At 70.4% G+C, this 45,500-nt stretch carries 43 protein-coding genes; 23 read left to right on the top strand and 20 right to left on the bottom strand.

Annotated features, from left to right (window positions below):
* From ACESK8_RS14395 to ACESK8_RS14385, 3 genes are all read right to left on the bottom strand, one after another.
* Positions 1-1,140 (bottom strand): proline dehydrogenase family protein (locus tag ACESK8_RS14395; RefSeq protein ID WP_372969239.1); only part of this gene is annotated, 1,140 nt, incomplete at its 3' end.
* An 86-nt stretch (positions 1,141-1,226) separates the two neighbouring features.
* Complete coding sequence (locus ACESK8_RS14390; protein ID WP_372969238.1) at positions 1,227-2,051, bottom strand: hypothetical protein; 825 nt, start codon at positions 2,049-2,051, stop codon at positions 1,227-1,229.
* Positions 2,052-2,055: 4 nt separating this feature from the next.
* On the bottom strand, positions 2,056-2,616 hold the full coding sequence (locus tag ACESK8_RS14385; protein WP_372969237.1) for an acyl-CoA thioesterase: 561 nt from the start codon (positions 2,614-2,616) through the stop codon (positions 2,056-2,058).
* A gap of 130 nt (positions 2,617-2,746) precedes the next feature.
* Here ACESK8_RS14385 and ACESK8_RS14380 point away from each other — a divergent pair, with 130 nt between their 5' ends.
* Positions 2,747-3,253, top strand: a complete 507-nt coding sequence (locus tag ACESK8_RS14380) for a GNAT family N-acetyltransferase (RefSeq protein ID WP_060928760.1) — start codon at positions 2,747-2,749, stop codon at positions 3,251-3,253.
* 113 nt (positions 3,254-3,366) lie between these two features.
* Here ACESK8_RS14380 and ACESK8_RS14375 read toward each other — a convergent pair whose 3' ends face one another.
* The 3 genes from ACESK8_RS14375 to ACESK8_RS14365 form a co-directional block, all read right to left on the bottom strand.
* The gene (locus ACESK8_RS14375) at positions 3,367-5,217 is read right to left on the bottom strand and encodes a cytochrome b/b6 domain-containing protein (RefSeq protein ID WP_372969236.1); all 1,851 of its coding nucleotides are present in this window, start codon (positions 5,215-5,217) and stop codon (positions 3,367-3,369) included.
* 185 nt (positions 5,218-5,402) lie between these two features.
* Positions 5,403-6,374, bottom strand: a complete 972-nt coding sequence (locus ACESK8_RS14370; RefSeq protein WP_372969235.1) for an electron transfer flavoprotein subunit alpha/FixB family protein — start codon at positions 6,372-6,374, stop codon at positions 5,403-5,405.
* Between the two features lies 1 nt (position 6,375).
* The gene (locus ACESK8_RS14365; protein WP_372969234.1) at positions 6,376-7,152 is read right to left on the bottom strand and encodes an electron transfer flavoprotein subunit beta; all 777 of its coding nucleotides are present in this window, start codon (positions 7,150-7,152) and stop codon (positions 6,376-6,378) included.
* A gap of 134 nt (positions 7,153-7,286) precedes the next feature.
* Here ACESK8_RS14365 and ACESK8_RS14360 point away from each other — a divergent pair, with 134 nt between their 5' ends.
* Genes ACESK8_RS14360 through ACESK8_RS14350 form a run of 3 tightly spaced genes read left to right on the top strand, consistent with a single transcriptional unit; the run spans position 7,287 to position 8,753 of the window.
* Positions 7,287-7,823, top strand: coding sequence for a MarR family winged helix-turn-helix transcriptional regulator (locus ACESK8_RS14360; RefSeq protein WP_372969233.1), 537 nt, complete (start codon positions 7,287-7,289; stop codon positions 7,821-7,823).
* Position 7,824: 1 nt separating this feature from the next.
* The gene (locus tag ACESK8_RS14355; RefSeq protein ID WP_372969232.1) at positions 7,825-8,313 is read left to right on the top strand and encodes an SRPBCC family protein; all 489 of its coding nucleotides are present in this window, start codon (positions 7,825-7,827) and stop codon (positions 8,311-8,313) included.
* The gene (locus tag ACESK8_RS14350) at positions 8,310-8,753 is read left to right on the top strand and encodes a YdeI/OmpD-associated family protein (RefSeq protein WP_372969231.1); all 444 of its coding nucleotides are present in this window, start codon (positions 8,310-8,312) and stop codon (positions 8,751-8,753) included. Before ACESK8_RS14355 ends, ACESK8_RS14350 begins: the two co-directional genes overlap by 4 nt.
* Positions 8,754-8,967: 214 nt before the next feature.
* Here ACESK8_RS14350 and ACESK8_RS14345 read toward each other — a convergent pair whose 3' ends face one another.
* The 4 genes from ACESK8_RS14345 to ACESK8_RS14330 form a co-directional block, all read right to left on the bottom strand.
* The gene (locus ACESK8_RS14345; RefSeq protein WP_372969230.1) at positions 8,968-9,744 is read right to left on the bottom strand and encodes an enoyl-CoA hydratase-related protein; all 777 of its coding nucleotides are present in this window, start codon (positions 9,742-9,744) and stop codon (positions 8,968-8,970) included.
* A 168-nt stretch (positions 9,745-9,912) separates the two neighbouring features.
* On the bottom strand, positions 9,913-10,815 hold the full coding sequence (gene mmsB, locus ACESK8_RS14340) for a 3-hydroxyisobutyrate dehydrogenase (RefSeq protein ID WP_372969229.1): 903 nt from the start codon (positions 10,813-10,815) through the stop codon (positions 9,913-9,915).
* Complete coding sequence (locus tag ACESK8_RS14335; RefSeq protein ID WP_372969228.1) at positions 10,812-11,993, bottom strand: acyl-CoA dehydrogenase family protein; 1,182 nt, start codon at positions 11,991-11,993, stop codon at positions 10,812-10,814. The genes mmsB and ACESK8_RS14335 overlap by 4 nt, the downstream gene beginning before the upstream one ends.
* A gap of 24 nt (positions 11,994-12,017) precedes the next feature.
* The gene (locus ACESK8_RS14330; RefSeq protein ID WP_372969227.1) at positions 12,018-13,520 is read right to left on the bottom strand and encodes a CoA-acylating methylmalonate-semialdehyde dehydrogenase; all 1,503 of its coding nucleotides are present in this window, start codon (positions 13,518-13,520) and stop codon (positions 12,018-12,020) included.
* Between the two features lie 267 nt (positions 13,521-13,787).
* Here ACESK8_RS14330 and ACESK8_RS14325 point away from each other — a divergent pair, with 267 nt between their 5' ends.
* The 9 genes from ACESK8_RS14325 to ACESK8_RS14285 all read left to right on the top strand — a co-directional run bounded on the left by ACESK8_RS14325 (position 13,788) and on the right by ACESK8_RS14285 (position 24,030).
* Entirely contained in the window at positions 13,788-14,597 is an 810-nt protein-coding gene (locus tag ACESK8_RS14325; protein WP_372969226.1) for an ATP-binding cassette domain-containing protein, read from the top strand.
* 102 nt (positions 14,598-14,699) lie between these two features.
* Entirely contained in the window at positions 14,700-15,788 is a 1,089-nt protein-coding gene (locus ACESK8_RS14320; RefSeq protein WP_372969225.1) for a sugar ABC transporter substrate-binding protein, read from the top strand.
* A gap of 40 nt (positions 15,789-15,828) precedes the next feature.
* Positions 15,829-16,839 carry an ABC transporter permease gene (locus tag ACESK8_RS14315; RefSeq protein ID WP_372969224.1) on the top strand — a complete coding sequence of 337 codons (1,011 nt, stop codon included), beginning with the start codon at positions 15,829-15,831 and terminating at the stop codon, positions 16,837-16,839.
* Positions 16,836-17,840, top strand: coding sequence for an ABC transporter permease (locus ACESK8_RS14310; protein ID WP_372969223.1), 1,005 nt, complete (start codon positions 16,836-16,838; stop codon positions 17,838-17,840). The genes ACESK8_RS14315 and ACESK8_RS14310 overlap by 4 nt, the downstream gene beginning before the upstream one ends.
* Positions 17,837-18,802 carry an aldo/keto reductase gene (locus ACESK8_RS14305; protein ID WP_372969222.1) on the top strand — a complete coding sequence of 322 codons (966 nt, stop codon included), beginning with the start codon at positions 17,837-17,839 and terminating at the stop codon, positions 18,800-18,802. The genes ACESK8_RS14310 and ACESK8_RS14305 overlap by 4 nt, the downstream gene beginning before the upstream one ends.
* Positions 18,795-19,931 (top strand): ThuA domain-containing protein, encoded by a 1,137-nt coding sequence (locus ACESK8_RS14300; RefSeq protein WP_372969221.1) that lies wholly within the window; start codon positions 18,795-18,797, stop codon positions 19,929-19,931. Before ACESK8_RS14305 ends, ACESK8_RS14300 begins: the two co-directional genes overlap by 8 nt.
* Positions 19,924-20,925: a LacI family DNA-binding transcriptional regulator gene (locus ACESK8_RS14295; RefSeq protein WP_372969220.1), complete on the top strand. Its 1,002-nt coding sequence runs from the start codon at positions 19,924-19,926 to the stop codon at positions 20,923-20,925. Before ACESK8_RS14300 ends, ACESK8_RS14295 begins: the two co-directional genes overlap by 8 nt.
* A 64-nt stretch (positions 20,926-20,989) precedes the next feature.
* Positions 20,990-23,065, top strand: a complete 2,076-nt coding sequence (locus ACESK8_RS14290) for a beta-galactosidase (protein WP_372969219.1) — start codon at positions 20,990-20,992, stop codon at positions 23,063-23,065.
* Positions 23,065-24,030 carry an aldo/keto reductase gene (locus ACESK8_RS14285; RefSeq protein WP_372969218.1) on the top strand — a complete coding sequence of 322 codons (966 nt, stop codon included), beginning with the start codon at positions 23,065-23,067 and terminating at the stop codon, positions 24,028-24,030. The genes ACESK8_RS14290 and ACESK8_RS14285 overlap by 1 nt, the downstream gene beginning before the upstream one ends.
* 448 nt (positions 24,031-24,478) lie before the next feature.
* Here ACESK8_RS14285 and ACESK8_RS14280 read toward each other — a convergent pair whose 3' ends face one another.
* A complete protein-coding gene (locus ACESK8_RS14280; protein WP_372969217.1) occupies positions 24,479-25,663 on the bottom strand; it encodes an acetyl-CoA C-acyltransferase in 1,185 nt (394 codons plus the stop codon).
* Here ACESK8_RS14280 and ACESK8_RS14275 point away from each other — a divergent pair.
* Together ACESK8_RS14275 and ACESK8_RS14270 are read left to right on the top strand one after the other, a co-directional pair.
* A complete protein-coding gene (locus tag ACESK8_RS14275) occupies positions 25,662-26,192 on the top strand; it encodes a hypothetical protein (RefSeq protein ID WP_372969216.1) in 531 nt (176 codons plus the stop codon). The genes ACESK8_RS14280 and ACESK8_RS14275 overlap by 2 nt on opposite strands.
* Positions 26,193-26,200: 8 nt before the next feature.
* Positions 26,201-26,788, top strand: a complete 588-nt coding sequence (locus ACESK8_RS14270; RefSeq protein WP_060928397.1) for an antibiotic biosynthesis monooxygenase — start codon at positions 26,201-26,203, stop codon at positions 26,786-26,788.
* Between the two features lie 326 nt (positions 26,789-27,114).
* Here ACESK8_RS14270 and ACESK8_RS14265 read toward each other — a convergent pair whose 3' ends face one another.
* Positions 27,115-28,014, bottom strand: a complete 900-nt coding sequence (locus tag ACESK8_RS14265; RefSeq protein WP_372969215.1) for a LysR family transcriptional regulator — start codon at positions 28,012-28,014, stop codon at positions 27,115-27,117.
* Between the two features lie 93 nt (positions 28,015-28,107).
* Here ACESK8_RS14265 and ACESK8_RS14260 point away from each other — a divergent pair, with 93 nt between their 5' ends.
* Positions 28,108-28,773: a type 1 glutamine amidotransferase domain-containing protein gene (locus tag ACESK8_RS14260; protein WP_372969214.1), complete on the top strand. Its 666-nt coding sequence runs from the start codon at positions 28,108-28,110 to the stop codon at positions 28,771-28,773.
* 359 nt (positions 28,774-29,132) lie between these two features.
* Here ACESK8_RS14260 and ACESK8_RS14255 read toward each other — a convergent pair whose 3' ends face one another.
* The 5 genes from ACESK8_RS14255 to ACESK8_RS14235 all read right to left on the bottom strand — a co-directional run bounded on the left by ACESK8_RS14255 (position 29,133) and on the right by ACESK8_RS14235 (position 35,368).
* A complete protein-coding gene (locus tag ACESK8_RS14255; protein ID WP_372969213.1) occupies positions 29,133-30,059 on the bottom strand; it encodes an aldose 1-epimerase family protein in 927 nt (308 codons plus the stop codon).
* Entirely contained in the window at positions 30,059-31,582 is a 1,524-nt protein-coding gene (gene araA, locus ACESK8_RS14250; RefSeq protein WP_372969212.1) for an L-arabinose isomerase, read from the bottom strand. The genes ACESK8_RS14255 and araA overlap by 1 nt, the downstream gene beginning before the upstream one ends.
* 50 nt (positions 31,583-31,632) lie before the next feature.
* Positions 31,633-33,249 carry a xylulokinase gene (locus tag ACESK8_RS14245; RefSeq protein WP_372969211.1) on the bottom strand — a complete coding sequence of 539 codons (1,617 nt, stop codon included), beginning with the start codon at positions 33,247-33,249 and terminating at the stop codon, positions 31,633-31,635.
* A complete protein-coding gene (locus ACESK8_RS14240) occupies positions 33,246-33,965 on the bottom strand; it encodes an L-ribulose-5-phosphate 4-epimerase (protein WP_372969210.1) in 720 nt (239 codons plus the stop codon). The genes ACESK8_RS14245 and ACESK8_RS14240 overlap by 4 nt, the downstream gene beginning before the upstream one ends.
* 389 nt (positions 33,966-34,354) lie before the next feature.
* Complete coding sequence (locus ACESK8_RS14235) at positions 34,355-35,368, bottom strand: LacI family DNA-binding transcriptional regulator (protein WP_372969209.1); 1,014 nt, start codon at positions 35,366-35,368, stop codon at positions 34,355-34,357.
* Between the two features lie 57 nt (positions 35,369-35,425).
* On the opposite strand from ACESK8_RS14235, the gene ACESK8_RS14230 reads away from it, so the two are divergent.
* The gene (locus tag ACESK8_RS14230; RefSeq protein WP_372969208.1) at positions 35,426-36,271 is read left to right on the top strand and encodes an NAD-dependent epimerase/dehydratase family protein; all 846 of its coding nucleotides are present in this window, start codon (positions 35,426-35,428) and stop codon (positions 36,269-36,271) included.
* 66 nt (positions 36,272-36,337) lie between these two features.
* Here the strand turns inward: ACESK8_RS14230 and ACESK8_RS14225 are convergent, their stop codons facing one another.
* Entirely contained in the window at positions 36,338-37,360 is a 1,023-nt protein-coding gene (locus ACESK8_RS14225; RefSeq protein WP_372969207.1) for a LacI family DNA-binding transcriptional regulator, read from the bottom strand.
* A 180-nt stretch (positions 37,361-37,540) separates the two neighbouring features.
* Here ACESK8_RS14225 and ACESK8_RS14220 point away from each other — a divergent pair, with 180 nt between their 5' ends.
* From ACESK8_RS14220 to ACESK8_RS14195, 6 genes are all read left to right on the top strand, one after another.
* The gene (locus ACESK8_RS14220; RefSeq protein WP_372969206.1) at positions 37,541-38,839 is read left to right on the top strand and encodes a sugar ABC transporter substrate-binding protein; all 1,299 of its coding nucleotides are present in this window, start codon (positions 37,541-37,543) and stop codon (positions 38,837-38,839) included.
* A gap of 76 nt (positions 38,840-38,915) precedes the next feature.
* On the top strand, positions 38,916-39,821 hold the full coding sequence (locus tag ACESK8_RS14215) for a carbohydrate ABC transporter permease (protein WP_372969205.1): 906 nt from the start codon (positions 38,916-38,918) through the stop codon (positions 39,819-39,821).
* A gap of 17 nt (positions 39,822-39,838) precedes the next feature.
* A complete protein-coding gene (locus ACESK8_RS14210; protein ID WP_372969204.1) occupies positions 39,839-40,729 on the top strand; it encodes a carbohydrate ABC transporter permease in 891 nt (296 codons plus the stop codon).
* Positions 40,726-42,594: a glycoside hydrolase family 127 protein gene (locus ACESK8_RS14205; protein WP_372969203.1), complete on the top strand. Its 1,869-nt coding sequence runs from the start codon at positions 40,726-40,728 to the stop codon at positions 42,592-42,594. The genes ACESK8_RS14210 and ACESK8_RS14205 overlap by 4 nt, the downstream gene beginning before the upstream one ends.
* 43 nt (positions 42,595-42,637) lie before the next feature.
* Positions 42,638-42,916 (top strand): DUF1778 domain-containing protein, encoded by a 279-nt coding sequence (locus tag ACESK8_RS14200; RefSeq protein WP_372969202.1) that lies wholly within the window; start codon positions 42,638-42,640, stop codon positions 42,914-42,916.
* A complete protein-coding gene (locus ACESK8_RS14195) occupies positions 42,909-43,412 on the top strand; it encodes a GNAT family N-acetyltransferase (RefSeq protein WP_372969201.1) in 504 nt (167 codons plus the stop codon). Before ACESK8_RS14200 ends, ACESK8_RS14195 begins: the two co-directional genes overlap by 8 nt.
* A gap of 81 nt (positions 43,413-43,493) precedes the next feature.
* On the opposite strand, the gene ACESK8_RS14190 is transcribed toward ACESK8_RS14195, so the two are convergent.
* Positions 43,494-44,531 carry an ABC transporter permease gene (locus ACESK8_RS14190; RefSeq protein ID WP_372969200.1) on the bottom strand — a complete coding sequence of 346 codons (1,038 nt, stop codon included), beginning with the start codon at positions 44,529-44,531 and terminating at the stop codon, positions 43,494-43,496.
* Positions 44,528-45,500: ABC transporter permease (locus tag ACESK8_RS14185; RefSeq protein WP_372969199.1), on the bottom strand; the 973-nt coding region annotated here is incomplete at its 5' end. The genes ACESK8_RS14185 and ACESK8_RS14190, both read right to left, overlap by 4 nt.

The raw sequence follows: 45,500 nt of genomic DNA, 5'->3' as shown, positions 1-45,500 counted from the left end.
AACAGCGCCAGCCGCGCCGACCCCGGCGGCGCCGGCGGCGCCGACCGACCCGACCAGCCCGCGCTCCCCCGCGAGCAGCCATGCGTAGGCGATGCCGAACAGGTTGTGCCCCGCGATGCCGAGGTGCACCGCCTCGATGTTCTCCGGGCGCAGCGCCCAGTCGAGGCAGCGCAGATAGTTCGCGTCGGTCTCGGCTTTCGTGTCGTACGGGGCCCGCGGCCAGCCGTGCATCCGGGCCTCGACGCGTTCCATCGCGAGGTTGGCGCCCTTGACGAGCCTGACCTTGATCGGGGCTCCGCCGTGGTCGACACGCTCGCGCGCCCACGCCGTGAGCTCCTGCAGCGCCGGCAGAGCGTCGGGCAGGTAGGCCTGCAGCACGATCCCCGCCTCGAGACCGGCCAGGCGCGGGTCCTCGAGGATGCGCGTGAACACCGCGATGGTCAGGTCGAGGTCGCGGTACTCCTCCATGTCGAGGTTGATGAACGTGCGGTCGGACGCCGCGGTCAGGTACAGCGGGAGCAGCCGCTCGACCACCGCGTCGACGACCTCGTCGAACGCCCACATCGAGATGTGGCTCATGATCGCCGACACCTTGACCGACACGTAGTCGACGTCGGGGCGGCGGACCAGCTCGTGGATGCCGTCGAAGCGGCGCTGCGCCTCGGCATCCCCGAGCACGGCCTCCCCGAGCAGGTTGAGGTTCAGCCGCGCGCCAGACTCCCGGATCCGCGCGATCGCCGGACCGAGCTTCGCGGGGCGGGCGTCGACGACGAGGTGGCCGACCATCTCGCGCAGCACCCGGCGGGCGATGGGGACGACGGGTGTCGGCAGGAGCTCGGCGACCCCGCCGCCCAGCCGCACCGCGGACCGCAGGTACCAGGGGAGGAAGTCGGGCACGATCGGCGCGATCCGGTGCAATTGGGATGCGGCGGCGCTGAGGCTCTCCGGACGCATGACGCCGTCGACGAATCCGAGCGTGAAGGGCAGGCCGTTGGCATCCTGCAGCACGCCGGCGAGCCGCTCGGCGGCCGGGTCGACATCGGCGGCGGCTGCCTCGATCACCCAGCGCCTGGCGAGCTCGATGGCGCGGTCCGCGAGAGAGGCGGATCCGGTGTCCGGAAGGGGTGTCGAGTCGGCCATGACCTCAGCCTAGGACTGCGGCGTCTGCTACCCCGGGAGCAGCGGTCGCGTCGGACGGTTCCCGTCGTTCTCGGGTCGTCGCGCCGCTAGAGCGCCGCGATCATCTCGTCGTACCCGGCCCGGAAGGTCGGGTACTCGAGGTCGCCGAGGAACTCGTGCAGCAGACTGCCGTCGAGCACCGTGCCTCCCCCGACCTCCGGATCGAGGTGCGGCGGCGGCTCGACTCCCAGACGCGAGGCGATGTGCGTCACCACTTCGCCGAGCAGCACGGGTTCACGATCGACCGCGTGGATCACAGGCGGCGCGGAATCGGCGCGCAGCATCGCCTCGAGCAGTCGGACGAGGTCGGTCTCGTGGATGCGGTTCGTGCGGCGCGTATGGTCGACCGGCGCCCCCTCGCGCACGCGACGGATCAGGAAGTCCCTGCCGGGCCCGTAGATGCCCGCCGGACGCACGATCCGCGCGCCGAGGAGCTCCATCGCCAGTTGCTCGCCCTCGACCAGGTCACCGCCACGCTCACTCGAGACCTCCGGCGCGTCACGCTCGGTCAGCGCCCTCTCCCCCGGGCGCCCCTCGAAGACACGAGTCGATGACACGAAAACCACGCGCGACGGCAGGGAGGGCAGCGCGTCGGCAAGACCGCGCAGCGCCGTCGGGTAGATCGACGGACCCTCGGTGCTGGGGGGCAGGGTGATCACGACCGAGTCGACCTCGGGCAGCGGGCGTTCGAGCGGATGCCGCAGATCGGCCTGGATCGTCGCGATCGGCCCCGTGTCGGCGCTCCGACGGATCGCCGTCACCGCGGCTCCCTGGGCGAGCAGCCGCTCGCCCAGCCGCGCCCCGAGCTTGCCGTAGCCCACCAGCAGCACGGCCCCCGGCGCGCGTGTCTCGAGACCCCACGGATCGGTCACGGCGTCAGTTCCACACGCTCGGTGCCGGGGTGCGCACGGGAGGCAGAGCGGATGCCGCGGCCCAGTCATGCACCCACGCATCGATCTCGGGCACGCCCTCGGGCTTGCCGACGGCGGCGAACAGCTCCTCGTTGCTGACGGTGCCGCCGGTGCGGCGCAGCATCCGCGAGCGCACGATCGCCCGCGCGTAGATCTCGCCGCCGACGACGGCTCGGTGCTCGAGGAACACGGCCTTGTCGTCGTGGCCGATGAACCGGGACTGCACCTCGAAGCGCTGCCAGAGCTGCAGGGACTTGCGGAACGTCACCGTCTCGCTCGACACCACCGCGTACCAGCCGCGCTCGTTCATCGCGTCGAACAGTCCCGTGCGGATCAGCAGGTCCCAGCGGCCGAGGTCGAACAGCGACAGGTACCGACCGTTGTTCATGTGGCGCAGGATGTCGATGTCGGTGGGGAGCGTCGTCAGCGTGATGCTGCTGACGGAGCCCGCGTCGAGGGTTCTGCCTCGGCGCACCCGGCGCCGGGCGGAGAGGATCACGAGGAGGGTGCGCCAGATCACGTTCACGAGGATCGATCGTAGCCAGCGACGCACGGATCCCGAACATCGTTGTGCGAAACCTCCATCGACGCCCGGGGGCTCCGCACCCGCATCCGCTCGATTTCCTGTTCCCGGAGGCCGCGCGTAGAGTCACGCTATGAGCGCCGAAGCCCAGCCTGAAGTCATCGTCCGTCCGGTCCGTGATGTGGATGCGGAAGCCCTGGGTCGCGTGCATGCGCAGTGCTGGCACGAGACCTACGACCACCTGATCAGCAAGGCCGCCCTCGAGAAGGTGTCGCCGCGCCGCATGGCCGAGCTGTGGACGCACTGGGCAGCTCAGGGCCCCGAGTTCACGATGCGCGCCGCACTCGTCGACGGCGAGATCGTCGGATTCGTCGGCTCCGGCCCCGCCCGCGACAAGGACGCCCCCGCGTTCCGCGAGCTGTACTTCATCTACCTGCTCGACGCGTACCACTCGACCGGCATCGGGCAGAAGCTGTTCGACGCGGCGGTCGAGAAGGACGAGCCCCTCTACCTCTGGGTCGCGGAGGACAACCCCCGCGCCCACCGCTTCTACACGCGCAACGGCTTCACGCTCGACGGCGCCAGCCACACCGAGCCGTTCCTCGGCGAGACGCTGACCGAGGTCCGCTTCGTGCGCTGAGTCCGGCGCTTACGTGGTCCTCGCGTTCACGATTCAGCATGGACGGCCCCCTGCCTGAGGCAGGGGGCCGTTTCTGTACGTCAGCGCAGGATCGGTGCTGAATCGTGAACGGGTCAGCGCCCGGAGACGCTGCCGAACAGCTTGGCGATCGGCGCGATGACCAGCGGGCGGGCGGCGACCCACCCGACGGCGATGACCACCATCGACGCCACGAAGACCCAGAACCCGGTCCAGCTGACGGCGTCGGACGACGCGTACATGTGGTTGAGGTTGCGCAGGAACCCGGTGAGGAACACCAGCGCGACGTGCGCGATGATGAACGCGACGAAGTACAGCATGATCGGGAAGTGCAGCGCGCGAGCCCACTCGATCGGATAGGCCTTCGACAGACGTTCCGCCCGCTTCGGCCACATGCCCGACATGCGGAACCCCGTCGCGGCGGCCAGCGGAGCCGCGATGAACACGGTCACGAAGTAGGCCAGCTGCTGCAGGCTGTTGTAGTTGACCCAGCCGTGCTCGGTCGGCCAGTCGAACGACACGTACTGCAGTGCGGCCGACAGCGCGTTGGGGAAGACCTCCCAGCTGGTCGGCACGATGCGCGCCCAGTGCCCGGTGACGAACAGCAGCACGACGAAGATCACGCCGTTCACCAGCCACAGGATGTCGAGCGCCTGATGGAACCAGATCGTCAGACTGACCTTGCCCTTGGGGTCGCCACGGGGCGTCCAGAACGCGGTCGGCCGCTTCTCGGTACGGATGCGTAGACCCGAGCGGATGATCAGCACCATCAGGAACACGTTGAAGAAGTGCGCCCAGTTCACCCAGGGCGCGAACCCCGGCTCGACCGCGACGGCCGGGTCGTACTCGCCGGGGAAGGCGGCGAGGAAGTCCTGCATGAACGGGAAGCTCAGCAGCGCACGCACGAACGCCACGGCGGCGCCGGCCAGGATGCCCAGAGCAGCGGCCCCGAGCAGACCGGCGATCGCCTGCGTCCACGGCGGACGAGGACGACCGGATGCCGGAGCGGACGCCGTGATGTGCCGGGGTGCGCTACCGTTCCACACTGTGCGCGGTGCCGGAAGCGGGATGGACGGGTCGCCGAGGGCGGTTGCCGTGCGCGCGGGAGCGGGGGCGAGTGCGGTGGAGTCGGCGGCGGGGTCGGATGGCAGGGATGTCGCGACGACGGACTCCATGTCTTCAGACGCCGCGGCGGCGGGCGCAGCAGTGACTGGCGCGACGGACGCCGCGGGCACGGTGGTGCCAGCGGCCTCGTTCGCGGCCACGCCTGCGGGTGTGGCCGCCGATTCGGCTGCGCCTGAGGCTGCCGTCGCTGCTGCTGCTGCTGCGGGAACGGTGCCGGCCGGGGGCCACGGCTCTCCTCCGACGACGCGCGGAAGGCCTCGGCGGACAGCGGTCGCGGTGTCGCCCGATCCCCCGGCAGCAGCAGCGGCGGCGGGATCGGCGGACGGAGCTTCGGCTGCGACCGGCGGTGCGGCGCTGTTCGCGGGACCGCCGATACTCGCCGGGGCGGCGGAGTTCGAGGGGAAAGCGGCGCTCGAGGGGCTGGCGGAGTCCGCCGCCGACGCGGCCGCGCCCAGTCCTGTTGCGACCGCCTGAGAGTCACCACCGGTCGCCGTCCATCCGGCGGGCCGCGCGTCAGCCGGCGGCCACGGATCCCCACCGGGGGTGCGAGGGAGACCTCGGCGGAGCGCGGCGGGGACAGCGGCGGGGACAGCGGCAGCGGCCGACGAGTCGGCGGGAGCGGAGCCGGCGGGAGCGGACCCGGCGGGAGCGGACGGCGCAGACGATGCCACCGGCGGCGTCGACGCGCCGGAGGAACGATCACCGGGCGCAGAATCGGCGGTGCCGCGCTCGACCGACCCTCCCTCGGCGGGCGTCGAGTCGAGACCGGCAGCATCCGCATCGGCCCCCGCAGGCACGACCGGAGCCACGACCTCAGGCACGGCCTCAGCCCGAGCACCAGCAGCGACTCCAGTCTGAGCACCAGCCTCAGCCGCAGCCGCAGCCGCAGCCGCAGCAATCGAACCGGCATCCGATTCGTCGACCTCGACGGTCACATCTCCGGGAGGCCACAGCTCACCGCCGGGCACGCGCGGCAGCCCGCGCCTGAGCATCCGTGTCGCCACGACTACTTCTTCCGCGCCTCGAGGCCCGCGATCACCTGCGGGACGATCGTGAACAGGTCGCCGACGATGCCGAAGTCCGCGACGTCGAAGATCGGGGCTTCGGCATCCTTGTTAATCGCGACGATGTTCTTCGCGGTCTGCATGCCGGCGCGGTGCTGGATCGCACCCGAGATGCCGAGGGCGACATACAGCTGCGGCGACACCGACACTCCGGTCTGGCCGACCTGGTGCGACTGGGGGATGTATCCGGCGTCGACCGCGGCGCGGGAGGCGCCGACCGCCGCGCCCAGGGCGTCGGCGAGCTCCTCGACGAGCACGAACTTCTCCTTCGAGGCGAGTCCGCGACCGCCCGAGACGACCCGGGTCGCGCCGCGCAGTTCCGGCCGGGACGACGCGACCTCGACGGCCTCGACGGGGCCGACCGTGGCCGCCGGCTGACCGGATGCCGAGACGTCCAGCGCCTCGACGGCGGGCGACGCCACCGCTTCGGCACGCACCTCGACCGCACCCTGACGCACCGTGACGACGAGAGCGCCATAGGTGGGCGCCGCATCGACGAGATAGGCGCCGCCGTAGACCGAGTGGTGGGCGATGATCCCCTCGTCGTCGCGCGAGACGCCGACCGCGTCGACCGCCAGCGCGCTGCGCGTGCGGACGGCGAAGCGCCCGGCGACATCCCGACCGCTGATCGAATTGGACACGAGCACGGCATCCGGCCGCACCTGCGCGAAAGCGGCCTGCAGTGCGTCGACGATCGGCACGGTCAGCGCGGTCTGGTCCGCCTCGGCGGTGAGCACGACGGATGCTCCGAGGGCGGCGACCTGCTGTGCGGCATCCGCGGATCCGCCGACGACCAGCGCGACGGGTGCGCCGACCGTCGATGCGGCGCCGATGAGCGCGGCGGTGCTGCTCGCGGGGGCGCCGGTCGGGTCGAGGTCGACGAGCACCAGGATCGGGTTCTCGGGGTAGGTCATGTCACACCAGCCTGTTCTGCACGAGGTACTCCACCAGCTTCTCGGCGGCATCGCCGTCGTCGACGATCTTCACCCCGGCCGCGCGCGGCGGCTTCTCGGCGACCGTCGTCATGATCGCGCGCGGGGCGGCCGCCGGATCGGCGGAGACCCCGAGATCGTCGAGCGTCAGCACCTCGAGCGGCTTCTTCTTGGCTGCCATGATGCCCTTGAAGTTCGGGAAGCGGGCGTCCGGCAGTGCCTCGGTGATCGAGATCACCGCGGGCAGCGGCGCCGAGACCGGCTGCGAACCCGCATCCGCCCCTCGCGTGCCGCTGATGCCGTCGGGCGTGATCTCGACCGAGGTCAGCGCGGTCGCCTGGGGCCAGCCGAGGTGCTCGGCGAGCATGGCCGCCATCACTCCGCCCGAGCCGTCGGTCGACAGGTTGCCGGTGATGACCAGGTCGGGCTCGCCCCGGCGGATCGCTGCGGCCAGGGTCTCGGCGGTCAGACCGAGATCCGCTCCGGCGAGCTGCTCGTCGGCGATGTGCACGGCAGAACCCGCACCGATCGCGAGAGCGCGGCGCACGGATGCCGTGGACCCTGCCGGAGCCATCGCGAGCGCGACCACCTCGGTGCCCTCGTTCTTGTCGGCGTGACTCAGCGCGACCTCGAGCGCACGCTCGGTGATCTCGTCGAGCACCAGGTCTCCGGCGCCGCGTTCGGCGAGACCGGTCTCGAGGTTCAGCTTGCGATCGCCATAGGTGTCAGGCACCTCTTTGACCAGGACGAAGATCTTCATCGATTGCTCCTCACGACTGCCTCGATTCTAGTCCCTTGATACTGAGTTCCACCCGTGGAGCGACTGAGGACCACGCAACGACCGGCCGCTCGGCGGTGCCCCTCGGCCGTCATCCGATGCCCTAGCGTAGAACCGTGGTCCGACCCCGCCCGTTGCCCGTCGATCCGCTCGCCGAGGCGAAGCGGCAATGGCTGGCGCACGGCTGGTCCGACGCCGCCGAGGGCATGACCGTTGTCACCTCCGTGATGCGGGCGCAGCAGCTCCTGCTGGCCAGGGTGGATGCGACGCTCAAGCCCTTCGCGCTCAGCTTCGCCCGCTACGAGATGCTGCGACTGCTGGCGTTCAGCCGCGCCGGCCGGCTGCCGCTCTCCAGCGTCGTCGCACGACTGCAGGTGCACGCGACCACCGTGACGAGCACGGCGGAACGACTTGTCCGCGACGGACTGATCGTGCGCGAACCGCATCCGCATGACGGGCGCGCCGCGCTCCTCGCGCTCACCGATGACGGCCGTGAGCTCGTCGACCGCGCCACGGCCGCTCTGAACGCCGACGTCTTCGCCGCCCCGGGGATCAGCAGCGCGGACGCCGCAGAACTCGTCGCCATCGTGGCGCGCATGCGCAAGGCGGCGGGCGACTTCAGCGACCCGAGACCGCAGCCCGAGCCCCTCTGACATGGCCGAGTTCGTGCTCGAGCGACTGATCCGCGCACCGCGCGAGACGGTTTTCGCGACCGCGCTCGACCCCGGGCTGCACCTGCGGTCGATGGCCCGATACGGCGAGACCATGGTGGAGGCACCCGCAGACGGGGCGTTCGGCGAGGGGTCGACCGTCACCTGGCGGGCACGGCATTTCGGCATCCCGTTCCGCCTGCGCTCGATCGTGTACGACATCGATCCGCCGCGCGGGTTCCGGGATCGGCAGATCACGGGGCCGTTCGGGTCGTTCCTGCATGAGCATGTGTTCGAGGAGCATCCGGAGGGGACGGTCATGCGCGACACGATCGTCTTCCACTCCCCGTTCGGCCCGCTCGGGCGGCTCGTGGATCGGGTGATCCTGCGCGAGTACATGCGGCGGCTCATCGAGGAGCGCAACGAGCACCTGGACGCCGAGGCGGAGGCCGCTGCCGGGGCAGACGGGCCCGGGCGTACACTGCCCGCATGAGCGAACTGCGCCTGCACACGACCCTCGAGGGGCGCGGCCCGGCCGCCGCGATCGTCCTCACCGACGAGCAGGTCGCCTCGTTCGGCGCCGGCAAGACCTTCCCGGTCGCCGTGACCATCTCCGGACGCACGGCCCGACTGCGACTCGCCCGCATGGGCGGGGCGAACATGATCGGATTCAGCAAGGCCGTGCGCACCGACCTCGGACTGGAGATCGGCCAGGAGGTCGACGCGGTCATCCGTCTCGACGCCGCCGAACGCGCGGTCGAGGTGCCGTCGGCGCTGGCCGACGCCCTCGACGCCGACCCGGCGCTCCGCGCGACCTTCGACGCGCTGTCGTACTCGGCCCGCAAGGAGCACGCCCGCTCGGTCGCCGACGCGAAGCAGGATGCGACCCGCCAGCGTCGCGTCGAGAAGGTCGTCGAGGCGCTGCGCGCCTGAGGTCTCGGCCCCGCGCCGTTCACGACTCAGCAGGAACCACGGCGCTGCGCCCCGATTCGCCACAGAAGCCGCGGTGCTGCGGCGTCTGTGCTGAGTTGTGAACGGCGGCTCGGCGGGACCTGCTCCAGAACTCCGGAGATCCGGTGAGTCAGGGCGCGTCAGAGCCACCGGAGCGGCCGGCCGGGGCCGACTTTCCGGAGTTGTGGACCGGAACTCAGCGGTTCTGGAAGTCGGGTGCACGCTTCTCCCGGAAGGCCGACATGCCTTCCTTCTGGTCTTCGGTGTCGAACAGCGCCGCGAACGCCCGCTTCTCGTGCGCGAGCCCGTCGGCCAGTGTCGTCTCCATCGCGGCGTCGAGCGCCGCCTTCGCGGCGAACACCGACGGCAGCGACTTCGATGCGATCGTCTCGGCCAGCGTCGTGGCCTCGGCGAGCAGATCGGATGCCGGGACGACACGCGAGACGAGGCCGGAGCGCTCCGCCTCCTCGGCGCCCATGAACCGACCGGACAGCACGAGCTCGGCCGCCTTGTAGTAGCCGACCGCCCGGATCAGGCGCTGCGTCCCACCCATGCCCGGGATCACGCCGAGATTGATCTCGGGCTGCCCGAACTTCGCGGAGTCGGCGGCGAGGATGATGTCGCACATCATCGCGAGCTCGCATCCTCCCCCGAGCGCGAAGCCGGACACCGCCGCGATCACCGGCGTGCGCACCGCGGCGAACTCGTGCCAGACGCCGAAGTGGTCGGTGTCGAGCATCTCGGCGGCGGTCATCCCCTCCATCTCCTTGATGTCGGCACCGGCGGCGAAGGCCCTCTCCGACCCTGTGACCACGATCGCGCCCACGCCGTCGTCCTCGTCGAAGGCGACGGCCGCCGCGGTGACCTCCTCGGCGAGGCGGCTGTTCAACGCGTTGAGCGCCTCGGGTCGGTGGAGGGTGATCCATCCGACGCGTCCGCGCTGCTCGACCAGGATCGTCTCGTATTCCGTCATCGTGAAGGCCTCTCCGTCGTGGTCATCTCAGTATGTCGCCGGTGTCCGGCATCCGCCCGTGTCCCGATCTGCACACGTCGCCCCGTTCTGCGGAGGAATCCTGGAAAAGTGTCCGCAGATCGGGGCACAGTGTGCAGATCGGGACGATGAGGGGCGGGGACCGGGGGATCACACACGTCCGTCGCGGATGTCCGTGATGATGCCGGAGAAGTCCCGCGTCGCGCCCTCGCCGTCGGCGTAGGCCGCGTACAGCTGCTGGGCGAGTCGCCCCATGCGGGCGTCGGTCGAGGTCTGCTCGATCGCCTGCAGCGCGAGGCCCAGGTCCTTCGCCATCAGCGACCCCGCGAATCCGGGCTGGTAGTCGCGGTTCGCGGGACTCGTGGGCACCGGGCCGGGCACGGGGCAGTTCGTCGTGATCGACCAGCACTGGCCGGATGCCTGCGAGACGACGTCGAACAGCGCCTGGTGCTCGAGCCCGAGCCGCTCGCCGAGCACGAACGCCTCGGCGACCGCGATCTGCGAGACGGCGAGCACCATGTTGTTGCACACCTTGGCAGCCTGTCCGAGGCCGGAACCGCCGCAGTGCACGATCCGCTTTCCCATGACCTCGAGCACCGGCAGTGCGGCGGCGAAATCCTCGTCGGCCCCGCCGACCATGAACGCGAGCGTGCCGTTCTCCGCACCGACCACGCCGCCCGAGACCGGGGCGTCGATGTTGCGGTGCCCCGCGGCGAGCGCGAGGGCGTGAGCGGCCCTGGCCTCGTCGACGGCGATCGTCGACGATTCGATGAACAGCGTCCCGGGGCGCGCGGCGGCGAGCAGTTCGGTGCGGTACGCGTCGATCACGTGCCGCCCGGCGGGGAACATCGTGATGACGACGTCCGCGTCGGCGACGGCATCCGCTCCGCTGGCCGCGACCGGGATTCCGGCGGCCTGCGCCGCCTCGATCGCGGCGGGCACCAGGTCGAACCCGTGCACCTCGTGCCCCGCGGCGACGAGGTTCTGCGCCATCGGCAGGCCCATGTGGCCGAGACCGAGGAACGCGATCCGGACGGTCGACGCCTCGGTCATGACGCGCTCCGCATCGAGGCCGACCCCGCCGGTCGCAGCATCTCCCGCCCGACGATGAGTCGCATGATCTCGTTCGTCCCCTCGAGGATCTGATGCACCCGCAGATCGCGGACGACCTTCTCGATCCCGTAGTCCTGCAGGTACCCGTAGCCGCCGTGCAGCTGCAGGGCGCGGTTGGCGACGTCGAACGCGGCATCGGTGGCGAAGCGCTTGGCCATCGCGCAGCGCATGGTGGCGTCCGGAGCCTGCTCGTCGACCGCCAGGGCCCCGTCGCGGACCATCAGCCGCGCGGCCTGCAGGTCGGTGCGCATGTCGGCGATCGCGAAGAGGATCGACTGCTTCTCGGCCAGCGGCTCGCCGAACGCCACCCGCTCGTGCACGTACTGCACGGCGCGGTCCAGCGCCCACTGGGCGCCGCCGAGGGAGCACGCGGCGATGTTCAGCCGGCCGCCGTTGAGCGCCGACATCGCGATCGCGAAGCCACGCCCCTCCTCACCGAGCATCGCGGATGCCGGCACGCGCACCCCGTCGAGGATGACCTGCCGGGTGGGCTGGGCGTGCCAGCCCATCTTCTTCTCGGGAGCCCCGAAGCTGAGTCCCTCGGCGTCACCGGGAACAAGGAAGGCGCTGATGCCGCGGGCTCCCGGCTCTCCGGTGCGCGCCATCACGACGTAGACCGCGGCCTCTCCGGCGCCCGAGATGAACTGCTTCACGCCGGTGATCAGGTAGTCGTCACCGTCGCGCACGGCGCTGGTGGCGACGTTCGCGGCATCCGATCCGACGCCCGGCTCGGTCAGGCAGTAGCCGCCGAACTCCTGCATCGCGGTCAGTGCGGGCAGCCACCGGCCCCGCTGCGCGTCGTCGCCGTAGGTGTCGATCATCCACACCACCATGTTGTGGATCGAGATGTACGCGGCGACCGCGGTGTCCCCCTGGGCGAGCTCCTCGAAGATCGCGACCGTGTCGGAGCGGCTGAGCCCCGTGCCCCCGAAGTCCTCGCGCACGTAGATGCCGCCGAGGCCGAGCTCCCCGGCCTTGCCGAGGGACTCGCGCGGGAAGATGTGCTTCTCGTCGCGCTCGGCCGAGAACGGCGCGAGCTCGGTCTCGGCGAAGTCGCGCACGGCGTCGAGGATGGCCTCGCGCTCTTCGGCGGTGGTGGTGACGGTGGTCATGGTCATGTCGATTCCTTGTGGGCGTCGAGGTCAGTGCATGGTCGGGATGACGAAGCTGGCACCGTCGCGGATGCCCGCCGACGGCCAGCGGCTCGTGACCGTCTTGGTCTTCGTGTAGAAGCGGAAGGCGTCGGCACCGTGCTGGTTGAGGTCGCCGAAACCGCTGCGCTTCCAGCCGCCGAACGTGTAGTACGCGATCGGTACGGGGATCGGCACGTTCACGCCGACCATGCCGACCTCGACGCGGGCAGCGAAGTCGCGGGCGGCATCGCCGTCGCGGGTGAAGATCGCGACGCCGTTGCCGTACTCGTGCTCGGAGGCCATGCGCAGCGCCTCCTCGTAGTCCGTGGCGCGCGCGATCACGAGCACCGGGCCGAAGATCTCCTCGCGGTAGATGGCCATGTCGGTGGTGACGTGGTCGAACAGCGTCGGGCCGAGGTAGAAGCCCTGCTCGTGTCCCTCGACCGTAAAGCCTCGACCGTCGGCGAGGAGGGTCGCGCCCTCGTCGACACCCTGCTGGATGTATCCCTCGACCCGCTCGACGGCGGCCCGCGTGACGAGGGGTCCGTAATCGACGTCGGCGGCCAGCGACGGGCCGATCCGCAGCTGCGCCACGCGCTCGGTGAGCTTGGCGGCGAGCGCATCCGCCGTCTCCTGCCCGACCGGCACGGCGACCGAGATGGCCATGCACCGCTCGCCCGCGGAGCCGTAGCCCGACCCGATCAGGGCGTCGACGGCCTGGTCGAGGTCGGCATCCGGCATCACGATCATGTGGTTCTTCGCGCCGCCGAAGCACTGTGCGCGCTTGCCGTGCGCTGCGGCGGTCGAGTAGATGTACTCGGCGATGGGGGTCGAGCCGACGAAGCCGACGGCACGGATGCGGTCATCGGTCAGCAGCGCGTCGACGGCCTCCTTGTCTCCGTGCACGACGTTGAGGACGCCGGCGGGCAGCCCCGCCTCGAGGAACAGCTCGGCGATCCGCACCGGCACCGAGGGGTCGCGCTCACTGGGCTTGAGCACGACGGCATTGCCGGCCGCGAGCGCGGGGCCCGCCTTCCAGAGCGGGATCATCGCGGGGAAGTTGAACGGGGTGATCGCGGCGACGACCCCGAGCGGCTGGCGCATCGAGTACACGTCGATTCCGGTGCCTGCACCGGTGGAGTACTCGCCCTTGAGCAGGTGCGGTGCGCCGGCGGAGAACTCGATGACCTCGAGGCCCCGCTGGATGTCGCCCTTGGCGTCGTCGACCGTCTTGCCGTGCTCGCTCGCGAGGAGTTCGGCGAGCTCGGTCATCTCGCGCTGCACGAGGTCGAGGAACCGCAGCAGCACTCTGGCGCGCTTCTGGGGGTTGGTCGCCGCCCATTCGACTTGGGCTGCCTCGGCGTTCGCGATCACGTCGGCGACCTCGGCCGCGGAGGCGAGCGGCACGCGTGCCTGGATGCGTCCGGAGCTCGGATCGAACACGTCGGCGAAGCGTCCGTCCTCGGGGGTGAGGTGCTTTCCGCCTACGAAGTGGGGAATGGTACGAGTCATTGTGCGATGTCCCTTCGCGCCATCGTTGGCACTATGTCGATGGTACTTCGGCATCCGTGGATTTACTAGGGCGTCCTTGCATCTCGGTTTGGACGCGTACGAATGAACTCGACCGGGGTGCCGGATCGGCTCGCCGATGCGATTCGGATGACGAGAGTGCGAGAAAAAGTCCTTGCCGGTTCGCGAACCCCGATGTAGAGTCTGAAACGTTTTAATGCACCTGAAACGTTTAAAGCTCGTTTCAGCCCTTCGACGATGAGGTTGAACATGGCATCCGCTGCCGACCAGGATCTGGTCCTCCACGCTCGCAACATCTCCCGCCGCTACGGCGCGGTCACCGCGCTGGCCGACGCCTCGCTCACCCTGCGCCGCGGCGAGGTCATGGGACTCGTCGGCGACAACGGCGCCGGCAAGTCGACCCTGCTGAAGGTGCTCTCGGGCGCCGTGATCCCCGACGGCGGCACGATCGAGGTCGAGGGCGAGCAGGTCGACTTCCGCCGACCGACCGACGCCCTCGCGGCGGGGATCGAGACCGTCTACCAGGACCTCGCGCTCGTCGACACCATGTCGGCGGTGCAGAACGTCTACCTCGGCCGCGAGGAGCTGTCGTCCAACCCGTTCCTCAAAGCCCTCAACATCGTCAACGACCGCGGCATGCGGGCCCGCTCGCGGGAGGTCCTCGCCGAGCTCGGCGTCGGCATCCAGTCCGTGAACGTGTCGGTCAAGGGCATGTCGGGCGGACAGCGTCAGTGCCTCGCCATCGCCCGCGCGCTGCTCTGGGGCCGCAGCATCGTCATCCTCGACGAGCCGACCGCCGCCCTCGGCGTGCGCGAGTCGCAGCAGGTGCTCGACCTGATCGGCCGCCTGCGCGAGCACGGCGTGAGCGTGATCCTCGTGAGCCACAACATGCAGCAGCTGCACACCGTGGCCGACCGGGTCACCGTCATGCGCCTCGGCCGCTCGGTCGCCGTCCGCGACATCGCCGACGTCACGGCGCAGGACATCGTCGGCCTCATCACCGGGGCGCTCCCGGCCGACGTCCCCACCCCGGAGGACACCGAGACGCTCGTCAGCTGACGACGACGCCCCACCACCCGCACCACCACAAGACCGCACCACCACCACATCACCACCACCACCGCACCACCCCCGAACACCCGAATCACGAGGAGCACTGCAATGACGCATCACTCATCCCGCACCGCCCTGCGCCTGCTCGGCGCCGGCGTCGCCCTGGTCGCCGGCATCGCCATGGTCGGCTGCGCCGATCAGGGGTCAGGCGACTCCGGCTCCGGCGACGGCGGAGACGACACGTTCACCCTCGGCTTCGCCGTCGGCGGCCAGGCCGACGCCGACTGGCAGGACTACCAGGGCGACGTCGCCCAGGCCCTCGCCGAGCAGCGCGGCTGGAAGTACGTCGAGCTCAGCAACGACGGCGACGAGGCCACCGCGGTCAAGAACGCCGACCTGTTCGTGCAGCAGGGCGTCGACGCCGTGATGATGTTCAACGGCCGCCCTGAGGCGAACCCGGTCATCGCGAAGAAATACGCCGACGCCGACATCCCCGTCATCACGTTCGACATCGCCCAGGAGGGCTGGTACTTCGTCGGCATCGACAACGCGGCCGCCGGCACCGAGGGCGGCACCGCGCTGGGTGAGCTGGCGAAGTCGGAGTGGGACTGCGACGTCGACCTCGTCATCTCGGCGCAGGGCACCGCGGCCGGACAGATCGACACCTGGCGCACCGGCAACGCCGCGACCGCCATCGGCGAGGTCTGCCCGGACATCCCCGAGGACGCGTACGTCGCGTACGAGGCGGACGGCAACCTCACCACCTCGCTGCAGAACGCCCCCGGCGTCTTCGCCGCGCACCCGGATGCCGAGAACATCCTCGTCGTCGGACTCAACGACCAGGCGGTCGTCGGCGCCCTGCAGGCGGCCACGCAGCTCGGACGCGACGCCAACATCATGGGCTGGGGCCAGGACGGCGGCCTGATCACGGGCGACAACGTCGACCCGAACCTCGCCGGCAGCGTCATGTACTTCCTCGAGGGGTACGCCGCCTACGCGTTCGAGATCCTGGATGCCATCGCCGACGGCGACGCCCCCGAGGTCAAGGACACCGGCGACGACGCGGCAGTGAGCGTGCAGCCGTGCGCCGTGACCCAGGAGGAGGCCGCCGCGATCCCCGGCATCGAGGAGCGCGTCGCCGAGATCGCCCAGGCCGAGGAGGGCACCACCCTCTACGACCTCTACTGCAAGAACTAACCGTTCCTCCCGGATCGGTCTCGAGAAGAACGAGACTCACATGACGACTCCCACCCTCACGGCCGATCCGGCCGCCCCGCGTCCGGGCGTGCGCACAGCACGCTCGGATGCGGGGAGCCGCACCGCACTGCGCGATGCGCTCACGATCGCCGCGGTCTGGTTCCTGCTCGCGGCCGCCACCACCATCGTCCGCCCCGACTTCCTGTCGAGCCAGTCGCTGCTCGCCATCACCTTCACGATGGCGATCTCGGGCGTCCTCTCCGTCGCGCAGGGCATCGTCGTGATCGGCGGCGGCCTGCTCGATCTCAGCCTCCCCGTCGCGCTCGTCGTGAGCGCGTGGGCCACCGTCACACTGCTGGGCGCCGGCGTGCCGGATCTGCTCGCCGTGCTCTGCGGCGTCGTCGCCGGCGGCGCCTGGGGTCTGCTCAACGGCCTCATCGTGGTGTACGGCAAGCTGAACCCGATCATCGTCACGCTGGCCACCGGCTTCGGCGGCCTCGCCATCATGATGATCGGCTTCAAGTCGGCGCAGATCCCCTCCGGGTCCGCGCTGCGGGCCTTCGGACTCGGTCAGTTCCTGGGCCTCCCGAACGTCTTCTGGCCGATGCTCGTGATCGTGCTGCTCGCCGGCCTCGCCATCACCTGGACCCGCTGGGGTCGACGGCTCACCGCCGTCGGCGGCAACGCCCAGGCGGCCCGCGCCCGCGGCGTCTCGCTGCGCCGCGTGCGCCTGGCCACGTTCTCGGGAGCGGGAGCGGTCGCCGGTGTCGCCGGTGTGCTGTTCGCCTCGGTCACCCCGAGCTTCACCCCGAACGCCGGAGCGAGTTACCAGCTCATCGTGATCGCGGCCGTCATCCTCGCCGGCATCAGCCTCTCCGGCGGCAAGGGCAACTTCCTCGTGCTGCTGCTCAGCGTCGGGTTTCTCTCGACCATCCCTGTGTCGATCGCCTTCTTCGGACTCCCGCCGGCATTCGCGCTGATCTTCCAGGGCGCGCTGCTCATCCTCGCCGTCGGCATCGACGGCTTCCGCATCAAGAGAGGTGCACGATGACCACGGCATTCGCCCCGGCATCCGAGGTGCAGACACCCCCGCCCCTGCTCGCCCGGGTGCTCTCGTACCTCAAGGGTCCCGTCGGCAGCATCGCCCTGATGCTCGCCGCGGTCGTCATCATCGGCGCCGTCTCGGTCGGGCCCTCCTTCTTCTCCGCCTCCAACGTGCGCATCGTCGGGGTCGCGGTGGCCATCCCGCTCATCGTCGGCGTCCTGGCATCCTTCGCGCTGCTCGCCGGCGTCGTCGACCTGTCGATCGGATCGATGGTCGGCTTCGGGGCCGTCGCGTTCAATCAGCTCGTCGCCTCGGGCATCGACCCGTGGATGGCCGCGGGCGTGACGGTCGTGCTCGGCGTCGTCGTCGGCTCGATCAACGCGTTCGTGATCGTCGGTCTCGGGGCCGAACCGCTCGCGGTGACACTGGGGATGCTGACGCTGCTGCGCGGCGTATGCCAGGCCATCGTCGTCCAGGCGCCGCCGACCACCCTCATCGAACCGCTGTACGACGTGACGCAGGGCACCACGTTCGGCATCCCGACGCTGCTGCTCATCGGCGTGGGGCTCACTCTCGTCGCGGCCGGAGTGGTCTCGAAGACCCGCATCGGGCGCAAGATCCAGGCCGTCGGCGGCGACCCGCGGGCCGCCCAGCGCGCGGGCATCTCGGTCGTCAGGGTGCGGGTGATCGCCCTGATCGTGAGCGCGGTCGGCGCGGCGATCGGCGGCATCTTCTATGTCGGCCAGCTCGGCTCGGCATCCAACATCCTCGGCACCGGGCTGGAGTTCCAGATCTATGCGGCGCTGATGATCGGCGGCTACTCGATCACCCGCGGCGGTGTCGGCAACCCGATCGGCGCACTGCTCGGGCTGCTGGTCGTCGCCGGCATCACGAACATCCTCAACGTGAGCTTCATCGACCCGGACTACCTCGACCTCATCGTCGCGGTGATCCTGCTCGCCGCCGTGCTCGTCGACCGCTTCCGCGGTGGGGATGCGTTCGAATGAGCGCCCACCATCGACCGACGCTCGAGCGCACCATCCTCGGCCGCACCGGGCTCGCCGTGTCGCCCCTCTGCATCGGCACCGCGGCCTGGGGCGTCTCCTCCCCCGTGCACGGCCTCACGGTGCCGGAGGAGGATGCCGTGCAGCTCACCCTCGCGGCCTTCGACAGCCCGGTGAACTTCATCGACACCTCGAACAACTACGGCGACGGCGAGAGCGAGCGCCGACTGGGGCTCGCCGTCCGTCGGGCGGGCGGCGTGCCGGACGGCTTCGTGATCCAGACGAAGCTCGACCGAGATCCGACGACCGACTCGTTCGACCCCGACCGCATGCGGCGCTCCCTCGACGAGAGCTTGGAGCGTCTGGGCATCGACCGGGTGCCGATCCTGCATCTGCACGACCCCGAGCACATCGGCTTCGATGCGGCGATGGCTCCCGGCGGGCCCGTCGAGGTACTGCAGGCGCTCCGCGACGAGGGCTACGCCGACTTCATCGGCATCTCCGGTGGGCCGGCGCGGATGCTGACGCGGTTCGTCGAGACAGGCGTCTTCGACGTGCTCATCACGCACAACCGCGCGACGCTCGTCGACCGCACCGCCGACAGCCTGCTCGACGCGGCGGCCACCGCGGGCCTCGGCGTGGTGAACGCCGCGATCTACGGCGGCGGCATCCTCGCGAGCTGGCCTCGAACCTCGGACCGCTATCACTACGCCCCTGCCGCACCCGCGCTGCTCGCGGCGATCGACGCGATGGGCGCCGCGTGCGAGCGCCACGGCGTGCCGTTGATCGTCGCCGCCCTGCAGAGCTCGCTGCGCGACCCCCGCATCCACTCGACCGTGTGCGGGCTGGTCACGCCCGCCCAGCTCGACGAGACTGTCCGCATGGCCGAGACCGTCGTCCCCGACGAGCTCTGGGACGAGCTGGACGCGCTGCGGCCGCCGAGGGAGCTGTGGATCGATGACTGAGCTCCCCGCCCTCATCGTCACCGGGGTGGGCGCGCACGCCGACCCCTGGCACGGCCTGCCCGCGACCAGCGCTGCACTCGCCGAGATCCTCGGTGAGCGGATGCCGGTGCGCCGGCTCGACACCGACGACGTGGCCGGCGGCGCCTCGCTGGCGGATGCGGCGCTGCTCGTGGTCAACATCAGCGGTGACCTGGCGGTGGATGCCGCTGCGGCGAGCGCCGTGCTCGATCCGATCCTCGCGGCGGTGGCCTCGGGCATCCCGTTGCTCGCCGTGCATTCGTCGTCTCTCGCGTTCCGCGATGATGCGCGCTGGGCCGAGCTGCTCGGCGGCCGGTGGGTGCCGGGGGTGAGCATGCATCCGCAGATCGGATCGAGTCTCGTCCAGCCCTCGACGACGCAGGCCCCGTTCTGGGTGTACGACGAGCGCTACTCGCACCTCGAGGTCGGGGAGGGCTCCGCGCTCCGCGCGATCCACACCGACGACGGGATCGCACACGCCCTCGCGTGGTCTCGCGAGGGCAGCGAAGGGCACGGGGGCGTCGCCTACTCGGCACTCGGACACGGGGTCGAGGCGTACCGTGCGCCCGGCACGCGGATGCTGATCCATGCCCTGGTCGACGAGCTCACGGGTGCGGAGCATCAGGTGAGTGCGCCCGACGCCCCGAACCTCGATGCGGATCTCGACGCCGTCGCGCTGGACTACGAGCTGATCGCCCTGGCCGCGTCCGGCAGCGACCCCGGCGCGACAGGATTCGCCGACCGCTTCGACGACGGCGAGTTGCTGGCATCCGGATACCTCCTGCTCGAGCGCCTGCGGAGCGGCGGCGCGCTGCTGCACAGCCACGGCCGCGCGGTGGGTCGAGTCGTCCCCGAGGTCGACGGGCTGCGCGTCGAGCTGCCGGACGCGGAAGTGGGCGGACGGCTGCTCCGCTCCGACGCGGCCGGGCTCGTGCTCGTCGCCGAACGGGGCGAATGGCGCAGCGACAGCGCTGGATCTGCCATCCTGCTCGGAGCGGACTGGCGCGCCGTCGTCGTGCACGGCCCGTCGACCGTCAAGCTCGACAATCGCGTGCGGCTGCTCGACGACCTGAGGGCACTGGCCCGGACGCAGAAGGAGCGGAATGCCTGACATCGGCCTCCGAGACGTCGCGGAACGCGCGGGCGTCTCGATCGGCACCGTCTCGAACGCGCTCAACCGGCCGGAGCTGGTCTCGGAATCCGCGGCGGCACGCGTGGCCGCCGCCGTCGACGAGCTCGGCTACGTGCCCAACATCGCCGCCCGACAGCTCAAGGCGGGGCGGAGCGACGCGATCGGCTTCTCGGTGATCAACATCACCAACCCGTTCTTCGCCGATCTCGCGTTCGGCGCGGAGGAGCAGGCGCTGACCGCCGGCTACTCGGTGATCGTGGGCAACGGCTTCGATTCCGCCGAACGCGAGTCGCGCTACCTCGACCTGTTCGAGCGGCAGCGTGTCGACGGCGTGCTCATCGCCCCCGTCGAGTACCACGAGGAGTACCTGCAGCGCTTCCGCCGTCGTGGGGTTCCGGTCGTGCTGGTCGACCAGCGGCATCCGCGTGGCGAGTTCTCCTCCGTCTCGGTCGACAACCGGCTCGGTGGACGCATCGCCGCACAGGCGCTGCTCGACGGCGGATGCCGCCACCTCGCCTTCATCGGCGGCCCCCGAGCGCGCGAGCAGATGAGCGAGCGTCTCGCCGGACTCCACGAGGTCGCGGATGCCGCGGGCGTGCGCACCACCCTCATCGAGACGACCACTCTGAACACGGGCCTCGGACGCGAGATCGGCGAGCGGATCGCGGAGCTGCCCGAGTCGGAGCGGCCGGACGGCATCTTCGCCGGTAACGACCACCTTGCCCTCGGCCTGCTGCAGGGCCTCGTCGGCCGCGGTCTGCGGGTGCCGGAGGACATCTCGCTCGTCGGATACGACGACATCGAGTTCGCCGGAGCGGCCGTCGTCCCCCTCACCTCGGTCCGCCAGCCGGCGCGGGAGATGGGTGCCCGCGCGATCGAGCTGCTGATGCACCACCTCGGGGGCTCGGACGACCCCGTCGAGGCCCGCTTCCTGCCCGAGCTCGTCGTGCGCGCCTCGACCCGCACCCGCTGAGATCATCCCGCACCCGTCATTCGACCACTGACCCGGTCATTTCGACCACCGACCCAGGAGACCCATGCACTACGGCGCCGACTACAACCCCGAGCAGTGGCCGCGAGAGGTGTGGCCGGAAGACGTCCGGCTCATGCGCGAGGCAGGGGTGACGCTCGTGAGCCTCGGGATCTTCTCGTGGTCGCGCATCCAGCCGGCCGAGGGCGAGTTCGACTGGGAGTGGCTCGACGAGATCATCGGCCTGCTGCACGAGGGCGGCATCCAGGTCGACCTCGCCACCGCCACGGCATCCCCTCCCCCGTGGGCGTCCGCCGCGTACCCCGAGATGCTTCCTCAGGATGCCGACGGCTCGACGTTCTGGCCCGGCAGTCGCCAGGCCTACGCGCCCTCCTCGCCCGTCTACCGACGTCTGGCCGCTGAGCTCGTCACGGCTCTGGCAGAGCGCTACGCCCAGCATCCTGCAGTCGTGCTCTGGCATGTGAACAACGAGTACGGATGCCACCTGCACTACGACTACTCCGACTCGGCCCGCGATGCGTTCCGGGTGTGGCTGGAGCGGAAGTACACCACGATCGACGCCCTCAACCACGCGTGGGGCACCGACTTCTGGTCTCAGCGCTACACCGCCTTCGACCAGATCGTGCCGCCGCGCAAGGCGCCGTACAGCATCAACCCGACGAGCGTGCTCGACTTCAAGCGGTTCACCTCCGACACCCTGCTCGAGCTGTTCGTCATGGAGCGCGACATCATCCGCGCCTCGGGGGCGACGCAGCCGATCACGACCAATTTCATGGGGGCGTTCCCGCCCGCGGACTACTGGAAGTGGGCGGCAGAGGTCGACGTGATCAGCGACGACAACTACCCCGACCCGAACGACCCCGAGTCTTTCCGCGGCGCGGCGTTCGCGCGTGAGCTGATGCGCGGCCTCAAGCCCGGGGTGCCGTGGATCCTCACCGAGCAGTCGACGAACGCCCTGAACTGGCGGCCCACCAACGCGCCGAAGGCCCCTGGCCAGATGGCCGCGATCAGCGCGCAGGCTGTCGGCCGCGGTGCCGACGGCATCATGTTCTTCCAGTGGCGGCAGTCGCGGCGGGGCAGCGAGAAGTTCCACTCGGCGATGGTGCCGCAGGCAGGGCTGGAGACGCGCACGTGGCGGGAGGTCGTCGAGCTCGGCGGTCAGCTCGCCCAGCTGCCCGACCTGCCCGACGTCGCCTCGGGGGCGAAGATCGCCCTCGTCTTCGACTGGGAGAACTGGTGGGCGATCGACGGGCGCGACCACCCCATCGCGCTCGACTACCTCACCCTCGCGCACCGCTGGTACGCCGCCCTGCACCGCCAGAACCTCGCGGTCGACATCGTGAACACGACCAGCGACCTCAGCGCCTACGCCCTGGTCGTCGCCCCGCAGCAGTACCTGCTCGGCGACGAGGGCGCGGCGAACCTCACTTCGTACGTCGAGCAGGGCGGATCGCTGTTCGTATCGGCGTTCAGCGACGTCGTCGATCAGGACGACGCCTTCCGCGAGGGCGGCTTCCTCGTGTCGCTGCGGGACGCTCTCGGCGTCGCGCTCGAGGACTTCGGTGCGCTCGTCGCCCCGGAATCCGTGCGGTCCGCCGACTCGGCAGGCGAGGTCGCGAGCCACGCCGTGCCCGACGGCCCCGGCCAGTCGGAGGCTCCGCTCGACGGACCGGCGGGCCGGATCGTCGGACAGTACTTCGCCGAGGAGCTGCTCGTGCAGGATGCCGAGGTCATCGGCCGCTTCACCGAAGGGCGCACGGCAGGGCGCGCGGCGTTCACCCGCCACGAGTTCGGAGCAGGTCGCGGCTACTACCTCGCCACGATCCCGGACGACGCGGGCATGACCGCCGTGCTGCGCTGGCTCGCCGCGGAGGTCGGAGTCACCGCCGAGATCGAAGGGCTGCCCGAGCACGTCGAGATCGCCCGGCGCGGCCGCATCCTCACCGTCATCAACCACAGTGCGGATCCCGTCACCGTCGCCGTGCACGGCACCGACCTGCTCACCGGCGCCACCGACGCTCACCGCGAGCTCGGCGCGTTCGGGTGGGCGTTCATCGACACGGATGCGTCGCCGAGCCAGGTGTCGCAGGTTCCGCAGGATTCACAGAAGGAGAACAGCTGATGCAGTACACACGTCTCGGACGAGCCGGCGCGAAGGTCAGCCGCCTCGCCCTCGGCACCATGAACTTCGGCCCCGTGATCGACGAGGAGGCGTCGTACGCGATCATGGACCGCGCCGTCGAGGCCGGGGTCGACTTCATCGACTCCGCCGACGTCTACGGCGGACGGCCGTGGGGCGACCTGCCCGGCCAGTCGGAGGAGATCCTCGGACGCTGGATGCAGGAGCGCGGCAACCGCGACGACCTCGTCGTGGCGACCAAGGTGCACGGGTCGATGGGCACCCGCCCCAACGACCGCGGGCTGTCGGCGCTGCACATCCGCGCCGCCGTCGACGCGTCGCTGCGGCGCCTCGGCACAGACCGGATCGACCTCTACCAGATGCATCACATCGACCGTGAGGTGCCGCTGGACGAGGTGCTCAGCGCCTTCGCGACGCTGCGCGAGCAGGGCAAGATCATCTACCTCGGCAGCTCCAACTTCGCCGGGTGGCACCTCGCACGCGTGCAGGAGATCGCCGCGGCATCCGGCTACCCCGCCCCCGTCACCGAGCAGTCGGTCTACAACCTCGCGCAGCGCGTGGTCGAGCTCGAGGTCGTGCCGGCAGCAGCGGAGTACGGCATGGGGCTGCTGCCGTGGTCGCCGCTCGCCAGCGGACAGCTCGGCGGGGTGCTCGCCAAGTCCGACCGCTCGCGGTCGAGCCTCGACGCGCTCGGCGCACGGCGCCCCGCCATCGAACGGTACGAGGAGTTCTGCGGCGAGCTCGGCATCCGCCCCGGTGTCGTCGCGATCGCCTGGCTGCTGCGCCAGCCGACCGTGACCGCACCGGTGATCGGCCCGCGCACGATCGACCAGCTCGACTCCGCGATCGAGGCGCTGGATGTGACCCTGGATGCCGAGACGCTCGCCGAGCTCGACCGCATCTGGCCCGGTCCCGGCGGACCCGCACCGGAGGCCTACGCCTGGTAGCCGATCCGGCGGGTGTTCGCCGGGGTGGTCGATCCGGCGTGTTCGATCCGGCGGGTGTTCGCCCGGGGGGCGATCCGGTGTTCGCCCGGGGTCGATCCGGCGGGTGTTCGCCCGCCGTTCGCTCCGGCGGGTGTTCGCCCGCCGTTCACCAACCGGACACGTCGACCGACTACAACTGCAGATGCGCGGACACAGACTCAGACCGGATCGGGTAGTCACGTCTTCCGCGCATCACGGTGAGCGTCTGCTCCCGAAAGACCCCCGCCGAATCGGGTCGGCGGGGGTCTTCTCTTTTGTCTCGCGTGCGTGTGTGCGCTTCGCAAGTCCGATTGCGCTTCGCCAGTCCGGATCACCAGAATTCGGACTTGCGGGGTGCACAAGGACTTGGGAGGCGCACAGCGGATGCCGGGGCAGACCCCGGATCCGGGAGCGGATGCGGATGCGGGACCTACAGCCGTTCGATGATCGTGGCGTTCGCCATGCCGCCGCCCTCGCACATGGTCTGCAGTCCGTAGCGGCCGCCGGTGGCCTCGAGGTGGTCGACGAGCGTGCCGAGCAGGCGGGTGCCGGACGATCCGAGGGCGTGTCCCAGGGCGATGGCACCTCCGCGAGGGTTGAGCTTCTCGGCATCCGCTCCGACCTCGGCCGCCCAGGCCAGGGGAACCGATGCGAACGCCTCGTTGACCTCGTAGGCGTCGAGGTCGTCGATCGAGAGCCCGGCGCGTTCGAGGATCCGCCGCGTCGCGGGGATCGGCCCCGTCAGCATCATCAGCGGATCGTCGCCGACGACCGCGAACGCGTGGAACCGTGCACGCGGGGTCAGTCCCAGCTGCTCCGCACGCTCCGCGCTCATGAGCAGCGCCGCCGACGCACCGTCGGTCAGGGGTGAGGAGTTCCCAGGGCTGATCCGCCAGTCGACGTCGGGGAAGCGGGCGGCCAGCGCATCCGTGCGGAATGCCGGGTGCAGCCCTGCCAGGCCCTCCGCGGTCGTGCCCGCGCGGACGGTCTCGTCGGCGACGGCATCCGGAGCCTCGGCGACCGGGATCACCGTGCGTCCGAAGAAGCCCTCGTGCCAGGCCGCGGCCGCGCGGCGGTGCGACTCGGCCGCGTAGGCGTCGAGTGCGGCGCGGTCGAGACCCCACTGCTGCGCGATCAGCTCGGCGGAGACGCCCTGGTTCACGAGCCCGTCGGGGTAGCGCTCGCGCAGGCGCGGCGACATCGGGCTGCCCCCGGCGGCCGAGGAGCCGAGCGGCACCCTGCTCATCGACTCGACACCGCCCACGATCACGGCGTCGTACGCTCCGGCGATGATGCCCTGGGCGGCGAAGTGCACGGCCTGCTGACTCGACCCGCACTGCCGGTCGATCGTCGTCGCGGGGATGGTCTCGTCGAAGCCCGCGGCGAGCACCGCCTGCCTGGCGATGTTCGAGGACTGGTCGCCGACCTGACTGACGCAGCCGAGGAGCACGTCGTCGATCTGGCGCGACTCGAGCCCGCTGCGCTGAAGGATCGCGGCGAGCGCACCCGCCGCGAGATCGACGGGATGCACGTCGGACAGCGCTCCTCCCGGCTTGCCGCGCCCGACGGGCGTGCGGACGACATCGATCAGGACGGCTTCGCTGCGCGTGCTCATGGGTCCTATTCTCACCCCGGGAGCGGAGCGAGGGACGGATGCCGCTGCGCTGCGCTGCGCTGCGGCGCGGTACGGCGCCCTGCGCTGCACCGCGGTACGCCAGCCGCGGCCATGGGCGCCCGCGAAGGCCGAATTCCCGGCATCCGGCCTTCCGGGGCGCACGGCATCCCGCGTCTGGCATCCGGGCTCCGGGCTCCGAGCTCATGCGTCCGGCATCCGACATCCGACATCCGGCATCCGGCATCCGGCATCCGGCGCAGGCGTCCGAGGTCCGGCATCCGGCATCCGGCGTCCGACATCCGGCGTCCGGGCTCCGGCATCCGGCGTCCGGCGTCCGACATCCGGCATCCGACATCCGGCATCCGGCATCCGTCCTCATGCGCGCCGTCAGAACCTCGGAGGCGGCCTTCGCGTGCGGCGAAAACGGACGGCGACCCCCGGCATCCGAAATACAATCGATCACGCGCCCGCACCCCGGCGCATCCCCACCGTCGAGGCGCCCGCGATCCGGGCCCACCGCTCCATCTGAGGACCGCCATGTCCAGCGAACCCATCACCGTCTCCATCCGCCGCGAGGTCGACCCCGAGCATGTGGCCGCCGCCACCGCCTGGGTGCAGACCGGGGTGAATCTCGCCCACCGGTATCCGGGCTTCCTGGGCTCAGGATGGGTGCGAGACGGCGAAGATTCGCACGTCTGGCACATGCTCTACCGGTTCTCGGACGAGAAGTCGCTGATCGCCTGGGAGCAGTCCGGCGAGCGGGAGTGGTGGAAGTCGACCGGCGAGCAGTTCGTGCGCAGCGAGCGCGTGCGCCGCCGCACCGGCATCGAGGGCTGGTTCGACGAGCCGACCACCGACACGATCACCCTGCCCCGCGCGGACGGGTCCACGACCACGGTCGCGATGGTCAGCTCTCCGCCGCGGTGGAAGCAGGCCGTGTCGATCTGGCTCGGATTCTTCCCGCTGAACCTCGCCTTCACCTATGCCCTGAGCCCGGTGCCGGGGTGGAACGAACTGCCGATCTGGCTGCGAGTCCTGGCGACGACCGTGGTGCTCACGCCGATCATGACCTACTGGGTGCTGCCCTGGGTCACCCGGACGCTCCGCCACTGGCTCAACCGCTGAGGCTCGGTCGCCTCTGGCTCAATCGCTGAGGCTCGGTCGCCACTACCGCATCGGGTCTGCCGCACCTGCCGTGTGTGTGCGTCCGTGAGGTGCGCGATCCGTTCTTCGCGTGGATCCGCGAGACGCGTGCGTCCGTGAGGTGCGCATCCGTCCGTCGTGTGCGTTCGCCGCGCGAGCGGCTGCACATCTGTGAGGCCGCGGCAGTGCATCTGTGCGGGGTCACTACTGCATCCGAATCGGGCGTTTCCGATGCGAAACTGACCCCGCACCGGGTGCTGGATGCGAAACTGACCCCGCATCGGATGACGGGCGCGACCGCCCGACCCTCAGAGGTCGGCGACGGCGGCGCGCAGCGCCTTCTCCACGGCCGCGACCCCGTCGGACAACGGACCCGGTCGACGCACGAGGTGCAGCGTGTTGATCGGCGGATCCTCGGTGGGTCGCAGGTCGACGAGTCTGCCATCGGCGAGTTCATCGGCGATCAGGTAGGTCGGCAGAGCGGTGACGCCCGCGCCGGCGGCGGCAGCGGCCGCGAGCGCGCGAAGGTCGGGAAAGACGAGAGCCGGTACCCGGTCGAGACGGATGCCGAACACGTGGCGCCAGTATCGTCGGACGATCGGCACGTCGCGGTCGTATGCCAGGAGAGGCACGTGCGCGAGCGCATCCGGCGAGAGGGCCGGCGACGGATCGAGGCGCAGCGTCGGAGAGGCGACGAGCACGAACTCCTCGTCGAACAGCGGCATACTCGGCAGCGTCCGTCCGCGAGGACGCACGGCGGAGATCACGAGGTCGAGGCTGCCGACCCTCAGCTGATCGAGCAGACCGTCGGCCAGGCCCGCGGTCACCGCGAGCCGCAGTCCGCCGGCCACGGCACTCGCGAGAGCCGGGGCTGCGACGGCGGCCAGGAACTCCCCCGCCCCGCCCAGGCGCACGACCGGCGGTTCGAGGTCCGGGCGGGTGCCCAGAGCATCCGCCAGCGCGTCGAGCGGGCCCGAGAGCCGCGCGGCGAGTTCGTCGGCTCGGGGCGTCGGGCGGATGCCGCGGGCATGACGCACGAACAGCGGCTCGCCGACGCTCGCCTCCAGCGCCTGCAATTGCGTCGTCACCGACGACTGCGCGAGTCCGAGCGTGCGCGCCGCCGCCGACACAGAGCCCGATCGGTGCGCGACGAGGAAGGTGCGCCACAGCCCCAGGTCCTGCAATCCATCGACATTCCGATTGCTCATATCGGCAATCTATCGGAATCGTTCGATACGGCAGTCCGTTGTCCCGGATATCGCATCCGCACGGCATCCGTCGTCCGAACCTTGGGAGCATCCATGTCATCCGTCCTCTTCGTCGTCACCGGCGCCCGCACCTGGACCCTGTCCGACGGCACCGAGCACCCCACCGGCTACTGGGCCGAAGAGCTGCTCGCCCCCTATCGTCTGCTCACCGCCGCCGGGCACGACGTGGTGTTCGCGACACCGGGCGGCGTCGAGCCGGTCGCCGATGCGTCGAGCCTCGGCGATGGGGATGCCGCGGCACTCGCGCGGATCCCGGGACTCAGCACTCCTCAGGTGCTCGCCGACGTCGATGTCGCCGACTACGCGGCGGTCTACTACCCGGGCGGCCACGGGCCGATGCAGGACCTCGCCGTGGATGCGGACTCCGCCGCGCTCATCTCGGCGACCGTCTCGGCGGGACGTCCACTGGCCGCGGTGTGCCACGGCCTCGCGGCTCTGCTGCCCGCACGCGACGCCGCGGGCCAGCCGCTCGTCGCCGGACGGCGCATCACCGGATTCTCCGACGAGGAAGAGCGGATCGGCGGCCTCGCTGACCGCGCGCCGTTCCTGCTCGAGACCTCGCTGCGCGAGCTCGGCGCCGACGTCGACGTGACCGACCCGTGGAGCGATCACACGATCGTCGACGGACTGCTCATCACCGGCCAGAACCCGCAGTCATCCGCATCCGCCGCCCAGGCCCTGATCGCGGCGCTCGCCTGAGCGAAGGGGCGGTGCGTCGCGGGGTCGGTCGCGGTCGCTGTGCGCACCCGTCGCCCGTCGTGCGACCCGCCCCCTCCCTCGGTGCGGGGTCACTTTCGCACCCGAAACGCACGTTTCGAGTGCGCTTTCGACCCCGCACCGTCCGCACGGTGCGAAACTGACCCCGCAGCGCGGTGCGGGCGTCCTCGAGATCGGCACCCGGCGGGTGGAGGCGGTCGCACGGCACACCCGCTCGCTCACCGTTCTCCTCGGTGCGGGGTCACTTTCGCACCGCAAACGCACGTTTAGGATGCGCTGTTGACCCCGCACCGAATACCCGGTGCGAAACCGACCCCGCACGGAGCCAGCGCCCGGGACCGTCAGACGGCGGAGATCAGCCAGGATGCGGCGTGCGCCGCCCCGGGCGCGAGCACGACCACGTCCGTCCCGGAGTTGAAGGCATCCGGCGGACAGGTCATCGGCTCGACCGCCAGACCGATGCGATGGATCGCGTCGATGCCCGGGTTGTCGGCCGTATGCACCTGCACCCACGGGCAGCGCTCGTCGAACCTCATCGCGACGCCGGTTCCGGCATCCGACACGAGCCGCACCTCCGCGACCCCGTCCTCGCGCGCGAGACCCGTGAACGCGTGATCGATGAACACGTCGCCGATCCGGCGCGCGGCCCGGAAGTCCCACTCCGGATGCTCCGACACCCCTTCGAGCGCGACCGGACTCAGCCGGTCGGGCGTCACGGTCAGCACCTCGGATGCCGGGAGCGTCAGCGTCCAGTCATCCACTCCGCCCGCCCCGGCGACCAGGTACGGGTGCGGACCGGTGCCCCAGGGCGCGGCATCCGTCCCGAGGTTGTGCGCGGTCACGGTCTGGCGCAGGCCGTCGGCATCGAGACGGTACTCGGTCTCGACCTCCACCCGGAACGGATAGCCGGTCTGCGGCTCGATCACGGCGGCGAGCACGACCCGGTCGTCGAGGATCAGCCGGTCGGAGAACTCGGCCCACGCGAGGAGGCCGTGCAGCGCCTGTCCCCGCCCGGGTTCGGTGAGGGCCAGCCGATGCTCGACCCCGCCGAACCGGTAGCGCCCGTCGACGATGCGATTCGGCCACGGCGCGAGCGTCGTACCGCGGTATCCCGGTCGCACCTCGTCGGCGTCGAACGGCACGACGAGGTCGCGCCCCTCGAAGGTGAGCGTGCGCAACGACGCGCCGACGCTCGCGATCGCCGCTTCGTACCCGTGCCCGGCGATGCGCAGCTGCCGTCCGGACCGCGGCTGCACCGCGTGCGTCATCACAGTCCCTGTGCGAGTCGGTAGTACGCCTGGTTCCAGCGCACCTGCTTCTGGAACTCGGGCAGGGTGGTGCTGTCGTCGATCACGAGCAGCTCGACCTCGGCCATCTCGGCGAAGTCGCGGAAGGCCTCGAGCCCGACGGCCGTCGACATCACGGTGTGGTGCGCAGCACCGGCGGTCAACCAGGCGGCGGCCGAGGTGGTGAAGTCGGGCTGCGGCTTCCACACGGCGCGGCCGACCGGCAGCTTCGGCAGCGACTGACGCGGCGGCACGTTCTCGACCACGTTGGCGGTGAGACGGAACCGGTCGCGCATGTCGCTGAGTGCGACGACGATCGCAGGTCCAGGGTCGGCGGTGAAGACCAGGCGCACCGGGTCGTCCTTACCGCCGATGCCGAGCGGGTGGATCTCGAGCGTCGGCTTGGCGGTCGTGAGCGACGGCGAGACCTCGAGCATGTGCGCCCCGAGGATCAGCTCGTCGCCGGGAGTCATGTCGTAGGTGTAGTCCTCCATGAGGCTCGCGCCCCCGGGCAGTCCCGCGCCCATGACGTTCGCGACCCGCACCAGGATCGCGGTCTTCCAGTCGCCCTCGGCGCCGAAGCCGTAGCCCTCGGCCATGAGGCGCTGCACCGCGAGACCCGGCAGCTGCTTCAGCGCGCCGAGGTCTTCGAACGAGGTCGTGAAGGCGCCGAATCCGCCCTCCTCGAGGAACGAGCGCAGGCCGATCTCGATCGCGGCGCCGTCACGCAGCGACTGGTGGCGGTCGCCACCGCGGCGAAGTTCCGGCACGACCTCGTAGAGCTCCTCGTACTCGGCCACGAGGGCGTCGATCTCGGAGTCGGATGCCGCCGCGACCGCATCCGCCAGGTCGTTCACGCCCCATGTGTTGACCTGCACGCCGAAGCGCAGCTCGGCCTCGGTCTTGTCGCCCTCGGTGACCGCGACGTAGCGCATGTTGTCGCCGAAGCGGGCGAGCTTGAGCGAGCGGGATGCCGCGAGTCCGGCCGCCGCACGCTGCCACGTCGCGACCTCCTGCCGCACCCGCGGATCGCTCGCGTGGCCGACGATCGTCTTGCGGGGCACGCCGAGACGCGTCTGGATGTAGCCGAACTCGCGGTCGCCGTGCGCCGCCTGGTTGAGGTTCATGAAGTCGAAGTCGATGTCCGCCCACGGCAACTCGACGTTCGCCTGCGTGTGCAGGTGCGCGAGCGGCTTCTGCAGCGCGTCGAGACCGGCGATCCACATCTTCGCGGGGCTGAACGTGTGCATCCACGCGATCAGTCCGATGACCCGATCGTCGGCGTTCGCCTCGAGCGCCGTGCGCTTTATGGCTGCGGCATCCGTCAGCACCGGCTTCCAGACGACCTTCACCGGCACCTCGCCGGCCTCGTCGAGGATGCGCGCGATCTCCTGCGACTGGTCGGCGACCTGCGCGAGCGTCTCGGGGCCGTACAGGTGCTGACTGCCGGTGAGGAACCAGACCTCGTAGCCGTCGAGCGAGGTGGAGAGCGGGGTGCGGGTCATGAGGGGTCCTTCGGTGTTCCGGTGTCGACGTGGGGAGTTCGCGTGGGAGTTCAGAGGGCGGTGGTCGCGGCGGCTTCGATGGCGAGGCCTGCGCGGTAGCGGTCGAGGTACGCAGCGAAGCCGGCGACGTCGTCGGGGTCGGGCTCGGCGACGGCGAGGGATGCCGAGGCGAACACCTGTTCATCGAGATAGGTGCCGAGGGAGACCGTGTCGGCGTGCGCCAGGTACGACGCGAGCACCGCGATCCCCCACGCTCCGCCCTCGGAGGCGAGTTCGCCGACCGCGACCGGAGCGCCGAGCGCCCCGGCGAGGAATCGCTGCGCGACCCCGGCGGTGCGGAACATGCCACCGTGCGCGAACATCCGGTCGAGCTCGACGCCCTCGGCGGCGAGCACCTGCATCCCCAGCGCGAGGGTGCCGAACACGCCGTAGAGCTGCGAGCGCATGAAGTTCGCGAGCGTGAAGGCGCTGTCCGGAGTGCGCACGAACAGCGGGCGCCCCTCGGTGAGACCCGCGATGGGCTCACCGGCGAGATGGTTGTAGGCCAGCAGGCCGCCGGCATCCGCTTCGCCGTCGAGGGCCTCGCGGAAGAGCGCGTCGAACACGGCGTCGTCGCTCAGCGGCTGTCCCGCAGCGGCGGAGAACCTCGTGAACAGGGCCGCCCAGGCGGCCAGCTCGCTCGCGCCGTTGTTGCAGTGCACCATCGCGACGGCGTCGCCCGCCGGGGTGGTCACGAGATCGAGCTCGTGGTGCACCTCGGCAAGGGGCCGCTCGAGCACGACCATCGCGAAGATGCTCGTGCCCGCAGAGACGTTGCCGGTGCGGGGCGCCACCGAGTTGGTCGCCACCATGCCGGTGCCCGCGTCACCCTCGGGCGGACAGAGCGGGATGCCGGGCTTCAGCGCACCGGTCGGGTCGAGCAGTGCCGCGCCCTCGGCCGTGAGCGTTCCGGCGGCGGAGCCTGCGGGCAGGACGGTCGGGAGCAGGTCCTTGGCTGCGGCGGTAAGACGGTCGGCGGCGAGGGCGTCGTAGGCCTGCAGCATCCGCTCGTCGTAGTCGCCGGTGGCCGAATCGATCGGGAACATCCCGGAGGCGTCGCCGACTCCGAGCACCCGCTCGCCCGTCAGCCGCGTGTGCACGTAGCCCGCGAGGGTGGTGACGAAGTCGAGTTGCGGGACGTGCGCCTCGCCGTCGAGCACCGCCTGGTGCAGGTGCGCGATCGACCAGCGCAGCGGGATGTTGACCCCCAGCAGCTCGGTCAGCTCGGATGCCGCGGCGCCCGTGGTCGTGTTGCGCCAGGTGCGGAACGGCGTGAGCAGCTCGCCCTGCGCGTCGAAGGCGAGGTAGCCGTGCATCATCGCCGAGATGCCGATCGCCGCGAAGGTCTCAGGGCGGACGCCATGACGCTCGTGCGCGTCGGCGACGAGGGCGGCGTAGGCCGCCTGCAGGCCCGACCAGACCTCGTCGATCGCGTACGTCCAGAGGCCGTTCTCGAGGCGGTTCTCCCAGGCGAACGATCCCGTGGCGAGCACCTCGGTGGCATCCGACCCGATCAGACAGGCCTTGATCCGGGTGGAGCCGAGCTCGATGCCCAGGCTCGCGCGGCCGGCGAGGAGGTCGTCGCGGGCGGTGGTGCCGGTCGTGTCGGTGCTGGTCGTGTCGCTCATCGTCGGGCGTCCGAGTTCTGTCCGTAGACGTTCTGGTAGCGGTCGAAGAGGCTGTCGATCGCCTCCTGCGGGATCGGGATCAGCGGGCCGGCCTCCCGGGCGTGGTGCACGGTGCGGGCGACGTCCTCGACCATGACGGCGGCCTTCACGGCATCCTTCGCGTCGACTCCGATCGTGAAGGGCCCGTGGTTCTGCATCAGCACGGCGCGGCTGCGATGTCCGGTGAGCGTCTGCACGATGCCGCGGCCGATCGAGTCGTCGCCGATGATCGCGAAAGGGCCGATCGGGATCGGGCCGCCGAACTCGTCCGCCATCGCGGTGATGACGCATGGGATCTCCTCGCCACGTGCGGCCCAGGCGACGGCGAACGTCGAGTGGGTGTGCACCACGCCGCCGACGTGCGGCATGTGGCGGTAGACGTAGGCGTGTGCGGCGGTGTCGCTCGAGGGCGAGCGATCGCTGCCGGGAGTGCCGGGGATCACGGCGCCGTCGAGGTCGCAGAGGATCATGTTCTCGGGGGTCAGGTCGTCGTAGCTCACGCCGGACGGCTTGATCACGAACAGATCCGCTCCGGGGACCCGGCCGGATACGTTGCCGCCGGTCCAGACGACCAGTCCGTAGCGGACGAGCTCGCCGTGCAGGCGCGCGACGTCCTCGCGGACGGCCTGGATGGACGCGGCGATCTCGTCGGAGAAGGCGGGGGCTTCGTTGCTCACGGGTAACCTCAGGGTCGGCGGTGGTCACTGTGACCGGTCACAGCAGTGTGTCATGGGGGCATGGGAGCGGTCAAGGGACCGGTGCCGATGGGCGGGCGTTCACAACTCAGCACGACCCGAGCGCCAGGCCGCCCGGGCCCCGGAATCACGCGGGCAGTACGGCGGGGTGGAGCCGTCCGTGCTGAGCTGTGAACGCGACCCGCTCCACAACTCCGGAGCAACGGCACCGCGCGCGCGGCGGAGTCACGGGAGCACGCAGATGTCAGCCCGGCGCGGTGGCGCATCTCCGGAGTTGTGGAGCGGAGCGGCACGGCACGGAGCGGCCGGTGCGGCACGGCACGGCGCGGCCGGAGCGGAGCGGCACGGCGGGTCGACGCTGCACCGGCGCCCTAGCGGGGAGGGGCGACCGAGTCGCGCGCCACGAGCACCGGGGCCACGGGAGGAAGGTCGGACGCCGCGGCCCCGGCACTGCCTGCCACTGCCGCCGCCACCGCGCGGCGGGCCGACTCCTCGAAGTCCTGTCGGACGGTGGTGAGCCTCGGCCAGTAGAACGCCGCATCCGGGATGTCGTCGAAGCCGACCACACTGATGTCGCCGGGCACCGACAGCCCCGCCTCGTGCAGGCCGCCGAGCAGTCCCAGCGCCATCTGGTCGTTGGCTGCGAAGACCGCGGTGGCGCCGGATTCCCGCACCGCCTCGACCGCGGCGTAGCCCGAACCCGCCGTCCAGTCGCCCTCGATGACGGGTCCGGCGACGAGTCCGCGCGCGGCGATCTCGGCGGCGAATCCCTCGGCGCGGGACTCGGCCTCCAGCCAGTCGGCGGGACCGGCCAGGTGCGCGATGCGGGTGTGGCCGGCGTCGGCGAGCGCGGCCACCGCGAGCCTCGCCCCCGCCGCCTGGTCGACGGACAGCCCTCTGGCCCCCCGGTCGGCCGCGTGCAGCGTCACCACGGGGACGCCGATGCGCAGCGCGTCGAGGGCTTCGAGGGTGCGGGCGTGCGGCGCGACGACGACGATCCCCTCGACGCCCTGCACGACGAGATGGTCGACGGCGGCGACGACCGCCGCGGCGTCACCGGCATCGGCGAAGGCGGCGCTGAGCCAGTAGCCGGCTTCGCGCGACGAGGCCTCGAGTGCGGCGATGCTCCGTGACGGTCCGTACTGCAGGGCGTCGGAGGCGAGCACCCCGAGGATCCGCGAGCGCCGCGTCCCCAGCGCTCGCGCGGCGTTGTTCATGCGGTAGCCGAGCTCGGTCATCGCGGCGATGACGCGTTCTCGCGTCTCGGCGGCGACCTCCGGATGCTCGTTCAGCACCCGCGAGACGGTCTGTCGGGACACCCCGGCTCGGGCGGCGACCTCCCGCACTCCGACGGCGCGTCGCTGGCCGCTGCTCGTGTCACTCACGCCGACGAGTGTATGCCGAGCGGCCCACCTCGCCCGCCTTCATGCCACTCTGGAGACATGCGCATCGCACTCACCGGATCATCGGGCAAGCTCGGCAGCGTCGTCGCGCAGGAGCTCCGCGCGAACGGCTACGAGGTCATCGGCACGGACGTCGCAGGGCAGCGCGGCCCCGACTTCGTGCAGGTCGATCTGACGGACTACGGCCAGGTCGTCGACGCCCTCACCGCGGTCGGCGACCGCCACGACGGGATCGACGCCGTCGTGCACCTGGGCGCCATCCCCGCGCCGGGCATCCGCAGCGATGTGGCGACGTTCCACAACAACATGCCCGCCACGTTCAATGTGTTCTGGGCGGCGGTGCGCCTCGGCATCCGCCGCATCGTCTACGCGTCGAGCGAGACCGTGCTGGGTCTGCCGTTCGACGTCCCGCCGCCCTACGTCCCCGTCGACGAGGACTATCCGGCCCGGCCCGAATCCGTGTACTCACTGGTCAAGACGCTCGAGGAGCAGCTGGCGACCGAGCTGGTGCGCTGGCACCCCGATCTGTCGATCACCGCGCTGCGATTCTCGAACGTCATGAATCCGGAGGACTACGCGGAGTTCCCGGACTTCGATGCCGATGCGCTGCGCCGCAAGTGGAACCTGTGGGGCTACATCGATGCGCGAGACGGCGCACAGGCCGTGCAGCGTGCGCTCGAGGTCGCGGCTCCCGGGTTCGATCGGTTCATCATCGCGGCGGCAGACACGGTCATGTCCCGCCCGAACGCCGAACTGCTCGCCGAGGTGTTCCCCGACGTCCCGGTCGCCCGCGAGTTCGGTCCGAACGAGACGCTGCTGTCGATCGACAGGGCGCGCCGCATCCTGGGATTCGTCCCGCAGCATTCCTGGCGCGACCACGTCTGACCGGCACCGGGTCTGCGACTGACAAGCACCGGATCAGCACGAGGTCGGCACCGGCATAAGCACCGATCAGCGCCGCGCGATCGTCGATCCGCGGATGACGAGCCGCACCGGCAGGTGGTGCGCGCCCTCGCCGATGTCGATCCCGTCGATCGCGTCGAACACCCGGAGTGCGGCCTGACGTCCCAGCTGCTGCAGGTTCGCATCGATGCTGGTGAGCTCGGGCCTGGCGTTGGTCGCCAGCACCTCCCAGTTGTCGTAGCCGATGACGGCGAGGTCGTCCGGCACCGTCCGGCCGAGGTCCCGGGCCGAGTCGAGCACGCCGCGCGCGATCTGGTCGGATCCGCAGAACACGGCGTCGATCTCGGGATGCCGCTGCAGCAGCAGCGCGGCGGCATCGCGTCCCCAGTGCTCGGTCCACTCCGAGAACATCGGCTCGCCGACGAGTTCGAGCCCGGCCTCCCCCAGCGCCGCCCTCGCTCCGGCGAGCCGGTCCTGGGCTGCGGCGTATGAGGGGTCGCCGGAGATGTGCGCGATCCGGCGCCGTCCGCACGCGAGCAGGTGCTCGATCGCCAGGCGGCCGCCCGCGTAGTTGTCGGGGGTGAGGGAGAGGTCACGCGGATCGTCCGACGGCGCGTAGGCGTAGACGACCGGGACGGGGATCTCCTGTCCGAGCGACGGTCGCGCATCGGTCTGCCGCCCGACCACGATGATCCCGTCGACGCGGCGGCTGAGCAGCTCGCGGAGGTGGTGCTGCTCGCGGATGGCATCGCCGCGCGCATCGCACAGGAAGACGTTGATCCGTCCTGCACCGAACGCATCCTCCGCCCCCATCAGGATCGGGAGCATGAAGCGCCCCTCGAGGTCGCTCGTGAGCAGTCCGACGGTGCCGGTACGCCCCGCGAGCAGCCCCCTCGCCATGGCGTTCGGGGTGAAGGCGAGTTCCTCGGCGATCGCCCGCACCTTGGCGCGGGTCGCGGCGGACACATCCCCGCGGTCGTTCAGAGCCTTGGATGCCGTCGAGATCGACACCCCGGCGCGCGCGGCGACGTCGCCGAGAGTCACAGCCCGTGCGCCAGTCGTATCGCTCATCCCACTCCCTGTTGCTGAAAGGTTATCGGAACGAGGGTTGACGCCCCCGCCACAACCACGCTATACCTTTTCGAAAGGGTTTTCGTAGATTTCGAAAGCCTCGATCTTCACACCCGACGCTGCAGTGTCGAAGCGTCACCCCGCATCCGCTCGAGGACGAGCCCAGAGGAGCCCCCGCCCATGAACACCACCCGCACATCCGCCGCACGTCGAGGGGTCGCCGCGATCATCGCGGCCGGCCTGCTGGTCGGCGGCCTCGCCGCCTGCGCCCCCGCCTCCGACGACGCCGCGTCCGACGAGCCCATCTCCGCCGAGGGCACCGACGACGGCACCACGCTCACGCTGTGGACGCGCGCGCCGATCGAGCGGCAGGCCAAGCTGCTCGTCGAGGCGTACAACGACAGCCACGAGAACCAGGTCGAGCTCACCGTCGTCCCCAACGACGACTATGTCGCCAAGGTCGGCGCCGCGGCCGGCTCCGGAGGCCTTCCGGATCTCTTCGCCGCCGACATCGTCTACGTCCCGAACTGGGCGCAGCAGGGGCTGTTCCAGGACATGTCCGAGCAGATCGACGCCCTGGACTTCAAGGACGACATCAACCAGGGCCACCTCTCGGCCGGCACCGTCGACGGTGCCGAGTACGTGCTGCCGTTCGCCCTCGACCTGTCGATGCTGTTCTGGAACAAGGAGCTGTTCGCCGAGGCGGGCCTCGACCCCGAGAAGGCACCGGCCACGCTCGAGGAGTTCGCCGAGGCCGCCATCGCGGTGCAGGAGCTGAACAAGCCGGACACCTACGGCACGGCCACGGGCCTCAACTGCGGCGGATGCCTCGTCTTCACCTGGTTCCCCTCGATCTGGGCGTCCGGTGACGAGGTCATGAACGACGACGGCACCGAATCGCTGCTCGACGGCGACTCGGCCCAGGCGGTCTACGACACCTGGGCGGGTCTCGAAGAGGCCGGCGCCGTGCTGCCCAGCTCCACCGACGAGGCGGGCCCCACCTGGACCGCGGCCTTCAGCGAGGGCAAGGTCGGCGTGATGCCCTTCCCGGCGACGCTGCTGCCGTCCCTCGAGTTCGACGCAGGAGTGGCCGGCATCCCGGGTGTCGACGGCGGCGTCTCGACGTTCGTCGGCGGCGACGGCATCGGCATCTCGAAGGACTCGAAGAAGGCGGCGCAGGCCTGGAACTTCCTCAACTGGATGATGTCGGAGGAGGCGCAGGTCGAGGTGCTCGCCAAGGACGGCAACGCCGTCTCCCGCGGCGACCTGGCCGACAACGAGTACGCGGCCGCCGACCCGCGACTGGTCACGATCAACGAGGTCGCGGCGCAGGGCGACACCCCGGTGGCGCTCAACTTCCAGCAGGCGTTCAACGCCCCCGGCAGCCCCTGGCTCACTCTGGTGCGCAACGCCGTGCTGAACGGCGAGGATGCCGTGCCGGCCGACAACGAGGAGATCACCGCGATCCTGTCGCAGTGATCCCCGGCCGGGGGCGGCCGCACCGGCCGCCCCCGGCTCCTCCCGCCAGACGCATCTTCGATCGAAAGAGACCCCGATGACCTCGACCGCGCCTCCGCTGCGCCGACGCCGCCCGCGTACCGGCTTCGGCGGGCCCGTGCAGGGATGGCTGTATGCCGCCCCGACCGCGATCTTCGTCGCGCTGCTCTTCATCGTCCCGCTCGTGCTCGTGGTGCAGATGTCGGCCTCGGACTGGCCGCTGCTCAGCGGCAACCGGGGCATCAATTTCCCGGAGAACTACGCGGATGCCGTCACGCACCGCCTCTTCTGGGATTCGATCCGCTTCACCCTGCTCTACACGCTCATCACGACCGTCATCCTGATCGGTCTCGGACTCGGCCTTGCCCTGCTCGTGCAGGAGTCCACCCGCTGGAAGGGTTTCCTGCGCACGGCGTTCCTCATCCCCAGCGCCCTGGGACTGGCATCCGCCTCACTGCTGTTCTACGTGCTGTACTCCCCGATCGCCGGCCCGTTCGCCGGTCTGATGAAGTCCTGGGGCTTCACGTTCCTCGGCACGCCGGAGGGCGCCCTCTGGTCGACGATCTTCCTGATCGTCTGGCGCTACGCCGGCTTCTACATGCTGCTGATGCTCGTCGGCCTGCAGGGCATCCCGGACGACGTGTACGAGGCCGCGCGGATCGACGGCGCGAGCCGCTGGCAGACCTTCCGCGACATCACTGTGCCGCTGCTCAAGCCCACCTTCGCCCTCACCACGGTCATGTGCGTGACCGGATCGCTGCTCGCCTTCGAGCAGTTCTACATCCTCACCAAGGGCGGACCGGACAACAGCACGATGACCGTCGTGCAGCTGATCTACAACGTGGCCTTCCAGGGCCAGAACAGCCTCGGCATCGCCGGAGCCCTCTCGGTGATCGTGCTCCTCGCGCTCATCGTCATCAACGTCTTCCAGCTGCGCGCGTTCCGCCGCCCGGATGACAACTGAGCGGAGAGCTGAGAATCATGTCCCAGACCCTGACGCGCACCATCGTGGCGCCGAACCATCAGCCGACCACTCCGCGGTACCGCTCCAGGGCGGCGCGCGTCGTCTTCGGCATCCCGTACTGGGTGTTCACGACCGCTCTGGCGGTGATCTTCCTCTACCCGCTGATCTGGACCGGGGTGTCGTCGCTGAGCCCGGTCGCCGGCACCAGCCAGACCGACGGCTGGGGTTTCGGCAACTACGCCGCCCTCGGCGAGTACCAGGCCGGCATCTGGGTGTACCTCGGCAACTCGCTGTTCGTCTCGGTGCTCACGGTCGCGCTGACGCTGTTCATCTCGCTGCTCGGCGGCTATGCGTTCGCGCGCTTCTCGTTCCCCGGCAAGAACGCGCTGTTCCTGCTGACCCTCGCGATCCTCATGGTTCCGTACGCGACGCTGCTGATCCCGCTCTACGTGATCCTCAACTCGGTCGGCCTGCAGAACTCCCTCGTCGGGGTCGCGCTCGTGATCACGATGTTCCAGCTGCCGTTCTCGATGTTCATGATGCGCATCTCGTTCGAGTCGATCCCGAAGGAGATGGACGAGGCCGCGATGGTCGACGGATGCTCCAGCTGGGGCGCCCTCTGGCGCGTGCTGCTGCCGGCGGTCAAGCCGGGCCTGGTCACGGTGGGGCTGTTCGCATTCCTCACCGCCTGGAACGACTTCATGGCTCCGCTGATCCTCATCAACGACACCAATCGGATGACGCTGCCGCTCGCGGTGGCGAACCTCCGCGGACAGGTGCAGGGCGTCGTCGACTACGGCGCGACCGAGGCCGGCGTGGTCGTGCTCGCGCTCCCCTGCATCCTGCTCTTCCTGATCCTGCAACGACACTACGTGCGCGGCTTCATGTCCGGCGCCTTCAAGGGATGACCATGTACGACACCACCTCCCCCGCCGCTCCCGTGGTGCCCACCCGCGGACGACTGCGCCCGCTCGGCCTCGACGAGGTGCGCATCACCGGAGGGTTCTGGGGCGACCGCCAGAGCATCAACGGCACCGCGACCCTGTCGCACATCGAGTCCCGCCTGGAGTCCGAGGGGTGGCTGGGCAACTTCGACCTGGCCGCCGCCGGGACTCTCCCGGTCGGCCGACGTGGGCGGGAGTTCGCCGACTCCGAGGTCTACAAGTTCCTCGAGGCGCTCGCCTGGGAGATCGGACGGACGGATGCCGCGGCGGGCGACGAGCTCGAGCAGCGATTCCGCCGCGTGGTCGCCAGGGTCGCCGCGGCGCAGGAGCCGGACGGCTACCTCAACACGATGTTCGGCCGCGAGGGCCAGGCACCGCGGTGGTCCGAGCTGCAGTGGGGGCACGAGCTGTACTGCCTCGGGCACCTCTTCCAGGCGGCCGTCGCCCGGGTGCGCACGCGACCGGAGGCCGACGACGGGCTGATCGACATCGCACGCCGCGCCGCAGACCTCGTGTGCCGCGAATTCGGGCCGGAGGGACGCGACGAGATCTGCGGGCACGCCGAGGTCGAGGCCGGTCTCGCCGAGCTCGGTCGGGCGCTCGGCGAGCAGCGCTACCTCGACCAGGCCGCCCTCTTCGTGGAGCGGCACGGCCGTGGCTCGCTGGGCGACATCGAGTGGGGCCGGAGCTACTTCCAGGACGACGTGCCCGTGCGAGAGGCCGAGGCCCTGCGCGGGCATGCCGTGCGGGCCAACTACCTCTCCGCCGCCGCCGCCGATGTCGCGACCGAGCTCGTCGACGAGACACTGCTCGCAGCGCTCCGCGCGCAGTGGGAGCGCACCGTCGAACGGCGCACCTATGTGACCGGCGGGCAGGGGTCGCATCACCAGGACGAGGCGTTCGGCGACGACTGGGAGCTGCCGCCGGACCGGGCGTACTCCGAGACGTGCGCAGGCATCGGCTCGATCATGTTCTCGTGGCGTCTGCTGCTCGCCACCGGCGAGACGCCGTACGCCGATCTCATCGAGCGCACGCTGTTCAACGTGGTCGCCACCTCGCCGGGCTCCGACGGCCGGTCGTTCTTCTACGCCAACACCCTGCACCAGCGCACACCAGGCACGCCGGCGGATCCGGATGCCACGTCGCCGCGTGCCTCGTCGTCGCTGCGCGCACCCTGGTTCGAGGTGTCGTGCTGCCCGCCGAACGTGGCGCGCACGTTCGCGAGTCTCGCGGCGTACGTCGCGACGGCCGACGACGACGGAGTGCAGCTGCATCAGTACGCGCCCGCATCCGTGCGCACGACCCTGCCCGACGGCCGGGTCGTCGCCTTCGAGGTCGAGACCGGATACCCGGTCGACGGCCGCATCCGCGTGGCGATCGCCGAGGATGCGGAGTTCACACTGACCCTGCGCGTGCCGGACTGGGCCGAGGGTGCGACCGTGCGAGTGCGGACCGGCGGCGAGGAGTCGACGGAGCCGGCGACCCCGGGGACCGTCGTCGTGCGACGTGCCTTCGTGGCCGGCGATGTCGTCGAGCTCGCGCTGCCGATCGTCGCCCGCGTGACGGCGGCGCATCCGATGGTCGATGCGGTGCGCGGCAGCGTCGTGATCGAACGCGGACCCGAGGTCCTGGCCCTCGAATCGACCGATCTCGGCTCCGACGTCGGAGAGGCGGTGGTGGCCGGCGACCCCGTCGAGCACGATGGTCGGGTGGTCCTGCCCGTGCGGCGCCGCTCGACCGGCGACACGGTCGACGCCCCTCTGATCCCGTACCGCGACTGGGCTCGCCGCGGCCCGTCGACCATGCGGGTCTGGATCCCGACGACCTGAGGACCGTCACCCGATGTCCGGGGATCTGCCGTACAATGACGAAATGAGCACTTCTCCACTGAAGGACGCTCGGCTGGAGTTCCGAGTCACCGCCGAGCAGAAGCAGACCATCGAGACGGCTGCGGCACTCGAGGGGCGCACGGTCACGGATTTCTCCGCCGCGGCCCTGGTCGAGCGCGCGAACGAAGTGGTCCAGCGCGAGCGTCAAGTGCGTGTGGATGCCGAGCGCTTCGACGCCTTCTCGAAGATCATGGACCGACCTGCTCGGAGCATCGATGGCCTCCGCGACCTGATGGCCCGCAGGTCTGTCTTCGTTGACTGAGTTCCTGACCCCGCGGCCACTCGCCGCCGGTGACAAGCTGTCGGAGTTCCGCTGCGGAGAAGAGTCCCTCGATATCTGGCTGCGCGGGCGGGCGCGTGGCAACGAGAAGGCCGGAGCCTCGCGCACCATGATCTCTGCGACGACCGACGACCGGATCGCGGGGTACTACTGCCTCTCGGCGAGCGCTCTCGAACGCGGCGACGGGCCGCCCGAGCTCGCAGCGGCGATGCCGACCTCCATTCCCGTGGTGCTCCTCGGCCGACTCGCTGTGGATGAGAACTTCACAGGACTGGGCCTCGGCTATTCGCTGCTGCGACATGCGACGACGAGGGCGTTGGAGGCTGCCGAGACGATCGGCATCCATGCGATCCTCGTCCACGCCCTCAACGACACCGTCGTGCCCTTCTATGAGAAGTTCGGTTTCACGCCCTTTCCCGGTGCGCAGAAGACGCTCTACCTGCTGACGAAAGACGCACGCGCGACCCTGACGGCGTGACCTCCGCTCCCGACTCACCGCGAACGGCCCCCTCTCCGATCGAGAGGGGGCCGTTCGTCGCTGTCGTGCGAAACCCGCGCGCTACTCGCGCCTGCGGGTCACCGCCCGCTGCAGCAGCACGAACACGAGCAGGATGCCGCCGGTGATGATCGTCGTCATCTCGGGCGGGATGCCGCCGTCACGCGTGATGAGCACGTTCATCAGCCCGAGCACCAGGGCCCCGATGACGGAGCCGAGCACGTAGCCGTAGGCGCCGGTGAGCACGGTGCCTCCGATCACGGCGGCGGCGATGGCGTCGAGCTCCCAGCCGATGCCGGTGATGTTCTGGGCCGTGCCGAGCCGCGCGGTGTAGAGCACGGCGGCCAGCCCCGCGAGGGCGCCGCTGATCACGTAGACGAGCACCTTCGTGCGCTGCACCGGGAGTCCCATCAGCAGCGCCGAGCTCTCGGATCCGCCGATCGCGTAGACCGTGCGGCCGGTGCGGGTGCGGTGCAGGACGAAGAACGCCGCGGCCACGACGATCACGGCGACGAGCACGGCGGGGGTGATCACGAGGTCGTTGACCTTGGGACCGTCGATGATCTTCAGCTGCGACCCGATCCAGCGGATGGGCGACTCCTCGCCGAGCCGCTCTGGCTTGGTGCTGAGGAGCGACGCGAGGCCCCGCCCGAGGAACATCATCGCCAGCGTCGCGATGAACGGCTGGACGTTGAAGTACCTGATCAGCACCCCCGACACGATGCCGAAGAGCACGCCGATGCCGATCATCGCGACGATCACGGCGAAGGCGTTCCACCCGGCGTTGGAGAGCATCACCCCGGCGACGGACGAGACGGCGATGATGGATCCCACCGACAGGTCGATGCCCCCGGTGAGGATCACGAACGTCAGGGCGACGGCGAGCACGATGAGGTGCGCGTTGTTGATGAGCAGGTTCGACAGGGTGTTGAACTGCAGGATGCGTCCGTATGCCGCCTCGCCGAAGATCACCATGCCGACGAAGATCACGACCGAGGCGATGGTCGGCAGCACCGACGGGTTCGCCCTGATCAGGCGACGCACGCGGTCGCCGACGCTCTCGGCCGGCCGCACGGGCGGGCTCACGGTCAGGGCGCTCATGCCGACACCTCTTCCTTCTGCAGCAGCTGTTCGACGGGACGGGTCCTGCGGCGCCGGCGGAACCAGCTGCGCACCCGCTGCGACTGCAGCAGGCACAGGACGACGATGACGATGGCCTTGAAGGCCGGGGTCGCCGACGACGAGACGCCGAGGTAGAGCACGGTCTTGTCGAGCGTCGCGATGAGCAGCGCGCCCACGAAGGCGCCGCTGAGCGAGAACTTGCCTCCGGCGAGCGACGCACCTCCGATCACCACGGCGAGGATGGCGTCGAGCTCCAGCTGGTAGCCGGTGCGCGAGATGTCCACCGTCATGACGCTGCCGACCGACATGATCCCGGCGACACCGGCCAGGATGCCGCTGAGGATGTATGCCGTGAGCAGCAGACCCTTGGGCTTGATGCCCGCCATCCGGCTCGCCCGGGGGTTGATGCCGATGGCCTCGATCATGAGCCCGAGCGCACTGCGCCGCACGACCCAGCCGACCGCGATCACGATGAGCACGGCGAGGATGAACACGACCGGGATGCCGATCACGAAGCCGTTCGCGATCCAGCGGAAGGCGTCGTTCGAGGCGGTGGTGTTCTGTCCTCCCGTGATCACCTTCGCGATGCCGCGGCCCGCGAGCATGAGCACGAGCGTGGCGATGAAGGGCTGCAGTCCGACGTACGCGACGAGCAGTCCGTTGACCGCGCCGAGGATGCCGGTGATCACGAGTGCGAGCCCGACGGCGGCGAGCGCCGCCCCGAACGAGTCGCCCGCGGCGCTGAGGAACTCCATCGACACGGCACCGGCGACGGCCATGAGCGAGCCGACGGACAGGTCGATGCCGCCGGTGGCGATCACCAGCGACATCCCGATCGCGATCATCATGATCGGCGCCGCCTGGCGCAGGATGTCGATGAGGTTGCCGACGAGGTTGCCGTTGTTGGGGTTGATCGAGAGCGCGAGGTACGTCGGGTCCTTGATCACG

It is taken from the genome of Microbacterium sp. (genome assembly GCF_041641055.1).
In the GTDB taxonomy this organism is placed as follows: Bacteria; Actinomycetota; Actinomycetes; order Actinomycetales; family Microbacteriaceae; genus Microbacterium.
The sequence above is the reverse complement of the archived record's forward strand: the minus strand, read 5'-3'. Positions and strand labels throughout refer to the sequence as shown.

Coding starts and splice junctions, on each gene's coding strand:
- ACESK8_RS14245 (WP_372969211.1), bottom strand. CDS start 33,249: ATGAGCGACACGACCAGCACCGACACGACCGGCACCACCGCCCGCGAC.
- ACESK8_RS14365 (WP_372969234.1), bottom strand. CDS start 7,152: ATGAAGATCTTCGTCCTGGTCAAAGAGGTGCCTGACACCTATGGCGAT.
- ACESK8_RS14225 (WP_372969207.1), bottom strand. CDS start 37,360: ATGAGCGATACGACTGGCGCACGGGCTGTGACTCTCGGCGACGTCGCC.
- ACESK8_RS14200 (WP_372969202.1), top strand. CDS start 42,638: ATGAGCACTTCTCCACTGAAGGACGCTCGGCTGGAGTTCCGAGTCACC.
- araA (WP_372969212.1), bottom strand. CDS start 31,582: ATGACCCGCACCCCGCTCTCCACCTCGCTCGACGGCTACGAGGTCTGG.
- ACESK8_RS14290 (WP_372969219.1), top strand. CDS start 20,990: ATGCACTACGGCGCCGACTACAACCCCGAGCAGTGGCCGCGAGAGGTG.
- ACESK8_RS14330 (WP_372969227.1), bottom strand. CDS start 13,520: ATGACTCGTACCATTCCCCACTTCGTAGGCGGAAAGCACCTCACCCCC.
- ACESK8_RS14190 (WP_372969200.1), bottom strand. CDS start 44,531: ATGAGCGCCCTGACCGTGAGCCCGCCCGTGCGGCCGGCCGAGAGCGTC.
- ACESK8_RS14335 (WP_372969228.1), bottom strand. CDS start 11,993: ATGACCATGACCACCGTCACCACCACCGCCGAAGAGCGCGAGGCCATC.
- ACESK8_RS14275 (WP_372969216.1), top strand. CDS start 25,662: ATGGGTCCTATTCTCACCCCGGGAGCGGAGCGAGGGACGGATGCCGCT.
- ACESK8_RS14310 (WP_372969223.1), top strand. CDS start 16,836: ATGACCACGGCATTCGCCCCGGCATCCGAGGTGCAGACACCCCCGCCC.
- ACESK8_RS14265 (WP_372969215.1), bottom strand. CDS start 28,014: ATGAGCAATCGGAATGTCGATGGATTGCAGGACCTGGGGCTGTGGCGC.
- ACESK8_RS14345 (WP_372969230.1), bottom strand. CDS start 9,744: ATGACGGAATACGAGACGATCCTGGTCGAGCAGCGCGGACGCGTCGGA.
- ACESK8_RS14220 (WP_372969206.1), top strand. CDS start 37,541: ATGAACACCACCCGCACATCCGCCGCACGTCGAGGGGTCGCCGCGATC.
- ACESK8_RS14370 (WP_372969235.1), bottom strand. CDS start 6,374: ATGACCTACCCCGAGAACCCGATCCTGGTGCTCGTCGACCTCGACCCG.
- ACESK8_RS14270 (WP_060928397.1), top strand. CDS start 26,201: ATGTCCAGCGAACCCATCACCGTCTCCATCCGCCGCGAGGTCGACCCC.
- ACESK8_RS14355 (WP_372969232.1), top strand. CDS start 7,825: ATGGCCGAGTTCGTGCTCGAGCGACTGATCCGCGCACCGCGCGAGACG.
- ACESK8_RS14215 (WP_372969205.1), top strand. CDS start 38,916: ATGACCTCGACCGCGCCTCCGCTGCGCCGACGCCGCCCGCGTACCGGC.
- ACESK8_RS14380 (WP_060928760.1), top strand. CDS start 2,747: ATGAGCGCCGAAGCCCAGCCTGAAGTCATCGTCCGTCCGGTCCGTGAT.
- ACESK8_RS14205 (WP_372969203.1), top strand. CDS start 40,726: ATGACCATGTACGACACCACCTCCCCCGCCGCTCCCGTGGTGCCCACC.
- ACESK8_RS14300 (WP_372969221.1), top strand. CDS start 18,795: ATGACTGAGCTCCCCGCCCTCATCGTCACCGGGGTGGGCGCGCACGCC.
- ACESK8_RS14315 (WP_372969224.1), top strand. CDS start 15,829: ATGACGACTCCCACCCTCACGGCCGATCCGGCCGCCCCGCGTCCGGGC.
- ACESK8_RS14260 (WP_372969214.1), top strand. CDS start 28,108: ATGTCATCCGTCCTCTTCGTCGTCACCGGCGCCCGCACCTGGACCCTG.
- ACESK8_RS14255 (WP_372969213.1), bottom strand. CDS start 30,059: ATGACGCACGCGGTGCAGCCGCGGTCCGGACGGCAGCTGCGCATCGCC.
- ACESK8_RS14295 (WP_372969220.1), top strand. CDS start 19,924: ATGCCTGACATCGGCCTCCGAGACGTCGCGGAACGCGCGGGCGTCTCG.
- ACESK8_RS14280 (WP_372969217.1), bottom strand. CDS start 25,663: ATGAGCACGCGCAGCGAAGCCGTCCTGATCGATGTCGTCCGCACGCCC.
- ACESK8_RS14325 (WP_372969226.1), top strand. CDS start 13,788: ATGGCATCCGCTGCCGACCAGGATCTGGTCCTCCACGCTCGCAACATC.
- ACESK8_RS14320 (WP_372969225.1), top strand. CDS start 14,700: ATGACGCATCACTCATCCCGCACCGCCCTGCGCCTGCTCGGCGCCGGC.
- mmsB (WP_372969229.1), bottom strand. CDS start 10,815: ATGACCGAGGCGTCGACCGTCCGGATCGCGTTCCTCGGTCTCGGCCAC.
- ACESK8_RS14285 (WP_372969218.1), top strand. CDS start 23,065: ATGCAGTACACACGTCTCGGACGAGCCGGCGCGAAGGTCAGCCGCCTC.
- ACESK8_RS14350 (WP_372969231.1), top strand. CDS start 8,310: ATGAGCGAACTGCGCCTGCACACGACCCTCGAGGGGCGCGGCCCGGCC.
- ACESK8_RS14210 (WP_372969204.1), top strand. CDS start 39,839: ATGTCCCAGACCCTGACGCGCACCATCGTGGCGCCGAACCATCAGCCG.
- ACESK8_RS14230 (WP_372969208.1), top strand. CDS start 35,426: ATGCGCATCGCACTCACCGGATCATCGGGCAAGCTCGGCAGCGTCGTC.
- ACESK8_RS14305 (WP_372969222.1), top strand. CDS start 17,837: ATGAGCGCCCACCATCGACCGACGCTCGAGCGCACCATCCTCGGCCGC.